The sequence below is a fragment of the Spiroplasma tabanidicola genome (assembly GCF_009730595.1).
GTDB classification, from domain to species: domain Bacteria; phylum Bacillota_I; class Bacilli_A; order Mycoplasmatales; family Mycoplasmataceae; genus Spiroplasma_A; species Spiroplasma_A tabanidicola.
The window spans coordinates 1,095,758-1,153,428 of the sequence record NZ_CP046276.1 but is presented as its reverse complement, the minus strand read 5'-3'; the positions used below and the strand labels follow the sequence as shown (position 1 = coordinate 1,153,428).

The following is a 57,671-nucleotide window of genomic DNA, read 5'->3' as shown; positions in this document are numbered from 1 at the left end:
TAAAATTATTATTTGAGTAGTGGTTAATTGTAAACAATTTTAATTTTTCTGTGCAATAAATTTTTTTGACTAGTTCATAAAAATCTCTTTGATTATTGAGTGAGACAATAGCTATCATAAGCTCTTTATTATTTGGGTGATTTAACCATAAAGTTATTTTTATTGACAAAATTATTATTTCATAATTTGATATATTATATTGATTTGAAGCATGTTCTAAAGTTCAAATAAATATTTTGTTGTAAATACTAATGTTATATTTTTTTTCTAAAGATTTATAAATATAGCTCGAAAATAGTTTTTCAATGCTATTTAACTTTAAAATAGAATAAACTTGTTTTAAAGATAAATGTTTAATAATTATATCTATTAAAATTTTAATTTCTTTATCTTTTTGTATATTAGATATTTTAATCCCTCTACTATCGATTGATAAGTTAGCTTCATTCTGAATAAATATATTTCTTAATTCATTTATATCATTTTCTAAAATTTTCATTGAAACATCTAAATCATCAATAAGCTGACTTTTTGCAATATGTAAATCTCTTAATAAAATCATAAATATATAAATTAATCGTTCTTCTTTTAATAAAAATGAGTCATCTAATTGTAATTGTTCTAATAAATTAATATCAGATCCAATAAAATGAATTGAATTATTTTTTTCAATTATTCTAAATTGCCCCTTTTTTGATAAAAAGAGATTTATATCTTCAAAATCTCTTTCTCAAGTTTTTCTGCTTATGTCATAAGCTTTTGTGATTACATCCACATTAAGTTTTTTATAGCTTAATAGCGTGTATAAAATTCTAAGTTGTCTTTCTTTCTTCATTGATGTGCTCTAACTTTTCTTTAAATTCTAAAACTATTTTATCATAGAAATTTTTATCTAAAAAGTTGGATATGCTTCTATGAGTTGCATTAGGTACTTTTTGAATTGCGTATTCAGTCAACTTGTCTTGTGTTATGACAAACTTAGCATCACTTGGCAACTCTTTTACAGGATAGTTAACCACTTTAATTTTAATTCCTGCTTCTTTTAGTTTTTTTCTAAGTAAAGATGCACCCATCGCACTCGAACCCATACCAGCTTCACAAGCAAATATTATAGTATCTACTTCATTAAAGTCTAACTCTTTTAAAGGTTTTTTACTTAAATGTTTAATTTCTTTACCTTTAATTTGTTCTAGTTTTTTAGTAGCTTCTTCTAAAGTAGCTGCATTTTTTTTATATTTTTTTCTCATTATAATATGGATGAGTGATCCTGTTAATAGAGCCGCTCCACAACTTGCAAATATACCTAAATATACCCCTGCATAATTTAATGCACTTGATTGAATAAAAATCGAGATTGCTATTATTGATCCAGGTGATGACGGTGCAATTAACCCTGCATCAAATATTTGAAATATTGCATCTCCAACTAATCCCCCAACAATTAAAGCAATTATCATTTCTATTTTCATCAATATAAATGGGAAGTATACTTCATGAATACCTCCAAAGAAATGAATTACTGATGCACCAGCAGCATTTTCTCTTTGTTTTTTATCAAAAATCATAATTGCTATTAATGCTCCAAGTCCTGGTCCAGGATTTGCTTCTAATAAATATAAGATTGATCTTCCTTTTTCTGTAACCAAGCTTGGTGATAGTGCTGAGAACACTCCATGATTAATTGCGTTGTTTAAGAAAAATATTTTTGCTGGTTCTACTATAAGTGCTGTTAAAAATATAATTTTATTATTGATTAAAAATTTTACAGCTTCTGCTAGCGCTCAAGTGATTGAGTTAAATACATATGGCATTCCATAAAATGCTGCTATTCCAAGTCCAAAAGCTAAGAAACCCATTACAAAGTTATTTACAAGCATTTCAAATCCTTGTTTAATTTTTCCCTCCAACATTTTATCTATTAATTTTAATATTCCGGCAGCCATAGGTCCAACTATCATAGCTGATAAAAATTGAGGCGAAGGACTTGAACCTTCAGTAAATCCTGGATTGTATTGATTTCCAACAATTACAGCAAATACTACAAACGTCGCAATAAAACCACCTCTAGTTTTATGAACTAATTTACCTGCATTAAAACCGATCAAAACGGGTATTAAATAAGTAATAACATTACCAACAATATAATCGTTAATAGCAGCAACCGGAGTTCATCCATCTGGTATGAAAAATGCTGTTAATAGTCCTCAAGCTATCATGATACCAATTATAGGCATCATCATTGAACTTAATCATCCACCAAATTTTTGTACTCTTCTAAGAGAAGTTCTTTTGTTAAAATTATTTTTAAATCATAATGTAAAACTATTTTTGCTTTCTTTTTTATTTAATTCTTTAATTACTTCTTCCATAATTACAACTCCTTTCTACAAGTTAAACTATAATTGATAAAATAAAAAAAGATATCCTGTAAAATATTTTTTTTGTCTTATAAAAAAGACAAAAAACTAAAATAAAGACAAATTATTTTAACAACTATTTAAATTACTAGTATATAATATATATGCTTACTCACAAGCCCCGGAAGCGAAGGAGAAAAAGCACAGTGAAACAAACTACACTTATAAAAACAGCAGATATAGCTAAGAAATGATATGTAGTTGACGCAACAGATGCAATATTAGGTCGTTTATCAACTCAAGTTGCAACTGTATTAAGAGGAAAACATAAACCTGATTTTACACCTCACATTAATAATGGAGATCACGTGATCATTATTAATGCAGAAAAAGTTGTTTTAACTGGTAAAAAAGAAGCGGATAAAAACTACTACCACCATTCAATGTATCCAGGGGGATTAAAATCAAGAAACGTTAAAACACAACGTCAATTGTTCCCAGAAAGAATTATTGAAAGAGCTGTAAGATTAATGTTACCTAAAAATACCCAAGGAGCTAACCAATACCGTGCATTGCACGTTTATGCTGGTAGTGAACATCCACACCAAGCACAAAACCCAGAGGTTTTAGTGATTAATTCAAGAAAAGGAGATAAATAATGGCTGTTATCAAAAAAGACTCAGTTATGTATAGAGGAACTGGAAGAAGAAAATCTTCTATTGCTCAAGTCATTTTAGCTCCAGGTAAAGGTGGGATTATCGTAAATGGTAAACCTGCACTAGAATTTTTTCCATATCCTACACTAGTTCAAGATATGGAACAACCTTTAGAAGCTACAGGTACAAAAGAAGACTTTTCAATTAAAATTACAGTTAAAGGTGGAGGTTTCACAGGTCAAGCTGGAGCCGCTCGTTTAGGAATTGCAAGAGCTTTATTAGAAGCAAGCAAAGATTATAAAACAGATTTAAGAGGTAAAGGTTTATTAACCCGTGATGCTCGTGTTAAAGAACGTAAAAAATACGGTCTATATGGAGCGCGTAGATCACCACAATTCTCAAAGCGTTAATTTATATTTATTTTGTGTACACAAAAATACATACTTTTATAGTATGTATTTTTTTTCTAAAAGTAGGGAAAAAAATAAAATTTTCAAAAATTTTTCCAATTAGTCTATAATAATTGAGTAAGGAGATATTAAAAATGGAAGAATTGGATTTAGTTTTTGAAAAAGCAAGAAAAGCTTATGAAAAATATTCAACATTTACTCAAGAACAAGTAGACAAAATTTTTAAAGCAGCTGCATTAGCAGCTAATGAAAATCGAATTATGTTAGCAAAATTAGCTCATAATGAAACTTCAATGGGAATCTTTGAAGATAAAATATTAAAAAACCACTATGCAAGTGAATTCATTTATAACAAATATAGACATTTACAAACAGTTGGAACATTTTATGAAAATAAGGCTTTAGGAATACATAAAGTGTATGAACCAATTGGTATAGTCGGAGCCGTTATTCCTACAACTAACCCAACTGCAACTGCAATTTTTAAATGTTTACTTGCTTTAAAAACTAGAAATGCAATTGTTATTTCACCTCACCCTGGGGCAAAAAATTGTACTATAGAAGCTGCAAAAATTATATATGAAGCAGCGTTTAAAGCAGGAGCGCCAGAAGATATTATAGCTTGATTAGATTGTCCGAGTTTAGAAAAAACAAATTATGTTATGCAAAACTCAGATATAATTTTAGCTACAGGGGGCCCAGGAATGGTTAAAGCAGCATATTCATCAGGAACTCCATCAATTGGAGTTGGAGCTGGGAATGCACCAGCAATTATTGATGATTCAGCTGATTTAGATGTTGCAACTTCATCAATTGTACAATCAAATACATTTGATAATGGGGTTGTTTGTGCAACCGAAAACTCTTTAGTAATTTTAGAATCAGTATATGATAAAACAATAGAGTTATTTAAGCAAAAGAATAGTTATATTGTAACTTCTGAAGACGAGAAAAATAAATTTAGAAAAGCAATGTTTAAAGAAGGAAAATATGGTCTATTAAATGCGGATTTAGTAGGTAAATCGGCATTAAAAGTTGCGGAAATTGTAGGAATTAAAGTTCCTGAAACTACAAGATTTATTATTGTTGAAGCAAATAATACAAGTTATGATGAACCTTTAGCACATGAAAAACTTTCAACATATGTTGCTGCATATAAAGTGAAAAGTTTTGAAGAAGCAATTAAAGTTTCAAGAGAAATTTTAAAAATGGGTGCAGGTCACACAGCATCATTATGATGTGATGTTGATAAACATAAAGATAGATTAGAATTATTTAAAGGATTAAATCCAGGTAGATTATTAGTTAACTCTCCTTCATCTCTCGGTGGAGTTGGAGATATGTATAACTTTGGTATGGACCCAAGTATGACACTTGGGTGTGGAACTCACGGAAAAAACTCATTTTCACAAAATGTTGGTCCATTAAACTTATTAAATGTTAAAACTATTGCAGAAAGAAGGGAAAATATGCAGTGATTAAGATTACCAGAAAGAATTTATCATAAATATGGGTCACTACAGTATGCTTTTGAAGATTTAAGAGAATGAGATATTAAAAAAGTATATATCGTAACTGATAAAATAATTAACCAATTATACGGTAAAAGAATTACAGAGCAATTAGATAAATTGGGAATTAGTTACACAGTATTTGATGGTGTAGAACCAAACCCAATGTTATCAACAACTAAAAAAGGTGCAGAAGATATGAAACAATATCGACCAGATTTAATTATCGGGTTTGGTGGTGGTTCATCCATGGATGCTGCTAAACTTATGTGATTAATGTATGAAAACGATGGAGAAGAAGTTAATTTTAAAGATTTAGCTGTTACTTTTGCAGATATTAGAAAAAGAATCGTAAGATATCCAAACACTGGTAAAAAAGCAAAAATGCTATGTATTCCAACTACTTCAGGTACGGGATCAGAAGTAACTCCTTTCTCGGTTATTACTGATGATGAGACACATACAAAGTATCCTTTGGCAGATTATTCATTAACACCAAACATGGCAATTATTGATCCTGAATTAACTATGACAGTGCCTAAAAATGCAACAAATGCACCTGCATTAGATGCATTAACTCACTGTTTAGAGGCTTATGTTTCTGTTATGTCAACTGAATATACAGATGGATATGCAGTTCAAGGAGCAAAAAACATTTTAAACTATTTACCAAGAGCTTATAAAAACGGAACCGAAGATGTAGAAGCAAGAGCGAAAGTTATGGATGGAGCAACATTTGCAGGTATGTCATTTGCAAATGCTTTCTTAGGATTGGTTCATTCACTTTCGCATAAAGTCGGAGGATATCACAATGTAATTCATGGTGCAGCTAATGCTATTTTATTACCACACATTATTAGATATAATGCTGCATGTCTATTAGAAGGTGGAAAACAAACTTACTTTTCACAATATAAAGTACAAAATTCAATGGAAAAATATGCTCAAATGGCCAGAGAACTAGGATTAAAAGGAAAAACCGATGAACAATTAGTTGATGCTTTAATTGAAACTGTTCAAAATTTAACAAAAGAAGTTGGTTTATATGCCTCATTTAAAGATTATGGAGTTGATGAAAAAAACTTTCAAAAATCACTTGAAAAAATGGCAGAAGATGCATTTGATGATCAATGTACTGGTGCAAACCCAAGATATCCATTAATAGAAGATATTAAACAAATTTATTTAGATGCATATTATGGCAATCCAATAAAAAAATTCTCATAATTAAATAATTTTCTATAAATAGTATAAATTTATAGAAAATTTTTTATTTTTAGTAGATAATATCTTTAAGGAGGCAATTAAAATGAAATTTAAAGAATGAGAAGGTTTTGAAGAAGGATCATGAACTGAAGAAGTTGACGTTAGAAACTTTATACAAAAAAATTATAGACCTTATGAAGGTGATGATTCTTTCTTAGCAGGTCCTACTAAGAACACCACAAAACTATGAGAAATGGTTATGGAGTTATCTAAAAAAGAAAGAGAAGCTGGCGGTGTTCTAGATGTTGATAGTGATGTACCTCAAACAATTACTTCACATGCGGCAGGATTTATTGATAAAAAACTTGAAAAAGTTGTTGGTTTACAAACAGACAAACCATTTAAAAGAGGTTTAATGCCTTGAGGTGGTATTAATATGGCTATTCAAGCAAACGAATCATATGGTTTCCAAGTATCTGATCGTGTAAAAGAAATCTTTACAAAATATCGTAAAACTCACAATCAAGGGGTGTTTGACGCATATACTCCAGATATGAGAAAAATTAGAAAAAGCCATATCGTTACAGGGCTTCCAGATACTTATGGTAGAGGAAGAATTATTGGTGATTATAGAAGATTAGCTCTTTATGGAAGTGACTTTTTAATGCAAGAAAAAATTAAAGATGCATCTTTAATTGATGGAGAAATGACTGAAGAAAAAATCCGTTTAAGAGAAGAAATTACAGAACAAATTAGAGCATTAAAAGATATTACAGAAATGGCAAAAAGTTATGGTTTTGATGTATTAAAACCAGCTAAGAATGCAACCGAAGCATTTAACTTTACTTACTTGGCATATTTAGCAGCAATTAAACAAAACAATGGTGCAGCTGAATCATTTGGTAGAACTGCAACATTCTTAGATATATATGTTGAAAGAGATTTAGAAAAAGGCATCTTAACTGAAGAAGAAGCTCAAGAACTAGTTGACCATTTAGTTATGAAATTGAGAATTGTTAAATTCACAAGAACTCCTGCATATAATGAAATTTTCTCAGGAGACCCAGTTTGAGCAACTGAATCAATTGCTGGTATGGGATTAGACGGACGTCCGCTTGTAACTAAAAACTGTTTTAGATACATTCACACATTATCAAATATGGGACCTTCACCAGAACCAAACTTAACAATCTTATGATCAACAAGTTTACCAAACGGATTTAAAGAATTCTGTGCAAGATATTCAATTATGTTCTCGTCAATGCAATATGAAAATGATGATATTATGAGAACTACTCATGGTGATGACTATGCTATTGCTTGTTGTGTGTCGCCAATGAGAGTTGGAAAACAAATGCAATTCTTTGGAGCTAGAACTAACTTAGCAAAAACACTATTATACGCAATTAATGGAGGTGTCGATGAAATCTCAAAAGAACAAATCTCTCCTAAATATGAACCAGTATTAACTGGCGATGGACCATTAAATTTTGATGAAGTATGAGCAAAATTTGATAATATGATGACCTGAGTTGCGGACAAATATGTAAATACATTAAATGTAATTCACTATATGCATGATAAGTACTACTATGAAAGTGCAGAAATGTGTTTCTATGATACAAATGTACATAGATTCTTTGCAACAGGAATCGCTGGACTATCAGTAGTTGCCGACTCATTATCAGCAATTAAATATGCAAAAGTTTATCCAATTCGTGATGAAAAAGGAATTGTAACATCATATAAAACAGAAGGGGACTTCCCAAAATTTGGTAACAATGACGATAGAGTTGATGATTTAGCTAAAAAAGTGGTTAAAGTATTTATGAACAAAATTAGATCACATCACACATACAGAAATTCAGAAGCAACAATGTCAGTTTTAACAATTACTTCAAACGTAGTTTATGGAAAATCAACTGGAGATACTCCATGTGGTAGAAGATATCCTGAAGCATTTGCACCAGGAGCAAACCCGATGCATGGACGTGATTGCACAGGAGCTGTAAATTCATTAGCATCAGTATCTAAAATACCATTCAAACATGCAGCGGATGGAATTTCAAATACTTTCTCAGTTGTACCAAATGCTCTTGGAAAAGATGAAGATTTAGTAATTTCAGGAGAAATTAAAATTACTGGAGAAATTCCAAAAGACGCATTGAAATAAAAAAGTGATATAATATAGATAATAAAAAAAGTATCTGAAAGGGAGAATAAAATTATGGACAAAAAAGTTTCAAAACAACAACAAGATAATTTAGTTAATATGTTAGATGGATATATGAGCAATGGAGGGCACCACTTAAATGTTAATGTTTTAAAACGTGAAGTTTTATTAGATGCCCAACAACATCCAGAAAACTATCCTCAATTAACAATCAGAGTTTCAGGATATGCTGTTAACTTTATTAAATTAACCAAATCTCAACAAGACGAAGTTATTTCAAGAACTTTCCATCAATCAATGTAATTAGAGAAAGTTGAAAAAGGAGAGTACTTTAAAAGGTACTCTCCTTTTATTGAAAAGATGAGTCAAGAAATAAAAGATCATAAAACAGGATATTATAGTAGTACGGAAAGTTTTGGCGCTGTTGATGGCCCAGGGATTAGATTAGTAATATTTTTACAAGGTTGTTTCTTCAAATGTAAATATTGTCACAATCCAGAAACAATTGAATTTAAACATGAAAAAACAATTAGTGTTGATGAGATTTTAGCTATGTATAAAAAAAATGAAAACTTTTACAAAAAAGGTGGAATAACTCTTTCTGGAGGAGAAGCAACTGCCCAAATTGATTTTTGTATTGAAGTTTTTAAAGCAGCTCAAGCAAAAGGAATTAATACTTGCTTAGATACTTGCTTAGGAACATATCAAGAAATTCCAGCAGTTCAAGAAAAGTGAAAAGAACTTTTAAAATATACCGATTTAATACTTGCAGATTTAAAACATATAGATAATGAAAAACATATTAATTTGACATCAAGACCAAATACAAATGTTTTACAAGGAATTAAATTTTTAGATGATAACAATGCTAAAATGTGAGTAAGACACGTTTTAGTTCCAGGCTATACAGATGATGAGCAAGATTTATTAAAAATGGGAAAATTTGTTGGAACTTTAAAAAATATGGAAAGATTTGAAATGCTACCATATCATAATATGATGATTCCAAAATACGAAAATTTAAAAATGAGGTTTTATTTAAAAGATGTTGAACCTCCAACCAAAGATTATGTTGTTAAATGTAGAGAAATTGTCGAAAGAGGTATGCAAATAAAAAAGAGTAATTTGAACATCTAAAATAAAATTGACAGTAAAAAAGTACTTTTATTGTTAAAATTTTATTGAAAGGTGTTCTTTTTATATGGCAAAACAATGATTAAAAAATGAAAAAATTAAAATAATTGAAGAATCTAAAAAAATAGGAATAACAAATGCTGCATTAAAATATGATGTTATCACTAGTACAATCAATAGATGAAGATCTGAATTTAAAACTAAAGGTGAAGGCGTTCTTGAATGAGGGAATGGAATTCAAACAAAAGGAAATATAAAGAAATTTAAGTCTCATGATTGAATTTTTAAAGACCCTGTTGATATGACAACAGAAGAATTAAGATAAGCATTAAAATTGGAGCGAGCACTAAAAAAGCATTTGGCGAAGACAACTAAGAAAAAGTACTTCGTCATTTTTAATTGCTCAAAAAAGTTTACTTTAACCTTAGTTTGTAAATATCTAGGTGTTTCAAGATTTGGTTATTTACAATGACTAAAAAACGGAAAACCTATGAATAAAAACTATAATCGAATATTAGCTATCAAAATCAAACTTATTTTTCACTTATTTAAAAAACGATTTGGATACAATATGATGACTTTACTTTTGAATAAATATTTTAATTAAAATTTAAAACCATGAGTTGTTTATAGATATATGAAACTAATAATTTAAAAGCAGTTCGAAAAAAAGAGTACCTAAATATGATAAGTCTGGTCCTTTGAGATATGATAATTTGTTAAATAGAAATTTTAAATCATATAGTTTAAATCAAAAATGAGTTACGGATGTAACTTATATAAAAACTGATTCAGGAAATGCATATTTATCTGTTATAAAAGATTTGTATAACTCCGAAATTGTAGATTGAAAGTTATCTAATAGTCCTAATGGTAAATTATGTTATACAAATCTTATATCTGCAATTAAAAAGAGAGGTGCTCATGATATTATTCACTCTGATCAAGTAGCCCTTATACCAATGAAACATGAAAAAGTTTATGTGACGATAACAAGATTAGTATATCTATGTCAAGAAGAGATAACTCTCATAATAATGGAGCGTGTGAATCATTTTTTGGAACAATAAAAAATGAATGCATTTATACTTATAAAACAAAAGAGCTAAACTATTCAAATATATACACAATAATTTCAGATTATATTGATTTTTATAATTATGTTAGACCTAACTTGAAGCATAAAAAAAACTCCATAAGAAATTCGTATGGAGAAAGTATCTTTTTAATGTCAATTTTAATTGACAAGTACAAATTAACCCTCTTTTTTTATTTGCTTATACACTTCAATTATACCTTCGAAAATTAATTGCTCATTTAAAGTATAATTTAATTCAAATATATCATCTTCAAAAATATTTGCTATTCCACCAGTAATTATGACCTTATCAATTGTAAATTTAGTTTTAAAATATTCTATTAAACCCTTAATCATAAAAAAATGTCCGTTACAAGCTCCTAGATTAATTGCATCATTGGTTGTTTTTCCGATATCTACATTTGTTTTTGCATATACAAAGTTTTTTAGTAAAGACGCTTTACTTATTAAACCATCAATGGATGTTTCCAAACCTGGAGATATACTTACTCCTTGAAATTTTTTATTTTGTACAACAAATATTGTTGTAGCAGTTCCCATTGAAATCACAGCTACATTATCAAGTTTGTGTTTTAACTTAACAGCACTAAAGTTTGCTAAAATGTCAGCTCCAATATTTTCAACACCTTCTAAATTAAAATCGCTATTATTAATAACTAACTCATTTCTAAAGTTATAAACTTTTACTCCAACACTTTGACCTAACGCTCTTATAATATCATTTCATTCTGGAACAACAGAGCAATAAATAATTTCATCAAAACCTATATTTTTACTTAATATTTTTCTTTTTAATCTTGAGCTTGATTTAAATTCTTTTTCATGAGTTTCTGGTCTAAAAATTTTTGTCATAATATTTGTTTTTTTATTTCAAACTCTAAAATCAACAGTAGAGTTACCAACATCAACTAATAAAACATTCATATCTTATCTCCTAAATATAATAATTTTAACAAATATAAAAATTTAATATCTGTCAAAACTTATTTAAATTAAAAAATTTATTAATTACTTAATAAAGTTATTTATATATAATAGATTTAGTGGAGATATAAAAATGAAAAAAGAAGACATTATTGCAATAATTAAAAAAGAAAACATAAAATTCATTAAATTACAATTTACAGATATGTTAGGTATGTTAAAAAGTTTAGAAATACCTGCAACTAATATTGATAAAGCTTTAAATAATGAAGTTATTTTTGACGGATCTTCTGTTAAAGGATTTGCAAAAATTGATGATGCAGATATGTATTTATATCCTGATTTAAGTACTTGACTTATTTTAGAAAGCGAAACTACTGAAGATTACAAAGTGGGAAGATTCTTATGTGATGTATTTACATCAAAAAAAGAGCACTTTCATAGTGATCCAAGAAGTATATTAAAAAATTGTATACAAAAAATGAGAGATTTAAAAATTGGACATACTTTTAATGTTGGAGTTGAACCTGAATTTTTCTTATTCAAATTAGATGAAAATAAACAACCAATTTTAGAACATACTGATAATAGTGTTTATTTTGATACTCCAGCTTTAGATGTGTCATTTAAAGTGAGAAGAGAAATAATGTTTGAATTACAAAAAATGAATTTTAAAATGGAAGTTTCTCACCATGAAGTATCAAATTCTCAACACGAAATTAACTTTGAATATTCAAATGCATTAGATACTTGTGATAAATTACAAACTTTTAAAGTTTTAGTTAAATCTGTTGCTAAAAGGTATGGCATGTATGCAACATTTATGCCAAAACCAATTAAATCAATAAATGGAAGTGGAATGCATGCAAACTGCTCAATAGCTGACGAAAATAATAATAACTTATTTTATGATGAATCTAAACCAAATGGTTTAAGCGATATGGCAATATACTTTATTAATGGAGTTTTAAAAAATGCAAAATCTATTTCACTATTAACAAACTCAACAGTTAACTCATTTAAAAGATTAGTTCCTGGTTATGAAGCGCCTTGTTATATTGCATGAAGTGATTGTAATAGATCAACTATGATAAGAATTCCTGCTGCAAATAAACACGCAAAAAGAATCGAAGTAAGATCAGTTGATTCAAGTTGTAATCCATATCTAGCATTAAGTGCAATTTTAATGGCAGGAATTGATGGAATACAAAATAAACTTAAATCTTATGAACCAATTAAAAAAAACTTGTTTAATTTATCAGAAGAAGAAAAAAATCAATTAAAAATAGATAATTTACCAATTGATTTAAATGATGCGATAAAGTACTTTAAAGAATCAAACTATATAAAAGATTTTTTAGGAGAAGAATTATTTAATAAGTTTATAGATTATAAACAAAATGAATGAGAAGAATATAAAACTGAAGTTACAGAATGAGAAATAAAAAAATATTTCAATTACTACTAAAAAAACAAAGCATTTGCTTTGTTTTTTTAAAAAATTTTTCTTAAAAAGGGGAAAAAAGCAAAAGAATTTCATAAAAATAGAATAAAATAATAAAGATATTGAAGTAGAGGTAAATTATGATTGCTATATATCCTGGAAGTTTCAATCCGTTTCATCAAGGACATTTGGACATACTAAACAAAGCAGTTAAACTATTTTCAAAGGTATACATAGTAATAACTAAGAATATAGCAAAAGAGTTGGAACCAAATTTAGCAAGTAGAGTTATTCAAGTTAAAAACTTTACAAAAGAAGTAAAAAACTGTGAAGTATTGATAAATCAAGATGAGTTAACAGCAGATTTTGCAAAAAAACTTAATGCAAGTTATATCATTAGAGGTGTTAGAAACGAAGCTGATTTTTCTTATGAAAGAGAAATTTATGATGTTAATAAATATTTAAATCCAAAACTTGAAACAATAATTTTAATTGCTGATTCTGAAAAGAGAGAAATATCATCTACTAGTATTAAAGAGATTGAGTTATATAAGAGAGGGAAAAAATAATGTTTACAATAGAAGATATAAAAAAACAAATATTAGAACATCATAAAAAAATAAGATTGGTTTTTCCAGAAGGTGTAGAAAGTAAGATAATAGAAGTTGCCACTAGAATTCAAAAAGAAGGATTAGCTGATGTTAATTTATTATTTAATGGGAGTTTTGAAGTGCCAAAAGATTTAGACCCTGGACTTAAATATACAGTTGTAAAAGAATCTTTAAATGAAGATATGTTACAAAGAATTTTAGAAATTAGAAAAGGTAGATTAGAGGTTCATGATGCGGTAGTTTTAGTTCAAAAAAGAAACTACTATGGAGCATTATTAATTGATATGGATTTAGCAGATGCAATGGTTTGTGGTTTAAATTATACAACAGCAGACACATTAAGAGCAGCTTTGCAAATTGTTAAAACTTCAGAAAATTATTCAATTGCTTCATCAATATTTATTATGCATAAAGGAGAAGAAGATTATATATTCACTGATTGTGCTTTAAATGTTGATCCAGACTCAAAAAATTTAGCAGATATTGCATATATGGCAGCAAGGTTTGCATTAAAGTTGAATGTTAAAAATGTAGAAGTTGCAATGTTAAGTTATTCAACAGCAGGTTCTGGCTCAGGTCCCACAGTTGATAAAGTAAAAAAAGCAGTAGATAGATTAAAAGGTATGGAAGATGATACTAATGGGTTTTTATTTGATGGAGAAATGCAATTTGACAGCGCATTTATAAAAGCCGTTAGAGATAAAAAATATCCTAATTCAAGAATAACTAAAGAAAAACCAGACGTTTTTGTTTTTCCAGATTTAAATGCTGGTAATATAGGTTATAAAATTGCTCAAAGACTTGGAGGTTTTGAAGCAATTGGACCATTTATATTAGGATTAAGAAAACCAGTTAATGATTTATCAAGAGGAGCAACTGTTGAAGATATTTACAAAACCTCAGTTGTAACAATTTATCAAGCTATTATGAAGGGAGCAAAATAAATGATTTTAGTAGTAAATGCAGGAAGTAGTTCAATTAAGTTTAAGTTATATGAAACCAATGACAAAAACAGTCCATTACCAATTGTCGAAGGATTAGCTGAAAGAATTGGTGTTGATGGAGCATTAACTATAAAAATAGAAGATCAAAAGTATGAATATAATGATAGATATGATAACCATTTAATGACTGTTGAATCAATTTTAAAACATTTTAAAGAGTTAAATGTTATTAAAAATGAGTTAGATATTGAAGGAATTGGATTTAGAATAGTTCATGGTGGAGATAAAATTGTTAAACCTGTTGAACTAACTGATCAAAACAAACAAGCTGTTGAAGATAATATTAAATTAGCGCCTTTACACAATCCGGGTGCATTAACAGCTATAAATGCTTTTCAAAAGGGTTTACCAAAAGCAAAATTAGTTGGATGTTTTGATACTTCATTCCACCAAACAATGCCTGCTAAAAATTATTTGTATTCTGTTCCATTAAAATGATATGAAAACCATAAAGTAAGAAAATATGGTTTTCATGGAATTAGTTTTGATTATATAACTGAAAAAGCTAGTCAAATATTAAATAAAAATAAAAATGATCTAAATCTTGTAATTTGTCACTTGGGAAACGGAGCAAGTATGTGTTGTGTAAAAAATGGTGAATCATATGACACAACAATGGGTTTAACTCCATTAGCAGGATTGATGATGGGAACAAGATGCGGAGATATCGACCCATCAATTATTGAGTATATGGCAAAAGAATTAAATCAAGATGTTTATCAATTGACCAATTCTTTAAATAAAGAATCAGGTTTATTAGGAGTAAGCAAAATTTCTAGTGACATGAGAGAAGTTTCAAAGGCTGCAATTGAAAATCACGATGAAAAAGCATTAGTTGCATTAGAAATGTATACACAAAGAATTGCAGAATATATTTTAAAATTTGCAAATCAATTAGAAGGTAAAGTAGATGCAATTGTATTTACTGCAGGAATTGGAGAAAATTCATTTATTACAAGAAAATTAGTAATAGATAAAGTTCATTTATTAAATCTTAAATTGGATAATGAAACAAATTTAAGAGAATATGATGATTATTTAGAAATATCAACAAACGAATCTGCTATAAAAATTATAAAAATTAGAACAGATGAAGAGTTAATGATTTGTAAAGAAACTTTGAAATTTTTATAATTAAAATAATTTATTTAAATTATATTGTAATTTGCTAAAATATTTAATAGGAGGCTTTTTAATGAAGATTAATAAGAATTTTGAGTTTTCTTTAAAATTAATGGTACTAATTGGTTTAGTATCATTTTTAATTTTTGATTTCATTAGAATATTGATATCACCAAAACCATCTCTTGATGGTATTCCGGTTTTAGAAAGATTTAGCCATTACTATGCATTTTTTACAACACAATCTAATTACTTAGTTGTAATTTATCTTTTTTATAGTTTATTTACTCAATATAGTTATAATAAAAAACCACCGTTTGGAATTGAACTTGGAGTAACTGTTTATATAACTTTGACAATGGTTGTATTTTGAGCAGGAATTGTAACTCAGCATACTCATACAGGTAATGTTGCTAAAGTTAGAGCGAGTGATTGATTTACAACTTGTATTTTGCATTTATTTGTTCCTTTTATAATGATAACTAATTTTATTCTATCTTCTGGAGATACTTATTATAGTCCAAGAGTACATGCTCGATTTTCATTATATGGTATAACCATTTATCCTGTTTTATACTCATTTTATGCAGTTATTAGAGGAGAGTTTCGCTGAGAAACTTATGGTCCTGAGTTTTTTTCCAAGGCTTATATTTGTGAAAATGGAGTATGAAAAGTAAATCCAAAAGGACCTTGGTCAACTGATCTTATTGCATTTGCTGATAAAGTAAATCCATATAATAGTGAAATGTGATATCCATATTGATTTATGAATTTACATAATGGTCAATTAAAAACAACAGATATTGTAACAGGTCAAGAAAGAATTTGACAAAGTTATGATAAATCAGAATCAATGATATTAGGTCAAGTTGTTATGGGCTACCTATTTATAATTTCTTTAGTTGTTTTTTTTCAATATTTATATTTATTTATAAATAACGTGAAATATTATAGATGACATGATATTGATGGAAATTTAATCTCAAAAGCTGAACATGATTATTGATTAAGATTTAGAAAATTTAAAAGACAAGAAGCAAGAAGCGAAAGAAAATTAATAAGATTAGAAATGAAAAAAGAGTATAAAGATTGGTTGAAAAGTTTAAAAAATCTTTCTACCAAAGAAAAATTAATCAAATTAATAGAATTTAGAAATAATCGTACATTAAAAAATGGTTTGAAAAAAGCAGACATTAAAAAGTTGAACTTAGAAAAAAAACAACATAAAATTGCTTTAAAACAAATCCTAAATGAAGCAAAAACAAAAGATAGAGCTATAATAAAACAAAATTTAAGAGATGCTGCTTGATACGCAAAACTTGTCAAAAAAGGAATAGCAACAAGAAGAATAGAGTAATTAAAAACACGCTTTTGCGTGTTTTTAATTACCAAATTTTTATACGATCTTCTGGCGCTTTATACATTTCGTCACCAGGTTTTGTTTCATAAACTTCGTGAAACTTATCAATATTAATAACTATACCATTACATCTAAATTGTTCAGGTGAGTGAGGATCTGTTGCTAATCTTGTATTTCTTTCTTCTGGAGTAATAATTCTGCTTCATACTAAAGCGTAATTTTCAAAAAACCCTTTAATATCTTCTGGATTTTCTTTTAAACATATATCAAGTGCAGCACTTAATCCGCCTAAATCTCCAATGTTTTCACCAAGTGTTAAATTTCCATTAACGTGTGTACCATTTATTTCATAAGCATTATATTGTTCTACTAATTTTTGTGTTCTTTCTTTGTATTTTTTGTAATCTTCTTCTTTTCATCAATTTTTAAAGTTACCATCTTTGTCAAATTGGCTTCCTTGATCATCAAAACCGTGACTTACTTCATGTCCAATTACAGCGCCAATTCCACCACAGTTTTTAGCTTTTGATTGATCAATACTATAGAATGGTAATTGTAAAATTCCAGCTGGGAAACATATCTCATTTGAAGTTGGATTATAATACGCATTTACAGTTTGAGGGTACATATGTCATTTAGACTTATCTACAGGTTCATTAATTTCTCTTAAATTTTTATCTCTGAAGTGTAATCTAATATTTTTTGTATTTTCATATAAAGAACCACCATCATTGTAATCTTTAATCTCAATTTTACTAAAATCTTCTCATTTATCAGGATATCCAATTTTAACTGTAAAAGAATTTACCTTTTCTAATGCTTTTACTTTTGTATCTTCACTCATTCATTCTAAGCTTTTAATTCTAGATTTATATGATTCAAATAACCCATTAACTATTGATAAAACATCTTTTTTTGCTTCTTCAGAAAAGTGTTTTTTTACATATTCTTTTCCAATTAATTCTCCAAGTAATGAACTTGTAAACCCAACAGCTCTTTCATTATCTGGTCTCATTTCTTTAACACCACTAAATATAGAACTGTATTCAAACATAATCTTGTGTAATTCTGTGCTTAATAATCCAGCAAAACTTGTAACAACATCAAATTTTAATAAGTCTTTAATATCTTCAATGCTCAATTTATTCAACTGTGCTTCAAGTCCTGATAAATAAGCTGGTTCTGTAACAATAATTTTTTTTGCTTTAATATATCCAGTTTCTTCTAAAAATCTTTTTCATCCATAACTTGGATTTAAATTTTCCAATTCTTCAACTGTTAATACATTATAAATTCTTGATGGATTTCTTTTTTCTTCATTTTTTAGCATTATTTTACTTAGTTCTAATTCAAAATTATAAACTAATTCAAATAAGCTTTTTGATGAAAATCTGATCGGACTAACTTTAGAAGAAAAAATTTCTATAAAATTTTTATATGCTTTTTTAATTTCTGCATGTCTTTTGTGAGATTCTTCATAAAAATCTTTATCTCTCATTCCCAATCCCATTGGAGACAATCCTAATGCTCTAAGATTGCTATCTTCAAAGTCTGAATCAATACCAAAATCCACAAAGAAAGCGAATCCAAATTTTTTTGAAAGTTCTATTAATGTTGTTGTTAAGTCTTTTTTATCTTTTAATTTATCAATAATTTCAATAATTGGTAAGATTGGGTTTACTCCTTGTTCGTCTCTTTTGTCATAATTTAAATAGTTATTAAATAATGCAACAATTTTCTTTTGATCGTCATTTAAATTTGATGATTTACTCATGTCTAAAATCAAATTTTCAACATCAGTAACTGATTTTTTGTGTAGTTGTTCAAAACTTCCTCAAGTTGCATAACCTTTTGGAAATTCTGCAGTTTCAATTCACTCACCATTTACGTGTAAGTAAAAATCATCTTGTGCTCTAACTTTTTTGCTCATTTTTTTAAAACCCCTTTCTTATTGATTATATAGGAAAATAGAGTTTTATTATAGAATGTTATATAATTATTGATAGGTTAATTACACTTAAAAATTGGGTAAAAAAATGGTATAATAGGAAAGAACGGGGATAGTGTGGTACATTTAAGGGCTAGAAATTTACCTCAAAAAGGTATCTTAACAGAGTGACTATTTACTGGTGAAGACATCTCTTTTGGAGATGATTTTGCTCTTATAAAATTAGATGATAAAAGTACTGTGACTATTAAATCAAACTATAATGGAGTTGTTGTTAAAACAATTAAGATAGGCAGCCCTGTTAAAAATGGAAGTATTCTTGCAAATATTGCTATTGGAGAAAAAGAAATAGCTAAGTTTAAAAATAGATTTACAAATCCCGGAAATGTTGAAAATACTGTTGTTAAAGGAATTTATATTCCTGATGAGGTTCAAGTTGAAAAACTTCAACCTGTAGAAAGTGATGCAGATCAATTTTCTGGAGCTGTTGTTTATAACAGATATAACCAAGCTATAACTCCTTTCTCAAGTGGTGAAGATGACATTGTCGATAGTGTTGAAAAATACAAAAAGTTGGAGGAGAGGGATGTAAAAATGACACAGAGCAATAATTCTGCAAGCGACAGATTTGCTCAAATGAGAGCTAATATACAAAATTCAATAAAAAACTCTCCACAAAAAAAAGTTTTGGGAGATCTTTCTTCTGAAGAATTACTAAAAATAGATAATCAAGAAATGATAAAAAGTGGAGGAAACATCTTTGAAAAACAAGATGGAGTAGGTCCTAGTAAATTTAGACAAATGATTCAAGCAAGAAAAGAAAAATTATTGCAAGAGCATAATTATAAAGAAGTTAATACAGAACAACATGTCGATGCTATGTCTAAATTAGACGAAAATGGTCGTCCTTTGATAATGAGAAATATTATTGCTTCTAGAATTGAAAAATTAAATAAGGGTGGCGGAGACCCTAGCGTCTTAGAAAGAGATATAGTTGCAACAAAAGAAAATGCAATTATGGATAAAGATAGACAAAAACCTCAGGAGGTGAGTCAAATGCCAAAACAACCAATACAACAACAAAGTTGAGCTGAAAGAGGAAGCAAAAATCTAGAGGTTAGAAACGATGATGTTTTTATGAGAGCAAAAGCCAGTGAAGATGGTGATTTTGGTACTTCATTTGGAGCATATGTTTATGATAGTGAAGCAACTTTAATTGATGCAAATGACTTGAATCCGTATGGAGGTTTTGTAATGCCACAAAAAAAACCTGAACAATTAATAAATGAAATTGATAATAAACAACAAAAAACATATGCAGAATCAAAATTATCAAATTTATATGATGTAAATAAACGTTGAAATTTAATGAAAAATAGAGATGAAAGAAGTACTATTCTTTCTAGAAGAAGAGCAGTAGAACAAGGTTTGGATGAAAGCATTCCGAAATATGTTCAATATTTGCAAGAAGGGAAAATCCCTCAACAATTTCTTCAACCAGTTACAATTACAGATCCTAATACTGGCCAATCAATGCAAGTTCCATATGGGGAGTCTCCAGCTGGAAAAAGAGAATTTGAATCATGATTAAGAGCAAGCAATTTATATACTTCATATTTAGAAGTAAAAAATGATCAACAAAATGGTGTTGTTTATAGTAATACAAAACAACAAGCACACGAAAATTTTGAACATCAAAAAAACTGGTTTTCTGCTAATGAATTTTATAAACCAGAGCAAAACACGACAATGACAGTAACTCAAGAAGTTCCTGACACAACACCAAAAAAAGTGCAAAAACAAATCAAAAAACAACTTGATGAAGTTGGAGGAGAATATATCAATTTGGCTGGAAATCAAGCAAATGAAACTATCACATATTTACAAAAACAAATTAATGATTTACAAACTGCGTTAATACAACAAAATCAATTAAATCAAGCAACCCAAAGAGTAAACACAGTAAGTTCTTTAAATGGAGGAACAGATACTTTCTCTCAATTAATGCAATATATATTAATGCAAAACTTAATTCAAAATATACCATTAGGTTCAGGAAAAGTTTCAAATGATGATATTAAAGGAATTATTAAAAGAGAAATTGATGATTTCAAATATGATTTAAAAAGAGCATCAGATCCAAACTATCAAAACCATTTTTATAACCAACCAAATCAGTTTTATCCTCAACAAAATCCTCAACCAAATCAGTTTTATCCTCAACAAAATCCTCAACAAAACCATTTTTATAACCAACCAAATCAGTTTTATCCTCAACAAAATCCTCAACCAAATCAGTTTTATCCTCAACAAAACTATCCTAATCAACAACAGTTTGATGAAAATTTAACGAATCAAATGAATCAACAAAATAAAAATTATGATGATATGCAAACTGTAAATTTTGAAAAAAATAGTAATGAAGAATCAATTGGCTATATGGAATTTGAAGGTGAAGATGAGAATAAAATGGTAACAAGAGAGAAAGTTAATGAAAATAGAAATCAAGCTGTAAAATCAATGATTTTAAGTCAAAATTATATTCCGCCATTAACTATTTCTACAGAAGTTGATATGTCTTCAATTTTAAAATTAAAACACTTATTAAAAACAACTCACAATAGTATTAAATTTTCTACAATCTCATTTATTGTAAAATCAATAAGTGTCGCTTTAGAAGAACATCCTAAACTAAATTCTAGTTATGATCCTGAAACAAATGAAGTTGTTATTAAGCAATATCATAATATTGGATTAGCAACAGAAACTAGTGAAGGATTAATTATTCCAGTTTTAAAATTCGTTGAAAAAATGTCAATTAAAGATGTTGCAATTGATATTAAAGAAATTACTCAAAGATTAAGAGCGGGAGAATTGTACAACTATGAAGTTGAAGGAAGTACAATAACAATTGCTAACTATGGAAACATTGGAGCAATTCAAGCTACTCCAACTATCTTTTATCCAAATGCAGCAGTAGTTGGTGTTGGTAAAGTTGTTAAAAAACCTGTTGTTGTAAGTAATGAAAAACTTGCAATTAAGGCTATGATGAATATTAGTTTAACTATTGATCAAAGAATTATTGATGCAGCAGAAGCGGGAAAATTTTTGGCAAAAGTAAAAGAAATTTTAGAAAGACCTGAAATTTTAACTGTAACATAATTAAAAGTAACTTATAAAAAGTTACTTTTTTTAATGTTTTTATTATTATTTATGAATCAAATCTTTTTTTTAGTATAATAATAAAGTTAATATGGCGTGTGTGGCGAAGTGGTTAACGCTCCGGATTGTGGTTCCGGCATTCGAGGGTTCAATTCCCTTCACACGCCCCATTTAAAGAAAACATCTCACAACTTAACTTGTGAGTTTTTTTTATTTTTTTTGTTAAAATTATCATAGACTTATAGGAGATTTAAATGGAAGACACACAGATTATAATTTTAGATTATGGTAGTCAATATACTCAACTTTTATCAAGAAGAGTTAGAGAAATTGGGGTATTTAGTGAAGTTATATCATTTACAACTACAGCAATAGATTTAAAAAAATATAAAAACCTGAAGGGTATTATTTTATCAGGTGGCCCTTCAAGTGTATACGCACAAGATGCATATACAATCGATAAAGAAATCTTTAATTTAAATATACCAATTCTTGGAGTTTGTTATGGAATGCAATTGATGGCAGAAATTAATGGTGGAAAAGTAGAACTAGCAGATAATCAAGAGTTTGGAAAAGCAACTTTGTTTATTGATAAGACAAGTGACAAATTGTTTAAAAATATTAGTGACAAAAAACAAGTATGAATGAGCCATGCTGATCATTTGATAAAAATGCCAGAAGGGTTTGAACAAATTGCTCATTCAGATGCATCAATTGCAGCTATTTCTAATGATGCTAAAAAAATGTATGGTATTCAATTTCATGCAGAAGTAACTCATACCCAAGAAGGTACACAAATGATAGAAAACTTTGTTTATGATATTTGTGAAGCAAAAAAAGATTGAAGTATGAACATTTTTATTGACCACAAAGTAAAAGAAATTAAAGAAGTTGTAAAAAAAGAAGAAGTTATTTTAGGGCTTAGTGGAGGAGTAGATTCTTCTGTTGCAGCAGCTTTAATATCAAAAGCGATCGGAAAACAATTAACTTGTATTTTTGTAGATACAGGATTATTAAGAAAAGATGAAGCAAAAAAAGTTATGGATGCATACTCAAAACTTTTTGATATGAATATCAAATTAGTTGATGCAAGTGATCAATTTTATAAAGCTTTAGAAAACGTTAAAGATCCAGAAGATAAAAGAAAAATTATTGGAAAACAATTTGTTGATGTTTTTAATGAGCAAGCAAAATTAATGAAAAATGCAAAATTTTTAGCACAAGGAACAATTTATCCTGATGTAATTGAATCATCATCTAAAAATCACAGTTCAAAAATGATTAAATCACATCATAATGTTGGAGGTCTACCTGATAATTTAAACTTTGAATTATTAGAACCTTTAAGGACCTTATTTAAAGATGAAGTTAGAGAAGTTGGAAAACAACTAGGACTTGATGAAAAAATTATAAATCGCCATCCTTTCCCAGGCCCAGGTTTAGGAATTAGAATTATAAATGAAGTAACAAAAGAAAAAGCAGATATATTAAGAGAAGTTGATGATATATTTATTAGTAAGTTATTTAAATACGACTTGTATAATAAAGTTAGTCAAGCATTTGCAACAATCCTTCCTGTTAAAACAGTTGGAGTAATGGGAGATAATCGTACATATGATTATGTAGTTGCATTAAGAAGTGTAAATACAATTGATTTTATGACAGCAAATGCAAGTCATTTACCATGAGAATTATTAGAAGAAGTAACAAATGAGATCATTAATAAAGTCAGTGGAGTAAATCGTGTAGTTTATGATATAACTTCAAAACCACCAGGAACCATTGAGTGAGAATAGTTAAAGGGGATTAAAATATGAACAAGGACAATTTATTTGGAAAAATAATTGGAGAAGGAATAACCTTTGACGATGTTTTATTAGTACCAAATTACTCAGAAGTTTTACCAAATGAAGTTAGTTTAAAAACACAACTTACTCCAAAAATTACATTAAACATGCCAGTTATAAGCGCTGCTATGGATACAGTTACTGAAGCTGATTTAGCAATTGCAATGGCAAGAGAAGGTGGATTAGGAATAATTCATAAAAACTTAACAATTGAAGAGCAAGCATTAGAAGTTTCAAAAGTTAAAAGAAATGAATCTGGATTCATAAAAGATCCAATTACGGTATTTAAAAATAATACAATTGAAGAAGCGATGAAAATAATGTCAACATATAAAGTATCAGGACTTCCTGTAATTGATGACAACAAAAAACTTATTGGAATTATTACAAATAGAGATATTAAATATATTAAAAGTACCAACTTTATTGTTGAAGAAGTTATGACAAAAGAAGGTTTAATTACAGGAACTCCAGAAACAACTATTGAAGAAGCAAAACAAATAATGGTAAAAAACAAAATTGAAAAATTACCAATTATTGATAAAGAAGGAACAATAAAAGGTTTAATAACTACAAAAGATATAGATAAAGCAATAAGTTATCCATATGCATGTAAAGATCAACAAGGAAGATTAAGAGCCGGTGCTGCAGTTGGTGTTGGAGAAGATACAATGCCAAGAGTTAAAGCTTTAGTTGAAGCTGGGGTTGATGTAATCGTGGTTGACTCAGCACATGGTCATAGTAAAAGCATTTTAGAAGTTATTAAGAATATTAGAAAACGATACCCTGACTTAAACATAATCGGAGGAAATGTTTGTACTGCATCCGGAGCAAAAGCGTTGTATGAAGCAGGGGCAAATTCTGTGAAAGTTGGAGTAGGTCCAGGAAGTATTTGTACAACAAGAGTTGTTGCTGGAGTTGGGGTTCCGCAAATTAGTGCTATAAATGAAGTTTATGAATGAGCAAAAGATAAAGATGTTACAATTGTAGCTGATGGAGGAATTAAATATTCTGGCGACATTGTCAAGGCATTAGCGGCTGGAGCAAATTGCGTGATGCTTGGTAGTATTTTTGCAGGAACAGAAGAATCTCCTGGAGAAGAAATTATTGCAAATGGTAAAAAGTATAAAACTTATGTTGGAATGGGTTCGCTTGCTGCAATGAGCAGAGGAAGTAAAGATAGATATTTCCAAAAAGATGCAAAAAAATTAGTTCCAGAAGGTATTGAAGGTAGAGTTCCTTTTAAAGGACATGCAAAAGATGTAATCTTTCAATTAAACGGAGGATTAAGAAGCGGTATGGGATATACCGGAAGTAAAGACATTGATGATTTAAGACATAATACTAAATTTGTAAAAATTACTTCTGCTAGTTTAAGAGAATCACATCCTCATGATGTTGAATTAACAAAAGAATCTCCAAACTATAATAAATAAAAATACTAAATTTTGAAAAAGTTTAGTATTTTTTTTCGATTATATACTAGGAGGTACATATGATTACAGAAGTGCAATACCAACGTGATGTAGGACAACTTAAAAATAATGACGATATTGGAAATAAAGTAACTATCGAAACTAACAAAGATGGTTTTTTATCAATGGATGTTGTTTTTGTTAATCAACAATTTTATATAGGTAAAGAAAAGTATTATCGACTTTTAATTAGACCTACTATAAAAGATGACGCTTGGTCAAAAATTTCTAGAGATTCTTACAATAAAGAAATAAATATATCAATTGAAAAAACTGAAATTAATATGGCTATTGATTCAGATTTTGGAGCTGAAGGTATTAAACTAGATTGAGGAAAAAATAATCAAACTGAAAAAAATATCATAAAAAAAATGTTATTTAAAATTAAAAATACTAAGTTATCTCAAATGTCTAATGTTGAGTTTAGAGAAATATTGGTTCCTATTAAAGATATCAGAAATAATAAAATTATGAGAATCAGTTTTACTTTAAATAGTTCTTATACAATCAGTGGTTTTGATAATAATACAAGCGGACATATAATAATTGATTTAAGACCTTTTACAACAGTTGTTGACACAAGCATTTTGTTACATGATTATGTTTATTTAAATTTACAAAATGATTATGATAAAACAAACTTTAAAAGAAAAGTGCTTGTTAAAAAATTATTTACAATTGAAATATTTGAAGATACCAATAGAATTGATTTTGATTTAAATATTAAAAATATAAATTATTTTTTTTATGATGAAATAAAAAACTCACAAGTTTTAGGATTAAACTTAAAAACTTTTATGGATAGATTAAAAATTGGTCAAAATAATAATAAAGTAGTTGAAGCTACTTGAGATATTAATTCAAAAGACATAAAAAAATTTTATGATCTTAAAAAACCAAATCCAATTTTTCAATTAGAGTCAGAAAATGATTATGCCTTTAAAACAAATGTTAAAACAGAATATAATATACAAAAAAATATAGTTAGAGAAAGTGAATATGGGAGAAATGGAATTGTAAAAAATCCAAATATTGATGATAAAGTAACATTTAGCTGAAATATAAACTTTGGTGGATTAATTTTAAATTTATTTAAAAATATAAATACTATTGATTTATCAAACTTACTTGTTCAAATAGAGTCAGTTAACTTTGAAATTAAAAAAGCATATGAGCTAAATATAACAAATTCAGATTTATTAAATTTTGCATTTGATGATAATGATATTGAAACGGTTATAGATTATATTATAAAAAATGAAAAAGATATTATCTAAAGTATTTATTCCGTTTTTAGTAGTAACAGCTTTTTTATCTATAACGACTGTTGTTTTAATAAAATATGTTGTTAAATCAAATACAGATATAATTGAAAACACAAATGCAAATAATGATAATGATAAAGAAGATAAAAATAGTGAAAATATTGTGAATGATTTTGTTGAAAATAATTTAACTATAAATTTTAGTAAATTAGAAAAAATTAAAATTTTAGTCTTAGATGGTAAGGAACCTTTTATAAATATCGATATGTTTAAATATTATTTTTTAAAGCATTTTAAAAGTTTAGGTCCTAAAAAAGAAACCATAAAATTGCAGTTTAATTTTGATGAATTATTAAAGCCTAAAATAGTAAAAGTTTTTTATAATAGCGAAAAATTTTTAAATACACATTTTTTATGATATTTTATGACAAAATATATATAATATTAAATGGTGATTAGAATGAATTATTTTGAAGAAATAAAAAGAACTCTTATAAATAAAGGAGCTAAAGCAGCAATTACTAAAGATACAGAATTAAAATCTTTAGGGTTGGACTCACTAGATCTTATGGACATGGTAGTTTTTTTAGAAGAAAAACTTGATATAACTTTATCAGATGATCAATTAATGGGCATGAATACTGTAAATGATCTAGTAAAAATAATCGAATCTTTAGCTAAAAACTAAAATATGTATGACGAGTTATACAAAGAATATATAAATATTCTTAAAAAAAATAAAATTAAAATCACTTACGTAAGACAATGCATTTTAAAAATAATAGCATCAAGAAAACATTTTACTACAAGTGAATTAATATCAGAATTAGAATCACAAATGGATACAGTTAATGTTATGTCAGTTTACAATAACATTGATCTATTCTTAAACTTAAATCTATTGCTTGCAAACAGCTTAAACGGTAAACAAATAGTTTATGAGGCTGCTGCACCTAAATTAATACATATAAATTGTTATAAGTGTAAGAAATTTGAGCATATAAATTATTCTTCGATAGATGAGAAGGTTTCTGAAGTTTTAAAACCATTAATTGAAAAATTTGATTTTTGTATTGATTATTTTAAACTTGATGTATACGGTCTTTGTAAGGATTGTAGAAAGTAAAAAAAATAAATAACTCTTTTTTGTACAAAATAATGTATAATCTAAGAGTTATCTAGGGGTATAGTTCAGCTGGTAGAACATCGGACTTCAAATCCGAGTGTCGTGGGTTCAAGTCCTGCTACCCCTGCCAAACAGGAAGTAAACCTTGCGATTGTAAGGTTTTTTATTTAGGGATATAGTTCAGTTGGTAGAACATCGGACTCCAAATCCGAGTGTCGTGGGTTCAAGTCCTGCTATCCCTGCCAAGTAAGGTAAAAAAACGATTAGGTTTTCTAATCGTTTTTATTTTTCCATTTTTTTATCATAGATTAAGAAACCAACAGTTTCTAATCCGGCGTGGCAAGGGAAGGGAGTTGGTATTATTTCATCATCATAATCAATTTTTAACTCTTCAAATTTACTTTTAATTTGATTTAAAAACTTTTCGCTAATTAATTCAGTTCTAACAAGAATTATTTTATAAGCATTTTTAAATTTCTCCTTAATATTATCAAGTAGTTTATCAATAATTGATCCAATAGTTCTACCCATTGCAGCTTTTTTAGGTTTTAATCCTCATTGAATTGCAATTTTTTGTTTTAAAAATTTTAAGACTGAAAGCAATAAAGATTGCGCTCTACCACCTTTTGCTAATTTTTTTAAATCACTTGGAATTAAATAAATCAATGAGTTATCTTCTCATAGTTTTATTTTTTCTAAATAATCTTTTATTTCAAGACTTTCATCTTTTGTCATATCGTTTAAAATAAGTGCTAATCTACCTAATAGATTTGCTGCTAAATAATGATCAACAACAGTTACTTTTCCTAAAAACTCTTCATCTTTAGAAGTCATAACTGCAGTTTGAGCCATCCCTGATAAATTTGTAGGAATGGGTAAATGAATAATATGATCATATTTTTTCAACATTTCTTCATATTTTAAAATTAGTTCTCCTGGAGAAGCTTGACTGGTTGTCACATTAACCCCATTATGAATTTGTTCATAAACATTATTTAAATCTCTTTGTTCTTTTGTATCAAGAATATCTTGCGTATTTTTTATAATAATATGAAGTGGAATCACTTCAATGTTTGTGTTGGCGATTTTATCGGGCTCAAGACCAGTTGAACTATCTACCAAAATTCCTATTTTCATATGTTTTCCTCCTAATTATTGCGAATTTTATTTAATATTTGTGTCTCATATAGATAGAGCAAATGTATCTCTACCTGTATGGCATGTAATTGTGTTTGGGATATCTTCTTTCAAACGAATTTTAAATCCTTTTTCTTCGATTGCTGCGAGTACAAATTTTAAAGTTTCTTCATCTGTTCTTGAATATGACACATCTAACTCCATAGTTTTAGACTTCGTTCTTTTACGCAATAACTCTAGAGCTTCTAAAATTGCTTTTTTAAAAGTTCTTGTTTTTCCTTCTTTATCAATTTTCCCATCATATTTTAAGATAGGATTAATTTTTAAAAACTTTGCCATTGAGGCTGCTGCTTTTGAAATTCTTCCACCTCTAACAAGTTGATCTAATGTTTTTGGAATGATAAAACATTTAAAATTATTATTTCTAGATTCAATAACTTCTAAAATTCCTTGTCCAGTTTTTCCTTCTTTTATAAGCTCAATTGTATCTAAAACTTGCTGTTTTAAAACAACGCTAACACCATTTGTATCCACTACAAAAACTTTACCTGCATATTTTTCATCTTTAGCTAGCATGTTATATGTTTCAAACTGGCTTGATAAGCCTTTTGACAATAATAAACATACAATATTGTCATAACTTTTTAACAGTTCATCTCATTTTTTCATCATAACACCTGGTATTGTCATTGATATTTTTAACAATTGGCTATCGTTTAATTTATAAAACTCATCAAAACTAAAATGTTCGTCGTCACTAATTTGTTCTCCATTTTCCTTTGTAATCATTAATGGAACTAGATGCAAATCTTTGAAATCTTTTATATTTTTTATTCCCGCTGATGAATCTATAATAACTGCTACTTTCATTTAACTCTCCCTTCGCTATATATAGTTAATAATAAGTATTAGTATATTTTAAACTATTACTTATGACTACACAAACTTTTTTAGTTGCATAGTTATATATAAGACAAAATTATTATATAATTGTTTTGTAATCATTCCTAGTGTAAAAGGAGAATAGAATATGAAATTTTTTGTAAATTACAATAAAAATTTTGATGTATTATTTGTTTTATTTGAAAATAGAGCAGTCAATAATACAAAAAAAGTAAATAATATTGAATTATTATTCAATAATGATAAGTTAATTGGAGCAAATATTTTTGATCCAAAAATAGATAAAGAAAAAACTTATCGTATAGAAGATTTAGTGTTGCTGAATTATGCAAAACAAGCTTTAAAAGAACATATAAAAATTGATAATATTGAAGCTCAATTTGTTGTGGCTAAAGTTGAAGAGTGCGAAAAAATTGAAGGTACTCATTTGTCAAAATGTAAAGTAAATAATGGAAAAGAAATTTTGCAAATAATATGTGGAGCAAATAATGTTAAACAAGGTTTAATTACTTGTTTAGCAACAATTGGTTCATTTATGCCCAGTGGAGTTCAAATTTTAAAAGGTTCATTAAAAGGAAATGAATCATATGGCATGTTATGTAGTGGTAAAGAATTAAAAATTGATAATAGAAATATCAATGATAGTGGAATAATTGAATTAAATTTAGCAAATGATTTTTTAGGAAAATCAATTTGAGAGGTTATCTAGATGAAAAATAAATTTAATATTGATTTAAGAATATTTGATGATTATTATTCTGCAGATTATTTCAAAAAAACAAAAGAAATACTTAATAAATATAAACCAGATCAAAATGTAACTATGCAATGGTTTCAAAGAAAAGAAAATACTGTAATTTGTGGAATTGATATAATTTGTGAAATTTTAAGATTGAGTGGAGTAAAAGATTTAATTGTTGAAGGATTACAAGATGGAGACATAGCTCAACCGTTAGAACCAATATTAAAAATAACTGGTAAATATAAAGATTTTGCAAGATTTGAAGGTTTGTTTGATGGTATTTTATCAAGAGCATCAACTATTGCAACCAATGTTTTTAATCTTAAAAGAGTTGCAAATAACAAAACAATATTAAATATGAACGATAGAATGGATTTTTATAACACTCAACAAATTGATGGTTATGCATCTTTTATTGGTGGAAATAATAATTTAGTGACTGCTGCTAGTTTTGAATACCTTGATTTAGAGCCAAATCTAAAAGGAACTATGCCTCATGCTTTAATTGCATCATTTGACGGAAACTTGGTAAAAGCTTTAAAAGCATATCAAGAAACATTTCCAGATAATAATTTAGTAGCTCTTGTTGATTATAATAATGATTGTATTAATGATAGTTTGCTTGTTGCAAATGAATTTAAAAATGATTTATGAGCAGTCAGATTAGATACTTCAAGTGCTTTAGTTGATAAATCTCTTCAAGGAGTTAAAGAAAAAGATAAAGAACTTCATGGTGTTAATCCTACATTAGTAAAAAAACTAAGATTAGCATTGGATAACGCTGGACATAATCATGTAAAAATAATAGTTTCGTCAGGGTTTAATGTTGAAAAAATTAGTTTATTTGAAAAAGAAAATACTCCAGTAGATATTTATGGAGTTGGTGAAGCAATTACAGCAAATAAAATATATTTTACAGGTGATTTAGTGCTTATAAATGGGGTTAAACAAGCAAAATTTGGAAGAGAAAATATTAGTTCTACAAGAATAAAAAGTATAAAATATTATTAATAAAGTTTGGGGGGCAAAAACATGAGTCTTATTAAAAAGAAGAATAAAAAAGACAAAAGTGAATTTTCTAAACACGAAGAAGATAGAGTACCAAATCATTGAAGTTATAACAATGATCCGCTACTTAATTTAGATCCTGTTTTTGTAGATTCAGAAAATGCTGCACCCTCAATTAATGATATTGCAAGAAACATTGAAGGAGAAAATAATGTTTCTTATGAAGAAACTCAAGAAATAGCAAATAAACTTGCTGAAATGAGAAAAAATGTTGGTATTAAAAGAGAAACTAGAAAAGTAGAAGGTCCATTAGGATTAATTATTAATAGAGCTAGAGATAAGTCTTCACAATTGCAAAGTGAAATCATAGAAAATGATCCAATTATTGCAAAATTGCATAAAATAGAAGAAATGAAAAGAACTGGTGGAGTTGATGAAAATCTTTATACAGACTTATCAAAATCAAAAACAGAAAATTATGCAGATAGGGCAAAAAAATATTTAGATAAAAATTTAAAAAATAATAAAGTGGAAACAGAATTAGAAAGAAAACTAAGATTATCAAGAGAGGCTCAAGAAAAAAGAGAAGCTATGAGATCTGTTGGTGGTTCTGATGAAACTAAGGTTGATATGCTGCAACGTTTTTTAAATACAGATACATCAAAATACAAAACAAAAAAACTTAAAAACTCTAATCTAGATTATGATGATCAATATTCATTAGAAAGTTTAGAAAATGAAGTAAAAGATAAAATATTTTTTTTAAAAGAAATTAAAAGCGAAAGTTTAGAGAAAGAAACTGAACTAAGCATTTTAGAACTTGAAACAAAAACTTTTAAAAATGACCAAGAAAGAGAAGAATACTTGATAGCAAAACTTAAAGAATTAAATACATATATTGATAAATTACAAAAAAAGATTAAAACTGGTAAAAAGAAAGATGTAACTTTGATTTCCGATTAATCTTTTTTTAAAAAATGGGCGGTGAAAATTATGGCAAATCAAAATGATGAAAAAAACAATATACAAAATGATCCTAAAAAAAGAATGGAAGAAATTAAAAAATCTAATGATTTATTCAAAGATGTTGAAATAAAAGAATTTATTAGACCTTCAAGATTAGGAAAAGATATTAGTATTTCACCAAATGAGGGTAAACCAACTTTAATTAAACCGAGAAGAAAACAAGAGCCCTTAGTTTCTAAAGAAGAAAGAAAAGAATTAGAAAAAACTATTTCGGATGTAACTGCTGAATTAAGAGAAAAAAATGAAAATATAATTAAACAGCATAAAAAACTTATGAAAGAAGAAAACAAGTTTAATAAACTTGTTAATAAGTATTCTAAAAAAATTGAAGTAATGAAAAATAAAGGTTATAGTGAAGAAAAAGTCGAAAAAACTATTGAATTAAAAGAGAATTATAAAAATAAATTAAACCAAATTCATCAAAACTTATTATTTGTTGAAGCACATCAAACTTTTGATCCAAATATGAGTCTTAAAGACAGAAGAAAACAAATTTATAATAATGCTTACAATTCTGAAACTAGAAGAGCACAAAAACTAATCGCTTTAAGAGAGGCTGCAAATAATAAAAAACAAGCATTCAATTGAGAAAGTCATGTTGATTATAGTGAAAGTGTTAAACCACAGCCAGACAAAAATGCAGGACATAAAAGAGAAGGTTCATGAGATGATGAACTTGAAAGATTTAAAAAAGAAAATAAATAAGATATCTTTCAATAATAAAGATTAGAATTTTAACTAATAATGTATAATGAAATTGTATTGTTTTTTAAGGAGAAAATTTATGTTACCAATTCACTTTTATGCAACTGATGCTTTAAGCGCAACACAAACAGGTTTAATAATTGTTTTAATGGTATTAGCCATAATTTTAGTTTTATATACAATCATTACTTTAAGGAAAGTAGGGATTGCCGCTAAGAAAGTTGATTACTTTTTTGAAGATTTAACATATAAATCTGAAATTTTGAATGCAACAGTAGATACAATTGCAAGAGTTTCAAACTACGTTGATATTTTTGATGCTTTAGCAAAAAGAAATGTAAAATCATGAGTAAAAGTTGCTACAAAAAACAAAGATATATTTTATAAAATGGTTGAAAAATTAAGAGATTTTGCAAACTCAGAAGATTAATTAAGGAGTTAAAAAAATGTTTAAGTTAGCTAAAATTTTTGGGTTTGCATTCATTGGTATGATGCTTGCTCCAAAAAAAGGAATTGAATTAAGAGCCGATTTTGTTGATTATATAAAAAAATATCGTCCACAAATCAAAAAATTTATTTCAGCACTAGATGAAGCTTGAGAAAAAACTCAAGGTAATGAAAGTGATGAAGTTATTGCAAGTATTGAAATGAAACTAGACAAAGTAAAAGAAGTAAGTGATGAACTAGATGCTGTTAAATCAAAAGAACTAGCATATAAAGTCTTAATGAAAATGGGACAAACAAGTATGAAAATTGGTAAAGAGATAAAAAACTCTAAAAACGTTCAAGCAATTGCAAAAGATTTAGCCTTAATTACTGTTGATATAATTGATAAAGCAGATGAAGTTTATTCAGAAGTAAAAGATGTAAGTGCAAGTATGAGTAAAGATGTTGCAGTACAAGGTGATAATAAAAAACCTGCTAAAAATAGTGAGGAACAATAATAATGAAATCAATCATAGAAGAATTGAAGCAAAGAGATTTGTTAAATCAAATCACTAATGAAGAAAAATTATTAAACGCACAAAAAGATAATGCTGGAGTTTATTGTGGATTTGATCCAACAGCTGATTCTTTACATATTGGACATATTATTCCGTTGATAAACTTAAAAAGATTTCAAGATTTTGGTTTTAAACCAATTTTAATTCTTGGTGGAGCAACTGGAATGATAGGAGACCCAAGTTTTAAAAATACTGAAAGAGTTTTATTAACTTTAGATAAAGTTAAAGAAAATGTTGAATCAATTAGAAAACAGGTTACAAAAATTATTCCATCAATTGAAGTTGTGGATAATAATGAATGACTTGGTAAGATGAGCTTAATTGATTTTTTAAGAATTATAGGAAAAGATTTTAACTTAGCTTATTTATTGGCAAAAGAAAATATTGCAACAAGAATTGAAAAAGGATTAAGTGTAACAGAATTTTCATATACTATGTTGCAAGGATATGACTTTTATCAATTATATAGTACAAGAGATTGTAGAATTCAATTTGGTGGTTCAGATCAATGAGGAAACATTACTAGTGGAACTGATTATATTGCTTCAAAAGTTGGAAGAGAAAATTCAAAAGCAGCTGGAGTTACTTTTAAACTTTTAACTAAAAAAGATGGTGGAAAGTTTGGTAAATCTGAAACAGGAACAATATGGTTAGATGCAAATAAAACAAGTGAATATGAGTTATATCAGTTTTTTGTAAATCAAGATGATGATGATGTCGAAACATTTTTAAAACATTTAACTACATTAGAATTAGAAGAAATAGATAAAATTTTAACAGAACATAAAAAAGAGCCTTTCAAAAGATTGGCTCAAAAAAGATTAGGACAAGAAGTTGTTAGTTGAGTTCATGGACAAGAAGGATATCAAAAAGCAATAAAAATAACTGAAGCTATCTTTTCAGGAGATATTGAATCTTTAAATGAAAGTGAATTAAAAGCAATTTGCCTATCAATTCCTAATAGTAGCTCACAACTTGATTTGAAGTTTATTGATTTTTTAGTTTCATCTAAAATCGCTTCATCAAATCGAGAAGCTAGAGAGTTAATTAGAGATAAATCTATTACTATAAAAGGTAGAAACGACTTTAAAGAAGATGAAATTATTGGCAAAAATTTTATATATTTTGGAAAAACTATCATTGTTAAAAAAGGTAAAAAAAAGTATTTTAGTGTAAAATGTAGTTAAATAGGAGTTTAAAATGGTGCTAGATATTTTTAAAAGAGTCTTTGAAGAAATTATCAATTATTACAATAATGATTGTTTGAAAGATCAAACAATTAATAATGATAATTTTAAAATTGAGTATGACGAAAATAAATTAAAGGAATTAGACAGCGAAAATGAACTTGAATCGATTTTAAACAGCGTGATTCACAAAGTAAATGATTTGAGACAAGAAAATCAATCTCAATTAGAAGACGAAAAGTTTGATGTAAAAATTTTTGCTAAAAATGAAGTAATTTTATCTTCTGCAAATGTCGCATTTGAAAGTTTATCAGAGTGTTTTAAAAATATTAATTATTTAACTAGACAAAAACACGGAGAGAAAGTTTTAGATATTAATGAAGATTTTGCAATTCAAAAAATATCATCACTAGCTTCAAACATCTTATCAAGATATGAACATTTACCAACTAGATTAAAGAAAAATTCAGAACTATCAAAAATTATTGAAGTTTTAAAACAAATAACAAGTACAAATGAAATTGAAAATATCCTACAATTGTCAAAAGATATACTTTTAAATTATAATAAAATCTTACACTTAGACAATTTTGTTGATTATGATGTCTTAGTAGAAGAGTATGGATGAGTTCATGATGTTGTGAAATTATCAAGAGTTAGTGCTGGAGTTATTGGATGACTAGTTAATGCAGATATTTATATCGGTGTACTTTCTAAAAAGTATTATAAAGTACAAAAATCTGCTGCATAGATAAAAGCTCAGACCTACTGTTCTGGGTTTTTTTATGAAAAAATAAAAAGGGGAGTTTATATGAATTGAGCAAATAGAATTACAATGATTAGGATAATTTTGATACCAATCATAATTACTTTAATGATAATTTGTAATTTTGATAATAATGCTAATTTATTATATGGAGTTTTTAATAAAGCAATAAATATAAGTAATTATTCATTACCTTATGCATATTTAATTGCAGGAATTTTATTTATTGTGGCAAGTTTAACCGATGCTTTAGATGGATACATTGCAAGAAAATATAATCAAATAACTACTTTTGGTAAGTTCTTTGATTCAATTGCTGATAAATTATTAACAAACAGTGTTTTAATAGTTTTTGCAATTGGAGGAATTATTCCTGTTTGAATGTGTGTTATTTTAATTTGTAGAGATTTTTTAATTGATGTTGTTAGACAAATTTTAGCCTCAAGCAATACGATTATGGCAGCAGACAAGTTGGGAAAATATCGTGCAACTTTTGAAATGATTGGTTTAACAATATTGTTTTTTGTAGGATTCAGATTTTTTAATGGTTCATTTCAAGGTAAAACTAAGTTTGATGAGTATGGATGAATCAATCAGATTATAATGATTCCAATGTATATTACAACTGTGCTTTGCATAGCTTCAGCGTTAAATTACATTATAAAAAACAAAAAAGTTTTATTTAACACAAGCAGTTTAAAAAAAGAGGATTAATTTAATGGCGAAAAAAATTATAAGCAAGGATAAATATGCAGTTGTAACTGGAGCGAGTAAGGGTCTTGGATTTGAGTATTGCAAAGAATTATTAAAGTTAGGTTATAACATAATTGGTATAGCAAGAGATGCTTCAAGTTTAGAATCTTTAAAAGAACAGTTTGGTGATAAAGATATTATTGCTTGAAATTATGATTTAAGTGTTTTTGAAAACAATAAGATAGTAATAGATAAATGTAAAGACTTTGATATAGAAATATTTATCAATAATGCAGGATATGGAGTTTGAGGTTATTTTTCACAAAGTGATGTTGAACAAGAAATGAATATGATTGATTTAAATATTAAATCATTGCATTTTTTAACAAAAGAAATGATAAAAAAATTTGTTAAACAAAATTATGGAAGAGTAATTAATGTTGGATCAATGGCTGCATTTACTCCAGCACCAGTTTTTGCATCATATTATGCATCAAAAGCTTATGTTTTTAGTTTAGGAGTGGCTATAAATACAGAACTTAAAAAAACAAAATCAAAAGCAAGGGTTATCACAGTTTGTCCTGGACCTTTAAAAACTGATTTTTGAAATAGAAGTAGCAATCAAAAAGAAGCCAAGTATAAATCTACAATTAAAGTTATGAAAACTTCAACATATGCAAGAAGAAGCTTAAAAGCAGCTTTGAAAGTTAAAAAGAAAAATTTCATTATTACAGGATTTTCTAACAAACTTGTAAAAAAAATAACTAAATGAGCTCCGATGGGGATGGTTTTAAACTCAGTTTATAATTATCAAAGAAAAAGAAAATAGCTAATACTTATTTTTAACAAAACAATCATTTATATGATCATTTATAATTCCGGTGGCTTGTAAAAAAGAATAAATTATTGTGGTTCCAACAAATTTGAAACCACATTTTTTTAACTCATTTGAAATTTTGTCAGATAATAAGCTACTAGATAAGATATCTTTATCACTTTTTAATTCATTTATAATAGGTTTATTATTCACAAAACTTCATATATATTTACTAAAACTATTATACTGTTTAATTATTTCAATAAATTGTTTTGCATTATTAATTGCTGCTTTTATTTTTAGCTGATTTCTAATAATGCCTTTGTTTTTCATTAATTCATCAATTTTATTTTTGCCATAACTTGCGATTTTTTGATAATCAAAATTATCAAAAGCCACTCTAAAGTTCTCTCTCTTTTTTAAAACTATATCTCAGCTTAAACCTGCTTGCATTGATTCTAAAATTAAGAACTCAAAAAATATTTTATCTTCATAAATAGGTTTTGCTCATTCATTGTCATGATAATTTTTCATTAATTCGTTTATGTTTGCTCAATTACATCTTTTCATTATAAAATTCCTTTAAATATTTTTAATTTTACTTTAATTGAATGTATTTTTATATATCTTGTGATAATATAAAAATATGGAGGCAAAGTATTATGAGTAAATTTATATTAACAAATAATAATGATGATAATAACAGATCTACTCTTTTATGTTGTCTTTATTAAAATTTAAAAAAATAAAATTTATACTAATAATATAAAAGAGTATTGAATAAAAAATAGTTAAATACACCTATTTTATTTGATGCTCTTTTTTTATTTGGTTAGAAAGGGAAATATGTTATATGCAAGTACTTGAGATAAATTAAAAGATTTTATCTCAATAAGTAGTTATAAATCATTAATTGCAATTTTAGTTTTTTTTACACTGCAAATATTATTATGATTTTTTCTAAAGAAATTTAAAAATAAGTTTTTACATTTGTTTTCAGGATTGGTTTTAGGATTAGTTTATGGTGTCATAATACAAGCTGTTGTAGGTTTTCCTGAGTCATTTACAGATAAAGAAGGAAATCAATTAGCAGAATATCAATGAATTAAAGAACTAGATAGCTGATCTGTATTATTTAAAAAAGTATTTATATTGTCAATTACTTTATTGATGATACCTTTAATATTCTTATCAATTTATCGTGCAGTTACCAAAAAAAGTTCAAAAAGATTAGGAAGAATTACTGCAAAAGGTATTGTGTTTTTAGTAATTAACGTTGCTGTTGCATTTTGTATTGCAGCTGGAATTGGAATATTATTTAAAGTTGGAGTCACAAGTGAAGGAGAAAAAGTTTTAGATAAATTTTCAAACGGAAGTTCAGGAGATGAAGATACTAAATTAACATCTATTCCTGACATGATAATAAATTATTTACCTAAAAACTTTTTTGCAAGTCTTGCAAGTGATGCTGTAATTCCAGTAATTATTATGTCGTTAGTAGTAGGGCTAAGTGTAAAAGCGATATCTTTAAAAAATCCAAAAAAAGTTGAAGCATTTGTAAAATTAATGGATGCTAGTTGAGATATTGTATTAAAAATTGTAAATAGTTTTATTAAAATAATTCCTTTAGCAATTATGTCAATTGTTACAAACTTAATGATAACTCAATCTTTAACAGCTTTAACAGCAGTTGCAAAAGTTTTAGGAGCAGCATATGTAAGTTTATTTATTTGTGTAATTTATTTAACAGCTGCATTAGCAATTGCTAAAATAAAACCACATAAATGGTGACAAAAAGGATGAAGACCTACTTATCAAGGTTTAGTTACTCAGTCTTCAAGTGCAACATTACCTTATACTATGAAATCTTTAGTAGATGAAATGAAAGTTGATGAAACTTGTGTATCAACAATAATTCCTTTATCAACAACTATGGGCATGATTGGAGGAGCAGGTGCAGAAGGCGGCTTGATTATGTCATTAATGTGAACTGGATCTGATTCTCCTATTATTCACGACCAAGGTATATGATTATTTTTAATTTTAGGTTTAATAATGACGATAATAATTTCATTTGGAATACCAGGAACTCCTGGAACTTCAACATTAGTTATAACAAGTTTAACTAGCTCTTTAGGTGTGCCAAGTTTTAGAGAAGCTACAATGTCAATCATGTTAGTTTTAGAAGATATTTTTGATATAGGAAGAACTGCTGTAAATATTCTTGCAGCAATGGTTGTAAGTACAATTGTTGCTTTAAGCGAAGGGATGATACATCCAGAAACTGATATATTAAGTAAAAAAGCAGGCCTTAAACAGTTAAAAATAAATAATATTAATATTTTAAAAGATTCGAGAAGTGAAGAAATTAAATCCCTTAAATTAAAATACGAAAATAAAAGTTTAAACAAACTTGAATATAATCAAAAATACAAAGATATAAAAAATAGTTACAAGAATAAAATTACTGAGGCTAAAAATTAAAACAAGAAAATGCTTAACAAAATATCTTTATCTATTGATAAAGATATTTTTTGTTTAAAAAGTGTTTAACTTTTTTATTAATATATAATAATAGTAACTAGTTTATAACTAATAAAAAATGAATGAAATGAGTATATTATGAAAGTATTATTAAAATGTAACATAAAACAAATTTTTAAATTAAAGTCAATTTATATTGTATATAGTTTATTAACATTAATTAACATTGTTTCTTATTCTTTACTTATATTTGTTGGTAAAAATGATAAAATAGAAAATAAATTAAGTTCTTTACAAGTAGGTTTTTATTTTTTTATAATTAATTTATTTTTTATTGTAATTTTTACTTTGCTTATAAATACCAATTTATTTTATAGTTCTATATACAGCGGTAAAATAAATATGGAGATTATAAATGGTTTGAATAAAAAAACAATTTGACTATCTCGTTTTATTACTCAAAAAATAATTTTATTAAACCTAATTATAATCCAAATTACAATTGTAAATTTAATTATGCTTATGTATGATAAAGCTTTGCAAGGGTATTTGATAAATCAAAGATTATTTTATTGATTATTTTTAATTTTCTTTTTATTTTTTTTAGATTTTATATATCATATTTGTATTGGTTTTATAAAACAACAAGCTTTTGTAGCTGCCATTATGTTTGTTGTGGGATTATTTTTCACAGTATCTTTAATATGTAATTATTTTTTTAAACAAGATAACATAAATAACTTTGGACTTATTAAATCAAATAAAGCTTATATAAAAAATAATTTAATAATGGAAAATTATAATGCTTTTATAAATCTTTCAGAAAATAAGACTGCAAATTTAGTTAAAGATTGGCATAAGTTAAATTTACAATTCTATGTGGAAAACAAAATGATTGATAATTTTTCAAATGAAATCAATATTATAAAGGCATCTGCTTTTTATGATGACTTTATTAGAGTGAATAAACAAAACATCTTTATAAGTTTTATTGATGATCAATATAAAATTTTAGAAGATAATCCTAAGCTATTTAATATGAATTTTAATTCATTACTGAAATTAAATAGTGCTACTTATGCACATTCTGAGGAAGTGCCCATCATAAAAAAAATTTTGGAAAATTTTTATTTAGTGACAAATAATTCTAGTTATTTAAATATTTTAAATAACTATATAGCAAGATATAGTTTTCCAAAATTCACTGAAGGTAACCAATCATATTTATATAGCTATTTTAAAAGTCCTACTTATATTTTGCAAAATAATAAATATGAATACATAAAAAAACATCCTGAAATAGCTTTATTAATAGATTTATATTCAAATATACTGGATGAGTTTTATGATCTAAAAAATAAAGAAAATTACAATTCTTACATTTATGATTTATATATTGCAAAAAATAATTTGGAAAGCTCATTTTATAATCGCATAAGATGAAATCTTTTTAATCAATTATCAAAAATGGCATATGGTTACAAAGACTATCTTTATGAATATTTAATTGCAAATGAACCCTTTGGGCCTTTAAGTGATTATTACTATAAAAGACTTGTTAATGATTCTGAAAAAATAGATAGATATAGAAATATTAATAAATTTTTTGAAAGTGAAGAAACAAAAAAAGAAAATAACTTTCAGTTTAATTATAATTTTTTTGAATATAAAGATGAATATTTTGAATGTTTTAGGAGAGATAACTTAGATAAAATTATTTTATTGTGTGAATCTTTAATTTTGAAATACGAAAAGCTTAATTCTTTTATGTTAAAAAACTGAATGATTGTTTTTGAACTTTCATTATTAGAAGATAGTACAAAAGAAATATTTGTTCCAATTGATAAAGTTTATGAAAATAGTGTTGAGTATATATATGGAAAATTAATTATTAAAAATGTTTACATAACTAACTATAGAAAAAAAAGTGAATATAGTAATGAACAACTTGAATATGATAAACCGAGCGAAAATGACATAATCTTATATTCTCGAAATAAAATTACTAATTTTATGGGAGATAAATATAAATTAAATGACGATTATAATATTGAAATTTATAGTGATGAATATTTTGACTATTCTAAAAAAGGACAATTATTAAATTATTATTCCCTGTATATTCCATGATTATTTTTTTCAATTTTATTAGATTTTGGAACTATGTACGTTTTTGTAAAAAGATATGAAAAAATGAGTTAAAAAATTTTATGTTTCAATAAATTTAAAAGTATTTGATTGATTTTATAATTTAAATTTTTATTGTAATAAATGAATCAATTAAGATTTTTATAATTTAAAAAGAAATGTACTGGAAAAAATTATGTATTTTATTTTTTACTTTGATTTAGTATTTTAAAAATTTAATTTACAAGTATTAAGATATAATTATTATGTACATAGTACAAGAAAGGATAATAATGAAAAAATTAATTAATTCTTTATTACTTTTTTCAACTTCTTTAGGAATGGTTTCTTTTACAAAAAATTATAATATAAAAGATTTTGAAAATAATAAAGATATATATTTATCAAAAGTTAACAAATATAGCAATGATCAATATCAAAAAACTATAATAACTAATTATGATATAAAAGATTTTTCTATATTTATTAAAGAAAATGAAAGTGAAAATGATATAAAAAAAGATGTTTTTAGAACTATGGCCGAAAAAAACAAAGCAGCTGAAAACATAGCTTTTTTAGTTGATTCAATTATTAAAGACACTAATCTAATGTATTGAGAAATTGAGAATATTAAATTTATAAAACCAAATCAAAATTCAGAAATAAATTTTAAAAATGTTAGAATAATTGCAAAAGATCAAAATATGAGTTTTTTTGGTTCATTTAGTTTTAATGTTAAATTTATTAGAGGAACAGTAACTCCTGAAAAACCTAAGAAAAACCTCCCATATACAGAGTATGTAAATAGAACAAACTCTACAATTGGTAATGAAGTAGATGCAAAATCAAGATGATTGATAGCGATAGGTTCAGATTTTACAATAAATATAAAAGATTATAAAGACTCAGTATATCAATTTAGAAAAGATATAAATAATTTTGAACTTAAATTTTATATTACAGTTAAAGATGGAAGCACATATGGTGGTAAAACTTTAATTGATGAGGAATATATAAAAAATTTATCTATAAATAATGTTGTTACTCCATGAAAATTTTATAACAGTAGAAAAATTGAAAAAGAAAAACCATTAGGGTTTGACGATAACGGCTTTCCACTTTATACTTATGATTGGAAATATAAAAATTATTTAAACAATCCAGAAAAATTTTATGATAGTTTAACTGATGATGATAAAAATAATGTTGTTATGAAATTTAAACATGATTATGCTCAAAATAAAGTTTATGCAGCTGCTGTAATAGATTATTATACATCAGTTGATGGTATTATGCATTTTAGACTTATAACAATATCAGGAAAGTTTGCTAGCAAATGAAATAACTCTAACGTTCAATGTAAAGTATCAGCAAAATTTTTAAGCGTAAAAATTTCATAATATTTTACTTCAAAAGATATAAATATTTTTAAAATAAAATAAAATTTATTTTAAAAAAATATGAAATAACAATCTTGTTATTAATGGTTATAATTCAATTTATTAACTATTTAATTTAGCAAGATTGTTTTTATTTAATATAAATAAATACTTATTATCAAACGCAGCTTTTGAATCAACTTTACAAAACAACGAAAATAACAAAAACGAACAAATATTATTAAATTAATTTAAAAAAAAGTTTACTTATACAAGTTAGAATATTATTTAAATTATTGTATAATTAAATAAGTAGTAAAACTACTAATAATGAATGAAATGAGTATATTATGAAAGTATTATTAAAATGTAACATAAAACAAATCTTTAAATTAAAATCAATATACATATTATATGGTTTATTAACTTTGGTTAATATTGTGTCTTACTCGCTATTATTATTTATTGGCAAAAATGAAGATCAAGAAATCAAAATAAAACAATTACAAATAGGTTTTTATTTTTTTATAATTAATTTATTTTTTATAGTAATTTTTACTTTGCTTATTAATACAAGCTTATTTTATAATGCTTTGTATGGTGGTAAAACTAACATGGAAATAGTAAGTGGTATAAATAAAAAAACTATTTGATTGTCACGTTTTATTACTCAAAAAATAATTATACTAGGTTTAATTTTTATACAAGTTTTTATAGTAAATACTATTATGATTAAGTATGACCAAGTTTATCAAAGTTACTTAATTAATCAGAGATTATTTTATTGATTATATTTACTGTTTTTTTCCTTTTTTTTAGATTTTGTTTATCAGTTTTGCCTTTCTTTTATAAGTCAACAAGCGTTTGTTGCAACTATAATGTTTGTAGTAGGTTTAATTTTTTCAATTTCTTTGATTTGTAATTACTTTTTTAAAAGTGATGATATTAATGGGATTGGGCTAGTTAAATCAAATAAAGCTTATAGAAAAATTGAACTAACTATCGATAACTATAATTCTATTAAAAATTTTATGGGAGAAAATACATCAAATTTTATAAAAGATTGACATAAATTAGGTTTGATGAGCTATATTGAAAATAATTTAGAAAATTCATACTATTCACAACAAGTTTATTTGTTAAATGCTACTAACTTTTATGATAGTTTTATTGATAGAAATGAAGACAATATTTTTATGAAGTTTATTCTTGAGCAATATGAAATTTTAAGTATGAACAATGATTTATTTAAAATGTCTTATAAAAGCTTATTAGATATGAATAACTTATATGATAATAATTGACAAGAAGTACCTATAATGAATGAAATTTTAGAAAATTTTTATAATAAAACAAATAATAAAAGTTATTTAAATTTTTTAAATAATTATAAAAAAAGATTTGAATATGAAAAATTAACACTTAGCAATGGTTCATTTTTGTATTCTAATTTTAAAAATCCAAGTTATTATTTTGATGAAAATAATGGCAAATATAATTTTATAAAAGCACATCCTGAAATCGCTTTATTAATTGATTTCTACTCAAATATAGTTAATGAGTTTTATGATTTAAAAAAAGATAATAATATTAATTCATATATTTATGAATTATATATTGAACAAACTAACTTAAATGAATCTTTTTATGACTCTGTTAGATTTAATTATTTTAACCAAATGTCAAAAATGGCTTATGGTTTTAAAGACTCTGTTTATGCTGACATAATTGCAAATCAACCATTTGGTCCATTAAGTGATCTTTATTATAAGAGACTTGTTAATGAACCAAGTAAGCTTGATAAATATAGAACTAGTGTTGATTACCATTATAGTTATTATAAAAATATTAATAACAACTATAAATTCTCTTCTGATTTTTTTGCCCTTAAAAAAAGACATTATGAATGTTTTTTAAAAGAAAACTTAACTAAAACTATTTATCTAGCAGATTCCTTAGTTATGAGTTATGAACCTTTAAATTCATTTTTTTTAAAAAACTGAACAATAGTTTATCATTTAACATCATCTACGGATAATTCAAAAGAGATCTTTGTTCCTATAAATGAAATTTATAGTGACAGTGTTAAATATATTAATGGAAAAATTAATATTGAAAGTGTTTATATGACACAGTATTTAACATATTTAAACAATGATAGACGTAGTTATAGTGAACCTACTTCAGATGATTTAATCTTATATTCTAAAAACTATAGTACTGAATTTATGGGGAGTGAGTTTAAAATTAATAATGATTATAATATAGATATTTATAGTGATGGATATTTTAATGAAGATAAAAAAGGTGAACTATTGAATTATTATGCATTATATATTCCTTGGTTAGTAATATCAGTTTTACTTGATTTTGGAACAATATTTATTTTTGTAAAAAGATATGAAAAAATGTGATAGAAAGGATTAATATGATAAAAGTAAATAATTTAACTAAAAAAATTGGTAAAAAAACAATATTAGAAAATATATCATTAGAAATTAATAGCGGAGATATTATTGGAATTGTTGGAGAAAATGGTAGTGGAAAATCAACACTTGTTAAAACTCTTTTAGGTTTGATAAAAGCAAGTAGCGGTAACATTATTTATAACAGCAAAAATTTTAATTATTTTCCAGATGTTTCTAATATGGCAATTAACATGAAACCTATAGAACTAGTTTCTCACTTTTGTGAAGTTAATGGTATTAAATCTAATGAATATAAAGAAAAAATAAAAGAGTTTTCAAAAAAATTGGATCTAGAAAATAAAATGACTAATAATATGAAAACCTTAAGTACTGGGGAAAAAAAGAGAATTTATATGATGATTATCTTATTAATCAAAAAAGAAGTAGTTTTTTTTGATGAACCAACAGATAATTTAGACGATGCTTATAACAATATATTTTTTGATATTTTACAGCAACTTTCTAAAAAAGGCGTTACAATTGTAGTTATTTCTCATTCATTTGAGTTTCTTGAGAAATTTATAAATAAATTGATAATATTAAAAAACGGTAAATTAGTATATAATGATTTTTATTTAAAAAACCAAAGCATTCAAAAAATAAGTGAAAAAATTCATTCTCCGACAAGTAACTTCAAAGCTAGTGAAGTTATTGATTGATAATATAAAAACCACGCAAAGCGTGGTTTTTCTTATTTAATTAAACGGTTGTATCATTCAACAATTAATGCATCATTAATTTCTTGGTTTAATTCATTTCTTTCAGGTAGTCTTACAAATGTTCCTGAGAAAGTTTTTTGATCAAATTTTACAAATTCAACTGTTTTTGCACTTGAAGCCATTGCTTCAATAACTTTATCATTTTTATGCATTTTATCTTTTAATGCAATCGCTTCACCAGGTTTAACTGTATATGAAGGAATATCTAATTTTTTACCATTAACTAAAATATGACCGTGAGAAACTAATTGTCTTGCTCCTTGTCTTGTTAATGCTAATCCCATTCTATAAACTATGTTATCTAATCTAGATTCTAATAATTGCATAAAATTAGTACCTGTAATACCTGAGATTTTTTTAGCTCTTGCATATGTATTTCTAAATTGTCTTTCAGTTAATCCATACATAAATTTTAATTTTTGTTTTTCTTGCATTTGTTGTCCATAACCTGACAATTTGCTTCTTCTTGCTCCATGTTGTCCAGGTGCAGAAGTTCTTTTTTTACCTTTTGAAAATTCTTTACCTGTTTCTAAAATTGAAAACCCATAACGACGAGCTTTTTTAAATTTAGATCCTGTGTATCTTGACATCTATTAATCTCCTTATTTTTTGATTGATATATTAATTTGGAAAATCGCTTAAGAATAATATAAGCTCTAATAAAGGAAGTCTGTGTTTCGCTCTTATCTGCAAGAGTTACTATCTATATCTAAATCACAGACTAATTGTTTTATTATGCTTACCTGCAGATTAACCAAAAATAATTATATATGATTTTTAACCTTATTTTATAAAAACTTAATAAATAAGTAAAAAAAATGACTTATAAAGTCATTTAATCTCATTTAAAGTATTTTACTGCTAAAAATGTAAATAATCCAAAGTATAAAGAACTAGTTACATATATTCATCATATCTTTGAAGTATCTATTTGATTTGCAATACTGTTGATTATTAGTACTGCATTTCCTGTTGGGAGTATATATTGTATGTATTTAAATCATGCATTATTTGGGTCAACTACATAAGTTGATACAGTTGATCCTGAAAAGAATAAAGATATCATTAAAAATAATAATGAAACTGAAGAAATTATTGTCATAGTTTGACAAAAATTAGCTAAACTTACAGATATTAAAAAATGTAATACAAATATAACAATTGGAATAAATAATAGTGACATTATCATCGCTATTGAAGTTGTTAATTTAAAAGCGGTAATTGCTATTATTAAAACTATTACAAACTCAATAAAATACATTATATAATAGCAAAGCATTAATGAAATTATGTATTGTAATTTTGAAATATTTGCTAGGGCAATTATTTTTGTTCTTTTATCGATACGATTTGAACATAAAGTAATAGGAATAGCTGCAACTGAGAAACTTAAAATAGCCATTACCATTAGTGCAGGGAAACAATAGTCCAAAACATTAACAGTTTTGTTAACATTAGGTATATAAAATGTTTCTTTTCCTCATGCAACACCAATTATGACAGTTCACATTATGGGAAAGACTAAACCAAAAATTACTCCAAAAATATTTTTCACATACTTATATGCTTCTAATTTAATTATTTGTAACATGATATAACCTCTTTTTCTAAAATCTCAATATTTTCTTTAATATCTTTATTTAGGTTTAAATCTTTTTTTACAATACCATCATTTATAAAAATTACTCTTTGGCAAAGTTTGGCAACTTCATTAACATCGTGAGAAACCATTAAAATTGTTGTTTTATTTTCTTTTATATAATCATTTAAAACATCATATATTTTTTCTCTTCAAATAAAGTCTAATGACGTTGTTAGTTCGTCAAGTAAAAGTAAATTTGGTTTATTAACAAATGCTATTAATAATTTAAACTTTTGTTTTTCTCCTCCAGACAGTTTAATAAATCTTTTCCTTTTAAACTCTTTTAACTCAAATTTTTCAAATAAAACTTCAAGATCTTCATTTGATTTAAATAACTTTTTATAAAATCTTGCTATAGTTATTAAATTTAAATCTTGTTCATATTGACATTCTTGAAACACTGCATTTTTTCTTAGATCTGTTTTATCAATAATTACATCACCTTCATTTTGTTTTTTAGAACCCATTATAATTTCTACAAGAGTAGTTTTTCCAGCACCATTTTTACCCATAATCCCAATACACTGATTTTGATCTAATGTTAAATTTTCAACGTTTAAAACTGTTTTATTGTTATAAGTTTTTTTAAGATTTTTAATTTTTATCACTAGCAAAAATCCTTTCTAAAATATTTTATTTATTATACTATATTGCTATAATAAAAATAAAAAAAGGTGTTTTTTTATGGAAAAAGTAACAGCTAGAGATGTTGCTGATTTTGTTATTGATTATGTTTATCAAAAAAAGCAAACTTGTTAGAAGATTCAGAAAATAATTATTTTGATTTTATAGATTTTAAACATTTAAGGTTATAAAAAATCTTATATTTTTTGTATCGTTTATACTATTCATATACAAAAAAGAACTTTTTGAAGATGATTTTGTAGCTTATAAATTTGGACCTGTCATAGAAATCTTATATAATGAAATTAAAAAATATAACTTAAATAAAAACGAGAATTTACCAAAAGACTTATTTCAAAATACTTTAAATCTTGAAAATCACATAGATGTTCAATTAATAAAAAACCTGTTAGATATTTTATTTAAAATTTCTACTTGAAGATTAGTTAAGTTAATTCATATTGAAGATTCGCCATGAGGTGCTACTGAACAATCAAAAGTTATAGATAAAGTTTTTTTAAAAGAATACTTTTCAAACGTAGAACTTAGATAAATGAGTACAAAAAAATTAGATTTTTCGACTCCGGATTTAGTAAAAAAAGTACCAATACACTTTTGTTTAAAATATTTCATTTTTCCATCTAAAGTGGATTTTGATGAGAGAAAAAATGTTTTGAAGTATTAAATAATTGTAATGGAAAAACATTTATGGAGCTGATTAATAGTAAATAAGGTCATTTTGGAAAAAAGTAAGTTAACAATCAATAGAGTTATATCAGTACTTGGTAGTATCTCTTATTTTAATAATAGTTTTGATGAAAATATTTATGATTTGATACGCGGTAATACAGAATTAAGAATGTATGGTGTTTATAATTCTAAAAGTAACGAGTTTTTTTTAATTGAAATAGATTTTAATCATAACTCGAGATAAGTATCATATTTATTGTGCATTTTCCCTTTTAAGATAAATATGCAATTATGCTATAATTAATATGATTTAATGGGGTAGGCAAATGATATTATCATGGGATATAAATAACTTATTTACAAATCCAGTAACGATTGCTTGTATGGCAGTTTTTTTTGGATGCTTTTTAATAGCGACAATAATATTAATTGTTTTATCTGTATATAAAAATATTATTCAAACAATTGCAAAAATAATAGATTTATTTGATACCATTTCAAAATCACCTTTAAAAAATTTAATTAGAAGAATTTCAAATATTTACGAAGAAACTGAAAACTTAGAAAAAGAATATGCAGTTTGAAGAACTAAATATGAGTTAATTTATGAAAAACAGCTGCAAAAAGTAATGTTAAGTTTTGTTAATTTATTAAAAGATCGAAAAACTACAAAACCAACTTTAGCAAACCAAAGAAAGTATCAAAAAATTTATGAAGATGTAATAGCAATTAATAAAACAATTCATGAAGTTTTTGTAGAGATATATTCAAAATTAGAAATTGAATATATTCAAAGAGACTTTATTACTTTTTTAAAAGAACTATTTACTTCTATTAAAGAAGAAGCGGTTATTATAACTTTTTCAGATTTAGATATTGATGAAAAAAAACTAAGTGATTTAATTAGTAAAATTGAAGTTTTATTTGAAGATTTTTATTTAAATATGGAAGAAGGGTGACTAAATCAATGTTGAAAAATATTAGGCGATATTAGAAGTGCTTTAGTTTTTTTAATCCAATTATTAGAAGCTATTCCAGATATTTTTTCATCAGTTGAAGCTGTAATTCCAGAAAAATTATTAGATCTTAAAAATAAACACGTAACATTTGGTAATGCTACAAATGAAAAACTTACAAGTAATGCAAAAGCGTTTGTATCTTTAGAAAAACAAGTTGATATTTTAAGAGTTGAAGTTAGAAATTGAATCAAAAAATTACAGTTTAAAACTGCATCACAAAAAATAAATGAAATAAATGATCTTATTGATAATTTTAAAAACACTTTAGAGTATGATGATAAATTAAAATCATATTTTTCAACAAGAGCGGAATCTATCAAACTAAGTTTAGAGAATGTTGTCAAAGCAACTTGAAATATCCAAAAAATATATTTTAATACAAATAATGTATCAAAAATTAGAAGTCCAGAAAGAAGTGACTTTGAAGCAGCAAGAGCAGATTTTTTAAAAACTAAAGAAAGCTTTGATTTAGTTTTTGCAAATTTTGATGTTGGTATTAATAGCGGAAAAGAAGTTAATTTAATACAATTGAAAGACGAGTTATTAAAAGTTTTAACAAAAGCTATTGATGACATTGAAAACTTAGAAAAATCAACAAAAATAATTGAAAAAAATAGCACAAATATAATTTCATTAGAAAATCAAATTATATTTTTACAAAGCATTTTAAGTCAATGCGAAGTTAAAATAAATCAATTTAAATCAATTCAAGAATTAAAAGAACGCTTTGAAGAAAGTGTTAATATGGAACATGCTAAATTAACAAGTTTTTCAAAAGAAAGAATTAGTAAAATTAAAACAAATCAAGAAAAAGAACAAGCTGCCATCCAACTGGATAGAGTTGCAAATGATATAATGATGATTTTTAGGGATTTAAATGATGCTATCTTTTTAGATTATATTTCACAAGAAATAATGATATATTTAGAAAGATATGTGGGTAAGTTTGATGGAGTTGAACAATTAATTATTCAATGTGAAAAACTATTTAAGCAAAGACATTTAGAACAATTAATAAATCTTTCATTGGATGCATTAACAAAAATCAAAAGAAACGACGATAAGAGGAAAAAATGAAAAGCATATTAGTAAGATATGGGGAACTAACTTTAAAAGGTAAGAACAAAGATATATTTATCAATAAACTAATTCAAAATATTAAATTTAAGTTAAAAAAGTACAAAGAAGATATTGTTTATAAAAAAGACTACAATAGTTTAACTCTATCTGTAAAAAATGAGATTTGCGATCAAGTAATAAATATTATAAAAAATGTTTTTGGTATTTATTCAATTTCAATTGTTGATATAGTTGAAAAAGATGAAAATAAAATTTTAGCAAAAACCTTAGAAATTGCAAAAACTTTAAAAGAGTTTACCTTTAAAATAGAAGTTGAAAGAAAAGATAAAAGTTTTTCAATTGGTTCTAGTGATTTAAAATTAAGCATTGCTGCAAATATATTAAAAAATACAAATAATTTAAAAGTTGATGTAAAAAATCCTGAAAATAAAATTAGTGTTATTATAAAAATTGATGGTGCTTATATTTTCACTTCTAAAATTGTAGCATCAAAGGGTCTTCCGGTTGGGGTTGGGGGAAAAGCAATTTCTTTATTAAGTGGAGGAATTGATTCTCCTGTGGCAAGTTATTTAACATTAAAAAGAGGAATGCAAGTTGATTTTCTACATTTCATGACTCCACCCCATACTTCAAAAGAAGCTTTAGACAAAGTTTTTAACTTAGCATTAAAATTAGAAAAATATAATCAAACAAATTTTAGTCTATATGTTTGTGATTTTTCAATGATTATTCAAGAATTGATGCATATAAAAGAAGAGTCTTATCGAATCACAATCATGAGAAGAATTTTTATGAGAATCGCAAATATTTTAGCTAATAAAATTGGTGCAAAAACTATAATAACAGGAGAAAACTTAGGGCAAGTTGCTTCACAAACAATCGAGTCAATAAACGTTATTAATAAAGCATCAGATCTTGCAATTTTAAGACCTTTAATTACTTATGATAAAGAAGAAATAATAAGTGTGGCAAAAAAAATTGATACATACGAAACATCAATATTACCATTTGATGATGTTTGTTCTTTATACGTTCCAAAAAGTCCTGTTACAAAACCCAGAATTTTAACAGCATTAGATCAAGAAAAAAATTTATTATTAGATGAAATGATTAATTATTCGATAGAAAATAAAATAAAACAGTATATATGCAAAGATGGTGAATTAGTTGAAAAAGAATAAAGATAAAAAAAATACAAATAAGTTTGGAGTTTTTAATGGCAATGTTATAAATAGTGAAACATTTGTATTAGAAAATGAATTTAAAGTTGAAGAATATCATGACGAATCTCTTACAATAACTGAAGTTAAAACAAAAACTTTAAAAGAAGATGAAGAATTAATTATTAAAGAAAATTTGATTAAAAAAAGAAAAAAAATTAATTCTACAGTATATAAAGTTATTGCATATGTAATTATTTTGTTAGTAATTGTTGCAATCATAGTATACTTAATAGTAAGGTAGTAAAGAAAGAGTGATTGATAATGGATAAAGTTTTAGAGATAATATTTAGAATTCTTTACTATATTTTTATTGTTATGATAATTCAATCAATTTTTAGAACGGGAAGAAGATCTAATAATAGAGAAAGAGATGATCAAAGAAGTAATTTTAGCAACGATCAGCATCAACAATCTTCAAGCGATGATTATTATTCAAATGAACAACAGTTTAATCAGGAAGAAAAAAGTTTAATTCAAGCTTATAAAATAATGGGAGTTTCAACTAGTGCAACAGATGCGGATATTAAAAAGAAATACCGCGAACTTGCAAAAAAATACCACCCAGATGTAAATGGTTCAAAAGAAGCTCAAAAGAAAATGAGCGAAATCAATAATGCATATGATTTAATAACTGAAAAAAGAAAAATTAAACATTAAAAAAGTGGAAACTTAAATTCCACTTTTTTGTTTATATGTATAGTTAACTTGAACATTACCAACTATTTTAGATGAAGCTGGACTTGAATTTATTGCTGCATTTGAATTATATTTCGTAATAGTAAAGTCACTATTTAAAATTAAACTTTCTAATCTAATTTCCTCTTCTTTTATTTGTGTTATATTTACTTCTTTAACTTTATTTCAAATTTCTTCTTCGCTAGGTATTAGTTCTTTACCTTCAATTTGACCAAGATTAGTTATTTTTATTAAACTGTTAAGTTGTGTTTTGGCATTGTTTCTATAAGTTAATTCAATAGTTCCTTCTAAATTTTGACCGCTAGCTTTTATAGTAGCCTCAGTTTTTGATGCGTTTTGTATTTCAAAATCACTTTTTGAAAGAGTTTGTTGAGAATAAATTTCACTATTAGCATTTTCAATTGCATTCAATAACTCATCTTTTGTAGGTGTATCATTAGCCATTTTTATACGGCCAAGATCCTTAATTTTTATTAGACCTTCTAAAGTGTTTTTTTCAACTTTTAAGTTAACTTCTTTTACTAAATCACCATATGATAATTTAATAATAGCTTTTTCTGTTACTTTTTTACCCATATAACTTACAACAAATTTACTAATATCACCTTTGTTTTTTTCAACTTTAATACTTGTTAAATAACTATTTCCTTGTAATTCTTCTACACTCAAACTGTCATATTCACTTGGATTTATTATTTCTACATTAAATGATTGTTTTTCTCCATATTTTACATTATTTGGCGTAATTGAATTTGAGAATTCAGACTTTGCTTTTTTTGAACAAGCAACAACAATACTTGAAGAAGTTGCTATAAGTCCGATTGAACCTAATAAACTTATTAATTGTTTCATTTTTTCTATCTCCCTTAGGTTGTATTTTTATTATTATATAATTTGTAATATACTTTGTAAAATAATGTAAGTATTATATAATTTTAGTAGATTGGGGATAATTATATGGAAGGTATAGATTTTGGAAAAGTCTTTGGTATTGGCAGTAAATTATCTTATGATGCTTTATTAATTAGAAAAAGTGTATTTGTAAATGAACAAAATGTACCAATAGAAGAAGAATTAGATGATTATGATATGGAATCATATCATTTTGTAGGATATTTAATTTCGCAACCAATTTGTTGTGCGAGATTATATATGAAAGATAACAAGTGATACTTAGGAAGAGTAGCTGTTATCAAAGATTATCGTGGCAAGAATGTTGGAGAAAAATTGGTAAAACATATTGTGAGTTTTGCAAAAAATGAACTTGAAACAAGTGAAATTCACATTAGTTCCCAAGTTAATGCTATATATTTTTATAAAAAATTTAATTTTGTTGAATATGGTGATAAATATGTTGATGCGGGTATTGAACATATTAGTATGAAACTAAATTTGGAATAAAAAACATCTCTTAAATAAAAGGACACCCCAAACTACATAAAAATTATGTATATAATTTTTGTAGAGGGGTGATTTTTTTATGGCAAAAACAAAGCTATTTAGTTCTGAAGAAAAAAAGAAAATAATAGATGAATTTGCAACTACAGATATAAGCGCAAGAAAGTTAGCATTAAAATACAACTTTAAACAAACTTCAACTATTTATGTTTGACAAAATCGGTATAAACAAAAAGGAATCGCAGGGCTGATTGATGCACAGAGAGGGGAAAACCAAAAATAAGTCATGAAGTTGAGTTCGAAACAATGAAACAAGAGTTGAAACATTTTAGAAGAGAGATGCAATATAAAGAAAAAGTAAATAAAAAACTAACAAGTAAAGCAGAAGTTATGGAAAAGTATGCAGCATCTCTAGTCAAGGAATGAAAAAACAAAAATAAATATTGAATTTATAAATTAGCAAAAAGGTACGAGTAAAAAAATATATCATTTTCTGACTAATTAAGTTTTAAATATTGATTCTAAAGCTTATAAAAAATGATTAGAAAATGGTTTAAAAGAATATATGACCAAAAGAGAAACAAGTTATGTCTTATTTATAAACAAAGCTTTTTATAATGAAGATTCAAAACATGGAACTCATTGAAAATGAGGGCATAAAAAAATTACAGTAAAATTTGTTTTAGGTTGAAAATGGTGTTAAATTCTATGAAAACACAAAATCTAGTTCTTAAAAATTGTGAAAAAAGTAGAAAATCAAAATCTTATATTAAAAAAAGTAAAGATCTAATAAATACTGCTCCTAATTTACTAAAAAATCAAGAAACAAATAAAATGGAATTTAATGCAAATAAACCGCTAGAAATAATCTGATTAGATATTTCGGAGTTTAAATAAAAAACAAAAAAATTTACTTATTTGCTTATATAGATATATATTCTAGGTACCTTTAATAACATATTTTGCAAATAATCTAACAAACTAAGAACTTATTAATAGTATGCAACTTTTAGTTGCTAAATATGATGTAAAAAATAGCATTACCATACGGATAGAGAATCACAATTTAGGAGTTTAATTATAAAAGAATTTTGTATCAATTACAATATTATTCAAAGCATGACAGATAGATATGCTTCATGACAAAACTCGATAGTAGAAACATTTTTTAAAAGCATAAAACAAAATTATTATGTACGTTATAAGTTTGAAGATAATGGAACTTTTATAAATTGAATTAAAGATTGTATATGAAATTTTTCTAATAATAGAATAATAAACAAATTAAAAAATACTTCCAAAGAAATTTTTGAGAGTAATTTGTTAAAATATATGTAGTTCGGGGTGACCCTTTACTTTATATTTTGTTTTATTGCAATTTAAAAAGTATTGAATAATGTTTATTGATCCTTTTTTTATAATATCTCTTTCATTTTTAGCAACAATTTTTGGAACAGAGGAAAAAAGTGATGTTAATTTTGAAATATATAGTAATATTTCATCTTATGTCTTGCCATTTTTATTTATATTTTTAATGATTCGTGCATATTACTTATTTTTTAAAAATGTTAAAACAAAAAAATATCAAATATTTTTAACAACAAGAATGACTAAATTGAACTTATTTTTATCAAATTTATTAACTCTTGTAATTGTAGAAATATTTTATTTTTTAATTGAGTTGATTGTTACATTAGTTTCTTTAAATGTAAGTAACGAAGCAAATCCTGTAGAACTAGGCAAATTTATTTTAGAGATTTTGATATTATGAACTATAGCGTTTTCAGTAGCTATGCTTGGAGTAATTTATATGCTCTTATTAGGAAAAACACTCAACTATCATATTTTTTGATACTTCTTGTTAATAATTGTATATTGTATATCCAATAAAATAATTAGTATAAAATTAGCAGAAATAAATAAAAATGTAGCAGATTGATTTTTATATTTTTCTCCTTTCACTATTGTTAAAGGAGAAGATATTTACTCATTATCTATTAAATTACTTATTCCAATAACAGCTTCACTATTTTTATTATTTGTATCAATTTATGTTGCAAAATACATAAATAAAAAGGTTACTTACTAAATAATAATATTATAAAAAATAACTCATAACTATGAGTTATTTTTTTGTTAAAATGCAACTTATAATTTTTTTGTATCATTAATTGTATAAATCTAGCAATTTTTGATAATAAATAATTACTAAAATTTAATTAATGAAAAAGGAAAGTAAAATGGCAGAGCAAATAAACAGATATAAAAAAATTACTGAATATAGTAATGATGAGATTGAT

Annotated in this window: 60 protein-coding genes, 3 tRNA genes and 2 pseudogenes (2 of these 65 running past the window's edge); 54 read left to right on the top strand and 11 right to left on the bottom strand. The window is 25.9% G+C overall.

Annotation, left to right across the window (positions count from 1 at the left end):
* Together STABA_RS05140 and STABA_RS05135 are read right to left on the bottom strand one after the other, a co-directional pair.
* Positions 1-835, bottom strand: partial view of a PTS sugar transporter subunit IIA gene (locus STABA_RS05140; RefSeq protein WP_156007220.1) — the 5' portion only. The gene continues 1,031 nt to the left of window position 1, outside the view; only the first 835 of its 1,866 coding nucleotides appear in the window; its start codon is at positions 833-835; its stop codon lies off the left edge, out of view.
* Positions 813-2,369 carry a PTS transporter subunit EIIC gene (locus STABA_RS05135; RefSeq protein ID WP_156007219.1) on the bottom strand — a complete coding sequence of 519 codons (1,557 nt, stop codon included), beginning with the start codon at positions 2,367-2,369 and terminating at the stop codon, positions 813-815. Before STABA_RS05135 ends, STABA_RS05140 begins: the two co-directional genes overlap by 23 nt.
* A gap of 194 nt (positions 2,370-2,563) precedes the next feature.
* On the opposite strand from STABA_RS05135, the gene rplM reads away from it, so the two are divergent.
* The 10 genes and pseudogenes from rplM to STABA_RS06110 all read left to right on the top strand — a co-directional run bounded on the left by rplM (position 2,564) and on the right by STABA_RS06110 (position 10,756).
* Positions 2,564-3,016, top strand: coding sequence for a 50S ribosomal protein L13 (gene rplM, locus STABA_RS05130; protein WP_156007218.1), 453 nt, complete (start codon positions 2,564-2,566; stop codon positions 3,014-3,016).
* A complete protein-coding gene (gene rpsI / locus STABA_RS05125) occupies positions 3,016-3,423 on the top strand; it encodes a 30S ribosomal protein S9 (RefSeq protein ID WP_170264713.1) in 408 nt (135 codons plus the stop codon). Before rplM ends, rpsI begins: the two co-directional genes overlap by 1 nt.
* Positions 3,424-3,557: 134 nt before the next feature.
* Positions 3,558-6,161: a bifunctional acetaldehyde-CoA/alcohol dehydrogenase gene (adhE, locus tag STABA_RS05120; RefSeq protein WP_156007217.1), complete on the top strand. Its 2,604-nt coding sequence runs from the start codon at positions 3,558-3,560 to the stop codon at positions 6,159-6,161.
* Positions 6,162-6,243: 82 nt separating this feature from the next.
* Positions 6,244-8,043 (top strand): annotated as a pseudogene (locus STABA_RS05115) (pyruvate formate lyase family protein); the annotation flags it as partial.
* A pseudogene (locus STABA_RS06115) lies at positions 8,017-8,616 on the top strand (glycine radical domain-containing protein). The pseudogenes STABA_RS05115 and STABA_RS06115, both read left to right, overlap by 27 nt.
* Before the next feature lie 57 nt (positions 8,617-8,673).
* Positions 8,674-9,450 (top strand): pyruvate formate-lyase-activating protein, encoded by a 777-nt coding sequence (pflA, locus tag STABA_RS05105; RefSeq protein WP_156007214.1) that lies wholly within the window; start codon positions 8,674-8,676, stop codon positions 9,448-9,450.
* Positions 9,451-9,514: 64 nt separating this feature from the next.
* Entirely contained in the window at positions 9,515-9,772 is a 258-nt protein-coding gene (locus tag STABA_RS05100) for a hypothetical protein (protein ID WP_156007212.1), read from the top strand.
* 9 nt (positions 9,773-9,781) lie between these two features.
* Entirely contained in the window at positions 9,782-10,054 is a 273-nt protein-coding gene (locus STABA_RS05095; RefSeq protein ID WP_156007210.1) for a hypothetical protein, read from the top strand.
* Positions 10,055-10,163: 109 nt separating this feature from the next.
* Positions 10,164-10,517, top strand: a complete 354-nt coding sequence (locus tag STABA_RS05090) for a DDE-type integrase/transposase/recombinase (RefSeq protein ID WP_156007208.1) — start codon at positions 10,164-10,166, stop codon at positions 10,515-10,517.
* Positions 10,457-10,756: an integrase core domain-containing protein gene (locus STABA_RS06110; RefSeq protein WP_156007206.1), complete on the top strand. Its 300-nt coding sequence runs from the start codon at positions 10,457-10,459 to the stop codon at positions 10,754-10,756. The genes STABA_RS05090 and STABA_RS06110 overlap by 61 nt, the downstream gene beginning before the upstream one ends.
* On the opposite strand, the gene STABA_RS05080 is transcribed toward STABA_RS06110, so the two are convergent.
* On the bottom strand, positions 10,703-11,470 hold the full coding sequence (locus STABA_RS05080) for a type III pantothenate kinase (protein WP_156007204.1): 768 nt from the start codon (positions 11,468-11,470) through the stop codon (positions 10,703-10,705). The two genes, STABA_RS06110 and STABA_RS05080, sit on opposite strands and share 54 nt — an antisense overlap.
* A gap of 133 nt (positions 11,471-11,603) precedes the next feature.
* Between STABA_RS05080 and glnA the strand changes: the two genes are divergently transcribed.
* From glnA to STABA_RS05055, 5 genes are all read left to right on the top strand, one after another.
* The gene (glnA, locus tag STABA_RS05075) at positions 11,604-12,938 is read left to right on the top strand and encodes a type I glutamate--ammonia ligase (protein ID WP_156007203.1); all 1,335 of its coding nucleotides are present in this window, start codon (positions 11,604-11,606) and stop codon (positions 12,936-12,938) included.
* 113 nt (positions 12,939-13,051) lie between these two features.
* Positions 13,052-13,483: a pantetheine-phosphate adenylyltransferase gene (gene coaD / locus STABA_RS05070; RefSeq protein ID WP_156007201.1), complete on the top strand. Its 432-nt coding sequence runs from the start codon at positions 13,052-13,054 to the stop codon at positions 13,481-13,483.
* The gene (gene pta / locus STABA_RS05065) at positions 13,483-14,469 is read left to right on the top strand and encodes a phosphate acetyltransferase (protein WP_156007199.1); all 987 of its coding nucleotides are present in this window, start codon (positions 13,483-13,485) and stop codon (positions 14,467-14,469) included. The genes coaD and pta overlap by 1 nt, the downstream gene beginning before the upstream one ends.
* Positions 14,470-15,663 carry an acetate kinase gene (locus STABA_RS05060; RefSeq protein WP_156007196.1) on the top strand — a complete coding sequence of 398 codons (1,194 nt, stop codon included), beginning with the start codon at positions 14,470-14,472 and terminating at the stop codon, positions 15,661-15,663.
* A gap of 61 nt (positions 15,664-15,724) precedes the next feature.
* Positions 15,725-17,008: a hypothetical protein gene (locus tag STABA_RS05055; RefSeq protein ID WP_156007194.1), complete on the top strand. Its 1,284-nt coding sequence runs from the start codon at positions 15,725-15,727 to the stop codon at positions 17,006-17,008.
* Positions 17,009-17,036: 28 nt separating this feature from the next.
* On the opposite strand, the gene STABA_RS05050 is transcribed toward STABA_RS05055, so the two are convergent.
* Positions 17,037-18,941: a M13 family metallopeptidase gene (locus STABA_RS05050; RefSeq protein ID WP_156007192.1), complete on the bottom strand. Its 1,905-nt coding sequence runs from the start codon at positions 18,939-18,941 to the stop codon at positions 17,037-17,039.
* 135 nt (positions 18,942-19,076) lie between these two features.
* On the opposite strand from STABA_RS05050, the gene STABA_RS05910 reads away from it, so the two are divergent.
* The 10 genes from STABA_RS05910 (at position 19,077) to STABA_RS05000 (ending at position 28,079) form a co-directional block, all read left to right on the top strand.
* The gene (locus tag STABA_RS05910) at positions 19,077-22,121 is read left to right on the top strand and encodes a 2-oxo acid dehydrogenase subunit E2 (protein WP_246157323.1); all 3,045 of its coding nucleotides are present in this window, start codon (positions 19,077-19,079) and stop codon (positions 22,119-22,121) included.
* Between the two features lie 94 nt (positions 22,122-22,215).
* Positions 22,216-22,291 (top strand) — tRNA-His (locus STABA_RS05040).
* 84 nt (positions 22,292-22,375) lie between these two features.
* Positions 22,376-23,917 (top strand): glutamine-hydrolyzing GMP synthase, encoded by a 1,542-nt coding sequence (gene guaA / locus STABA_RS05035; RefSeq protein ID WP_156007190.1) that lies wholly within the window; start codon positions 22,376-22,378, stop codon positions 23,915-23,917.
* Between the two features lie 17 nt (positions 23,918-23,934).
* Entirely contained in the window at positions 23,935-25,404 is a 1,470-nt protein-coding gene (guaB, locus tag STABA_RS05030) for an IMP dehydrogenase (protein ID WP_156007188.1), read from the top strand.
* A gap of 59 nt (positions 25,405-25,463) precedes the next feature.
* Positions 25,464-26,720, top strand: coding sequence for a hypothetical protein (locus STABA_RS05025; RefSeq protein ID WP_156007186.1), 1,257 nt, complete (start codon positions 25,464-25,466; stop codon positions 26,718-26,720).
* Positions 26,701-27,150, top strand: a complete 450-nt coding sequence (locus tag STABA_RS05020) for a hypothetical protein (protein ID WP_156007184.1) — start codon at positions 26,701-26,703, stop codon at positions 27,148-27,150. Before STABA_RS05025 ends, STABA_RS05020 begins: the two co-directional genes overlap by 20 nt.
* A gap of 18 nt (positions 27,151-27,168) precedes the next feature.
* Positions 27,169-27,396, top strand: a complete 228-nt coding sequence (locus STABA_RS05015; protein ID WP_156007182.1) for an acyl carrier protein — start codon at positions 27,169-27,171, stop codon at positions 27,394-27,396.
* 3 nt (positions 27,397-27,399) lie between these two features.
* The gene (locus STABA_RS05010; RefSeq protein WP_156007180.1) at positions 27,400-27,834 is read left to right on the top strand and encodes a transcriptional repressor; all 435 of its coding nucleotides are present in this window, start codon (positions 27,400-27,402) and stop codon (positions 27,832-27,834) included.
* 54 nt (positions 27,835-27,888) lie between these two features.
* A tRNA-Trp gene (locus STABA_RS05005) sits at positions 27,889-27,964 on the top strand.
* A gap of 39 nt (positions 27,965-28,003) precedes the next feature.
* A tRNA-Trp gene (locus tag STABA_RS05000) sits at positions 28,004-28,079 on the top strand.
* Positions 28,080-28,116: 37 nt separating this feature from the next.
* On the opposite strand, the gene STABA_RS04995 is transcribed toward STABA_RS05000, so the two are convergent.
* Positions 28,117-28,971 carry a DegV family protein gene (locus STABA_RS04995; RefSeq protein ID WP_156007178.1) on the bottom strand — a complete coding sequence of 285 codons (855 nt, stop codon included), beginning with the start codon at positions 28,969-28,971 and terminating at the stop codon, positions 28,117-28,119.
* 27 nt (positions 28,972-28,998) lie between these two features.
* Positions 28,999-29,841 carry a DegV family protein gene (locus STABA_RS04990; RefSeq protein WP_156007176.1) on the bottom strand — a complete coding sequence of 281 codons (843 nt, stop codon included), beginning with the start codon at positions 29,839-29,841 and terminating at the stop codon, positions 28,999-29,001.
* Between the two features lie 160 nt (positions 29,842-30,001).
* Between STABA_RS04990 and ytpR the strand changes: the two genes are divergently transcribed.
* From ytpR to STABA_RS04940, 10 genes are all read left to right on the top strand, one after another.
* Positions 30,002-30,583, top strand: a complete 582-nt coding sequence (gene ytpR / locus STABA_RS04985) for a YtpR family tRNA-binding protein (RefSeq protein ID WP_156007174.1) — start codon at positions 30,002-30,004, stop codon at positions 30,581-30,583.
* Positions 30,584-31,627, top strand: coding sequence for a nicotinate phosphoribosyltransferase (locus tag STABA_RS04980; protein ID WP_156007172.1), 1,044 nt, complete (start codon positions 30,584-30,586; stop codon positions 31,625-31,627).
* 21 nt (positions 31,628-31,648) lie between these two features.
* Entirely contained in the window at positions 31,649-32,587 is a 939-nt protein-coding gene (locus STABA_RS04975; protein ID WP_156007169.1) for a hypothetical protein, read from the top strand.
* Positions 32,588-32,617: 30 nt separating this feature from the next.
* On the top strand, positions 32,618-33,355 hold the full coding sequence (locus STABA_RS04970) for a hypothetical protein (RefSeq protein ID WP_156007166.1): 738 nt from the start codon (positions 32,618-32,620) through the stop codon (positions 33,353-33,355).
* 79 nt (positions 33,356-33,434) lie between these two features.
* Positions 33,435-33,785, top strand: a complete 351-nt coding sequence (locus STABA_RS04965; protein WP_156007162.1) for a hypothetical protein — start codon at positions 33,435-33,437, stop codon at positions 33,783-33,785.
* Between the two features lie 16 nt (positions 33,786-33,801).
* A complete protein-coding gene (locus STABA_RS04960) occupies positions 33,802-34,299 on the top strand; it encodes a hypothetical protein (RefSeq protein WP_156007159.1) in 498 nt (165 codons plus the stop codon).
* Positions 34,299-35,546: a tyrosine--tRNA ligase gene (gene tyrS / locus STABA_RS04955; RefSeq protein ID WP_156007156.1), complete on the top strand. Its 1,248-nt coding sequence runs from the start codon at positions 34,299-34,301 to the stop codon at positions 35,544-35,546. Before STABA_RS04960 ends, tyrS begins: the two co-directional genes overlap by 1 nt.
* Before the next feature lie 13 nt (positions 35,547-35,559).
* Positions 35,560-36,297 carry a hypothetical protein gene (locus STABA_RS04950; protein ID WP_156007153.1) on the top strand — a complete coding sequence of 246 codons (738 nt, stop codon included), beginning with the start codon at positions 35,560-35,562 and terminating at the stop codon, positions 36,295-36,297.
* A gap of 60 nt (positions 36,298-36,357) precedes the next feature.
* Entirely contained in the window at positions 36,358-37,026 is a 669-nt protein-coding gene (gene pgsA / locus STABA_RS04945) for a CDP-diacylglycerol--glycerol-3-phosphate 3-phosphatidyltransferase (protein ID WP_156007150.1), read from the top strand.
* A gap of 4 nt (positions 37,027-37,030) precedes the next feature.
* Complete coding sequence (locus STABA_RS04940) at positions 37,031-37,834, top strand: SDR family NAD(P)-dependent oxidoreductase (protein ID WP_156007146.1); 804 nt, start codon at positions 37,031-37,033, stop codon at positions 37,832-37,834.
* Here the strand turns inward: STABA_RS04940 and STABA_RS04935 are convergent, their stop codons facing one another.
* Positions 37,835-38,392, bottom strand: coding sequence for a DNA-3-methyladenine glycosylase I (locus tag STABA_RS04935; protein ID WP_156007143.1), 558 nt, complete (start codon positions 38,390-38,392; stop codon positions 37,835-37,837).
* A 276-nt stretch (positions 38,393-38,668) separates the two neighbouring features.
* On the opposite strand from STABA_RS04935, the gene STABA_RS04930 reads away from it, so the two are divergent.
* The 5 genes from STABA_RS04930 to STABA_RS04910 all read left to right on the top strand — a co-directional run bounded on the left by STABA_RS04930 (position 38,669) and on the right by STABA_RS04910 (position 46,942).
* Positions 38,669-40,306 carry a dicarboxylate/amino acid:cation symporter gene (locus tag STABA_RS04930; RefSeq protein ID WP_170264712.1) on the top strand — a complete coding sequence of 546 codons (1,638 nt, stop codon included), beginning with the start codon at positions 38,669-38,671 and terminating at the stop codon, positions 40,304-40,306.
* A gap of 138 nt (positions 40,307-40,444) precedes the next feature.
* Positions 40,445-42,508, top strand: coding sequence for a hypothetical protein (locus STABA_RS04925; RefSeq protein WP_156007137.1), 2,064 nt, complete (start codon positions 40,445-40,447; stop codon positions 42,506-42,508).
* 218 nt (positions 42,509-42,726) lie between these two features.
* Positions 42,727-43,833: a hypothetical protein gene (locus tag STABA_RS04920; protein WP_156007134.1), complete on the top strand. Its 1,107-nt coding sequence runs from the start codon at positions 42,727-42,729 to the stop codon at positions 43,831-43,833.
* 329 nt (positions 43,834-44,162) lie between these two features.
* Positions 44,163-46,229: a hypothetical protein gene (locus STABA_RS04915; RefSeq protein WP_156007131.1), complete on the top strand. Its 2,067-nt coding sequence runs from the start codon at positions 44,163-44,165 to the stop codon at positions 46,227-46,229.
* Between the two features lie 11 nt (positions 46,230-46,240).
* Positions 46,241-46,942, top strand: coding sequence for an ATP-binding cassette domain-containing protein (locus STABA_RS04910; protein WP_156007128.1), 702 nt, complete (start codon positions 46,241-46,243; stop codon positions 46,940-46,942).
* A gap of 29 nt (positions 46,943-46,971) precedes the next feature.
* Here the strand turns inward: STABA_RS04910 and rpsD are convergent, their stop codons facing one another.
* From rpsD to STABA_RS04895, 3 genes are all read right to left on the bottom strand, one after another.
* The gene (gene rpsD, locus STABA_RS04905) at positions 46,972-47,589 is read right to left on the bottom strand and encodes a 30S ribosomal protein S4 (RefSeq protein ID WP_156007126.1); all 618 of its coding nucleotides are present in this window, start codon (positions 47,587-47,589) and stop codon (positions 46,972-46,974) included.
* Between the two features lie 245 nt (positions 47,590-47,834).
* The gene (locus STABA_RS04900; RefSeq protein WP_156007124.1) at positions 47,835-48,590 is read right to left on the bottom strand and encodes an ABC transporter permease; all 756 of its coding nucleotides are present in this window, start codon (positions 48,588-48,590) and stop codon (positions 47,835-47,837) included.
* Complete coding sequence (locus STABA_RS04895) at positions 48,578-49,249, bottom strand: ATP-binding cassette domain-containing protein (RefSeq protein WP_156007122.1); 672 nt, start codon at positions 49,247-49,249, stop codon at positions 48,578-48,580. The genes STABA_RS04900 and STABA_RS04895 overlap by 13 nt, the downstream gene beginning before the upstream one ends.
* A 203-nt stretch (positions 49,250-49,452) precedes the next feature.
* Here STABA_RS04895 and STABA_RS06105 point away from each other — a divergent pair, with 203 nt between their 5' ends.
* The 6 genes from STABA_RS06105 (at position 49,453) to STABA_RS05905 (ending at position 53,934) form a co-directional block, all read left to right on the top strand.
* Entirely contained in the window at positions 49,453-49,818 is a 366-nt protein-coding gene (locus STABA_RS06105; RefSeq protein WP_156007532.1) for a type II toxin-antitoxin system antitoxin SocA domain-containing protein, read from the top strand.
* A gap of 186 nt (positions 49,819-50,004) precedes the next feature.
* Positions 50,005-50,199 carry a hypothetical protein gene (locus tag STABA_RS04885; RefSeq protein ID WP_156007120.1) on the top strand — a complete coding sequence of 65 codons (195 nt, stop codon included), beginning with the start codon at positions 50,005-50,007 and terminating at the stop codon, positions 50,197-50,199.
* Between the two features lie 82 nt (positions 50,200-50,281).
* Positions 50,282-52,063 carry a septation ring formation regulator EzrA gene (locus STABA_RS04880; RefSeq protein ID WP_156007118.1) on the top strand — a complete coding sequence of 594 codons (1,782 nt, stop codon included), beginning with the start codon at positions 50,282-50,284 and terminating at the stop codon, positions 52,061-52,063.
* Positions 52,048-53,235, top strand: coding sequence for a tRNA uracil 4-sulfurtransferase ThiI (gene thiI / locus STABA_RS04875; RefSeq protein ID WP_156007116.1), 1,188 nt, complete (start codon positions 52,048-52,050; stop codon positions 53,233-53,235). The genes STABA_RS04880 and thiI overlap by 16 nt, the downstream gene beginning before the upstream one ends.
* Positions 53,222-53,518 (top strand): hypothetical protein, encoded by a 297-nt coding sequence (locus STABA_RS04870; RefSeq protein WP_156007113.1) that lies wholly within the window; start codon positions 53,222-53,224, stop codon positions 53,516-53,518. Before thiI ends, STABA_RS04870 begins: the two co-directional genes overlap by 14 nt.
* A gap of 20 nt (positions 53,519-53,538) precedes the next feature.
* Positions 53,539-53,934 carry a DnaJ domain-containing protein gene (locus STABA_RS05905; RefSeq protein WP_211360453.1) on the top strand — a complete coding sequence of 132 codons (396 nt, stop codon included), beginning with the start codon at positions 53,539-53,541 and terminating at the stop codon, positions 53,932-53,934.
* Between the two features lie 12 nt (positions 53,935-53,946).
* On the opposite strand, the gene STABA_RS04860 is transcribed toward STABA_RS05905, so the two are convergent.
* On the bottom strand, positions 53,947-54,825 hold the full coding sequence (locus STABA_RS04860; protein WP_156007111.1) for a lipoprotein: 879 nt from the start codon (positions 54,823-54,825) through the stop codon (positions 53,947-53,949).
* A gap of 105 nt (positions 54,826-54,930) precedes the next feature.
* Here STABA_RS04860 and STABA_RS04855 point away from each other — a divergent pair, with 105 nt between their 5' ends.
* From STABA_RS04855 to STABA_RS04825, 8 genes are all read left to right on the top strand, one after another.
* Positions 54,931-55,374: a GNAT family N-acetyltransferase gene (locus STABA_RS04855; RefSeq protein WP_156007108.1), complete on the top strand. Its 444-nt coding sequence runs from the start codon at positions 54,931-54,933 to the stop codon at positions 55,372-55,374.
* A gap of 79 nt (positions 55,375-55,453) precedes the next feature.
* Positions 55,454-55,654 carry a helix-turn-helix domain-containing protein gene (locus STABA_RS04850; RefSeq protein ID WP_156007105.1) on the top strand — a complete coding sequence of 67 codons (201 nt, stop codon included), beginning with the start codon at positions 55,454-55,456 and terminating at the stop codon, positions 55,652-55,654.
* 23 nt (positions 55,655-55,677) lie between these two features.
* Complete coding sequence (locus STABA_RS04845; protein ID WP_156007103.1) at positions 55,678-55,848, top strand: hypothetical protein; 171 nt, start codon at positions 55,678-55,680, stop codon at positions 55,846-55,848.
* An 88-nt stretch (positions 55,849-55,936) separates the two neighbouring features.
* A complete protein-coding gene (locus STABA_RS04840; RefSeq protein ID WP_156007100.1) occupies positions 55,937-56,074 on the top strand; it encodes a hypothetical protein in 138 nt (45 codons plus the stop codon).
* A 5-nt stretch (positions 56,075-56,079) separates the two neighbouring features.
* A complete protein-coding gene (locus STABA_RS04835) occupies positions 56,080-56,268 on the top strand; it encodes a hypothetical protein (RefSeq protein WP_156007097.1) in 189 nt (62 codons plus the stop codon).
* A gap of 222 nt (positions 56,269-56,490) precedes the next feature.
* Positions 56,491-56,709 (top strand): hypothetical protein, encoded by a 219-nt coding sequence (locus STABA_RS05855; RefSeq protein ID WP_170264711.1) that lies wholly within the window; start codon positions 56,491-56,493, stop codon positions 56,707-56,709.
* Positions 56,710-56,767: 58 nt separating this feature from the next.
* A complete protein-coding gene (locus STABA_RS04830; RefSeq protein ID WP_156007095.1) occupies positions 56,768-57,460 on the top strand; it encodes a hypothetical protein in 693 nt (230 codons plus the stop codon).
* Positions 57,461-57,611: 151 nt separating this feature from the next.
* On the top strand, positions 57,612-57,671 hold the 5' portion of the coding sequence (locus STABA_RS04825) for a sucrose-6-phosphate hydrolase (RefSeq protein WP_170264710.1). The gene runs 1,365 nt beyond the window's last position; only the first 60 of its 1,425 coding nucleotides appear in the window; it begins with the start codon at positions 57,612-57,614; the stop codon falls past the right edge of the window.